Origin of the sequence: Tsuneonella deserti, from assembly GCF_014644315.1 — a bacterium.
GTDB lineage: Bacteria > Pseudomonadota > Alphaproteobacteria > Sphingomonadales > Sphingomonadaceae > Tsuneonella > Tsuneonella deserti.
Map to the genome: position 1 here is coordinate 1,568,977 of NZ_BMKL01000001.1, position 54,601 is coordinate 1,623,577.

Sequence of the window (54,601 nt, forward strand, 5' to 3'; positions counted from 1 at the left end):
TCCTGGTATCCCGCTTCCTTTCGGCACATTCAGCGTCGCCTGCCTGCCGATAAATTGCAACCACGCCTTTTGCTGACGGCCGCGCACGGAAAAGCCGGCGTGGACCCTCAGGTGCGCACGCCGGCTTTCCGGTTCAGGGACGCGCAGCGAGCGTCCGTGATTGAGGTATCAGATGTCGTCTTCCGCGTCCGGTCCGGTCATCATCTCCTCGGCGACAGCGTCGGTCCGGCCGCGGATCGCAGCTTCCAACTTGTCGCAAAGCTCGGGGTTCTCCTTGAGGAACTGCTTGGCATTCTCCCGGCCCTGCCCGATCCGGATCGAATCGTAACTGAACCAGCTGCCCGACTTTTCCACCAGCCCGGCCTTGACGCCGAGGTCGAGGATTTCGCCGATCTTCGAGATGCCTTCACCGTACATGATGTCGAATTCGACCTGCTTGAACGGAGGCGCCACCTTGTTCTTTACCACCTTCACCCGCGTCGAATTGCCGACGATGTCGTCACGATCCTTGATCTGTCCCGTGCGCCGGATGTCGAGACGGACGGAAGCGTAGAACTTCAGCGCGTTGCCGCCTGTGGTGGTTTCCGGATTGCCATACATCACGCCGATCTTCATGCGCAGCTGGTTGATGAAGATCACCATGCACTTCGAACGGTTGATCGAGCCCGTCAGCTTGCGGAGCGACTGGCTCATCAGACGGGCCTGCAGGCCCACGTGGCTGTCACCCATCTCGCCTTCGATCTCGGCGCGGGGCACCAGCGCGGCGACCGAGTCCACCACCAGCACGTCGATCGCGTTCGAACGGACCAGCGTGTCGGTAATTTCAAGCGCCTGCTCGCCGGTATCGGGCTGCGAGACGATCAATTCATCGATGTTGACGCCCAGCTTCTTGGCATAGACCGGATCGAGCGCGTGTTCGGCGTCGACGAACGCCGCCGTGCCGCCGTTCCTCTGCGCCTCGGCGATCACATGCAGCGCAAGCGTCGTCTTGCCCGAACTTTCAGGACCATAGACTTCGATCACGCGGCCTTTAGGAAGGCCGCCCACGCCGAGCGCGATATCGAGGCCGAGGCTGCCGGTCGAAATCGTTTCGACCTGCATCGTTTCCTTCTGGCCCAGCTTCATCGCCGAGCCCTTGCCGAACGCCCGATCGATCTGCGCGAGCGCGGCGTCGAGTGCCTTCTGACGGTCCGTGTCCAATTCCTTGCCTTCCACCAGCTTCAAGTTCGCTGCCGCCATGACACACCCTTTCGCGCTTTGCCTAGACCCTGAGGCCAGCTTTCAACCGAAGACGGATGTATTCGCTTTGTTCCATGAGAACAAGAGGTGAACTTTAAAAAGATTCAATTGTATGCGGCAACCCTCTGGAATACGTGGCTCCAGGCGATCTCACGGCGGCTGTTGGCCGGAATGATGGCCTCGATAACGCGCTGTCCGTCTTTCGTGCGCACCCGGCGCATACCTTCGATCGTCCCTTCCCCTGCTGGGCCGATCGACAGCCGCACGGTGACAGGCGCCGCGTTCGCGTTCGAAAGCGTGGCGCGCATCCGCACGCGTTCGCCCGGATCCTCCGAGAACTCCGGGTCGAGGGTCGTGCACGTCACGAAGACCTGAGCGCTCCGACCCAGCGCGATCTCCACGTCCTGGCCCGCGGCGTAGTCGCGAACGATTTCCTGTCCCACCAACACATCTCCGCGGGGGGATTCCTCGAACACCGCTACGGCTCCCATCGGCAACGCCACGCCCAGACCATGGCTCTCGTCGTTCACGGTCGCCAGCATCACCTCTGCAGGCTGCGCACTGTTGCCGTCATCATGCGACCACGGGGTGCATTCCCCCCGGTACAGCAAGCGGCCCTTGACGCCTTCGCGATCGAGAAAGGCTATCTGCTTCTGGCTTTTGGCCGCCACCGTAATCGGCTCCGGCACCCGGTAGAGCTTGAGATCGGCAAGATCCTCCTGCCGTGCCATCAGCGCCGGTGCGCTGCCACGCGATCCGGTGACCGTGATTGCCTGCGCAGCTTCCATCGCCACCGGGGGCGGCGGTGGCGGCGCTGGAAAAGGATACGCACTGTCCGGGTATGGCTCTGGCGAACCGGCAGCGGTGCTGCCAAGCGGATAGCACACAAGCTCAAGCGGTCTGGCATCCGGCGGGTCCGCCAACGCCCGATAGTCGCTGACGACCTTGAGCCTGCCCGCCACCGCCATGAGCTCCGCGCCCGGAAAGCTCTGTCCGTTGTCATTCACCAGCGTCAGCCAGCTCGTCAGGTGGAGGTCGACCTCGCCTCCCGAAGCATCCCCGCCCAAAGTAGCGACATGATTCGCCTGCCAATCGAATCCCCAGGCGAGATAGGTGAGGGTGACGGTGTAAGTCCCTCCTTCGGGAGAGCGGGTATCGATCGAATAGACCGGATCTGGGGAAAGTCCTTCCGGCACCCGCTGGAACACCAGCTTCTCCGGCAGCCCGGAGCAGCGCACCGCTTCGAAACCCGTCGCGGTTTGCAGGACCAGGCCGCCGTCAGCGCGCGATCGGACAATAGCCTCTTCCCTGGTTTCCGCGCCCGTGGCGGGATTCGTCCGGGAGATCGTGACGCGGTTGCCAAGGGTGCCGTCGACCAGCGCACCGGGGCTCAGCAGATCGGCATTGCGGTTTTTCTCGATCGCCCCTCCCGGCAGGCCGGTAACGATCGCACTCACCGCCACCATCCCCTCGGCAACTCCGTCAAAGCGTACAGTGGACTCGCCGGCGGGGAGCGTGACGCTGCGGGTTTCGCTGATCATCGCGAACCCTCGAGGCCAGTCGCGATCGAGCTTCTGACCCGGCGCTCGCTCCGGATCGCGGTAGACCGTGACGGAAATTGCCGATGGCGCCGATGCATCAACTGTCTCGCGCGCCGAAGCGTCAGCCGCGGCAACGACGAGCATCAGGCACAGCGCGGCGAGGCGCATCGCGCTAAGCCTCAATACCTGGTTTCGTAGGTAACCCGCAGCTCGCGCTTCCCGTTGGCGGGCACGGTCACGACGTATTTGCGGCGGTCGGCGTTGACTTGCTCGCCGGGGCTGTCCTCGCTGGTCACCCGGAAGTCGCGCCCCCACCAGCCATGGTCGAGTCCTGCCTGGTCAAGTTCGACTTCGACAGGCGCCGACTTTGCATTGGTCAGCGTGTAGCGCATCGTCGTGCGCCAGTATTCGACGGGGCGTTCGCTCGTGACAGTGCTGGTGGAGCCGTCTTCCGCGATGACCCTGTAGCGGCCGCTGCGCTCCCACTCGTCCGCGGTTATCTTCTCCCGGCTGACCACCTCGGCCTGGACGAAGATGTCGAATGCATCGCCGGTAACGAGGGTGAGTGCGCTTCCCATCGGCGTATGCCCGATGCTGCTCTCGCCGATGAATTGCGGCGTGCCCTTCCGGTCTCGCTGGTAGAAGCGCACCGTGCCGCCGGGCAGCGCATCGCCCAGCCCCTGTTCCCGGGCAGTCAAGAAGCTGATTGCCGTGGTCGCATTGACGGGTCGATCGTCGTTGGCGAGCCACTGCACGCTCCGGGCATAGACCTTGCGCGCGGGAACTCCCTGAACATCCAGGAAACTGACCTGCTTGGTCTGCGCGTTGGCGATCGTCGTGCGCCCGGGAAGGGGGTAGAGATAAAAATCGCCGAGCCGCTCGCGCCCGGCCGTTTCGGTGCCCGGAACGAAGCCGCGTGGCCGAGGGGGAGCAGGACGGTATCCGTCGTTCGATGGCCCGCCAGCAACCAGCACTGTCTCGGCGTCGTGAAAGGTGGTCCCGGTCTGGTTCGTCAGCGTGACCCAGCCTTGCATGTCGGTCGTGGCTTTCGCTTCGTCATACAGAGCGACATAATCGGCCGACCAGCCAAGCCCACCGGTAAGGTAACGAAGCGCGGCCGGTCGCTGCCCCGCCCTGTCACTGTCGACTGTGACCGACAGCGTCGGCCTCGCGCGGAGGTTGGGGGGCACGCCGTCGAAAATCACGCGAGTTGGCAGGCCGTCGTCACGCAGAACCTCGATGCGGTCGCCGATCTTCACCACCACGCCGCCAGCCGTTGACAGCACGGTGGCACGCTCGCGCACTTCATTGCCGGTCGCGGGGTTCGTGCGCACCAACGTGACCGTCTGACCAACAGCCTTTTCCATCAGCTTGGTCGGGGTGAGCAGATCGAAATCGAAGTTTTGCTCGATAACCCCGGCGCCGGCCGCACTGAAGCTCAAGGTTTCGGGCTGGATTCGCGCCGAGACGTCCGGAAACTCGATGCGGGTCCGCCCCCGCGGGAAGGGAATCTGGCGAACGTCCTGCACCAGCGCCCGGTCGCCGTTATAGATCGTCACCGCGAGGTCGCCTTGCGCAGTCGGCCCACTTTCCGCCGTTTGTGCCACCACCGGCACGGCGAGGACGACCGCAAGGATGGGTGCAATTCCCTTTTTCAGCGGCATGTGATCCCCTTGTATTATTGCCGGCGACCGCTTTGGGCGGCGAGTCGTCATCGTATGTAATAGTGTATCACCGACCGGTTCGCCGCAAGAGCGATCGAATAGCGGTTTCGAGACGTTCGCTGCGGCGTGCAGGATCGCTGGGCGGCAATCGGCCGTAATTACCGGCGCTTATGCCCCTGCGAACGATCCGGGCCGGATTGCCCGCAACCACGCAGTCGGAAGGTACAGCCTGGAGGACGACCGCGCCGGCCGCGATGATAACGCCGTCTCCGACAGTAACGCCCGGTCCGATGATTGCATTGCCCCCGATAAAGCACCGCTCGCCAATCGTTATAGGCGCCACGCTCCCGTCCGATCGCAAACCCGCCAGGATGGCGAGCGGACCGATCGTTGACCGGTCGCCTATCGTGATCGCTCCGCGCGAGCGTGGCAGGAGCTTCGCGCTGAGCGAGATATCCGCCGATCGGGCAATTTCGATCCCGCGGCGCCGCAGCCACCAGTTGCGCAACTGCGAGACAAATTTCCGTACACCGAGGAAGGCGTTCAGCGATCTTCTCGCCGTCATCCGTTTGCCTCCTCCAGTGGTCTTGCCGGATGGTGTAGCGGATTTTACAGCACTGTCGATGAGACCATCCGCCCCGCGCCCGCTACGCCGGTCTGCCCGGCAGGTGTGCCAGCATCTCGTGCGGCGGTTCTTCTGGGGCTCCAAAGTCGCAAGGACTGCCTGGATCCATCCGACAGCTTCGGTAGACCGCACCTTCCCCGGCGGTATCGAGATCGGCGATAGCGTATGGATCGGCCCATTCGCGATGGTCCTGTCGCACGACATGGCGCGCGGAGTTTACCGATCCACTCGCATCGGCGCTCGCACCGTGATTGGAGCCCGTGCTGTCATCATGCCGGGAGCGACGATTGGCGATGACTGCGTGATCGAACCGGGGGCAGTGGTCTCCAGCGACGTACCGAACGGGTCCCACGCCAGCGGCAATCCCGCGCGCGTGAGAAAAGGAACCAGCTAGCCCGCCGTCGCTGGTGCCGCCGTTCGGGCATTGCTCAGCACTCCGCCGACCTTGTCGGCAATCTGCTGGACGCTGAACGGCTTGGCGATGAAGTGCATATCGACAATATCGATCTCGCGCCGAAGTTGCTCCTCGGCATAGCCGGACATGAACAGGATAGGCAGGGAAGGCCGCACCCGGCGGATCGCGCGGGCCATTGACGGACCATCCATTCCGGGCATGACGACGTCACTCACGACGATGTCGAAGGTCCCTCCATTGGCGATGGCCGCAAGTCCTGCTTCGCCATCCGCACAGGCAGTAACCTGATAGCCGGCACGGGTGAGCGCCCGGTCCGCCACCGCGCGAACCATGTCCTCGTCCTCGACCAGAAGGACTTTGCCGCCGCCTGACCATTGCACCGCCGGCGCCGCATCGGCAGGCCGGCGCTTGCTGGGCGCCTGCCCGTGGTGAACGGGGAAATACACGCTGAAGCGGGCGCCCGCTCTCCCTCCGACAGCCGTCGCGGGAATGTTGTCGGCGAAGATGAAACCGCCCGATTGCTTGACGATGCCATAGACGGTGGACAGGCCCAGACCCGTTCCGCCCATTGCCCCGCCCCGGCCCTGCTCCTTGGTGGTGAAGAAGGGTTCGAAAATCTTGCTGAGGTGATCGGGCGGAATGCCCCCACCGGTGTCCTGCACGACGAGCGCCGTGTATTCGCCTTCCGGCAGGATTTCCGCGCCCATCTGGCGCACGTCCCGTGCCGTAATCCGCCGGGTTGCGATTGACAGCCGCCCGCCAGCGGATCCCTTGGCGAGCATTGCATCGCGGGCGTTGACCGCCAGGTTGACGATGACCTGCTCCAGCTGCTGCGGATCTGCCCTTACCGGTCCCAGGTCCCGATCGTGATGGACCCTGAGCTGGATCTTTTCGCCCAACAGCCGCTTCAGCAGCAGGCTTACCTCGCTGATCACGTCGGGTAACTGCAGGACTTCGGGCCGCAGCGTCTGCTGCCGGCTGAAGGCGAGAAGCTGGCGTGTCAGCGCAGCGGCCCGGTTGGAATTGGCGCGTATCTGCTGGATGTCGTCGTAGTCGCTGTCACCCGGCGTGTGGCGCAGCAGCATGAGATCGCAGGTCCCGATGACTGCCGTAAGCACGTTGTTGAAATCGTGCGCCACGCCGCCGGCAAGTTGCCCGACAGCCTGCATCTTGGTCGCCTGTGCGACCTGGCGCTTGAGCTTTGTCTCCTCGGTCGAATCCGCGAGGCTCAACAGCACCGCCGCCTCTCCAAGCCCTCGCACGCCGGCGATGCCCAGCGAAACCGGGTCGTCGGCCGCCCCGCGCAGCCGCACGGCCATATCGATTGCCCGCGCACTGCCCTTTCCCAGCCGGCGGACGGCGTCGACGAGCGGCCCCTTGTCCTCCGCGACAACCAGGTCGGACGGGAACGACGGGAGCGTATCGCTCTCGATTCCCGCGGCACGCCTGAAAGGCGCATTGGCAAACAGGAAGCGGCCATCACGATCGGTCATCGCCAGGCCCAGGGGCAGTGCGCCGAGGAGCGCTTCCAACTGGGGTGCCGCCCCGGTTCCTGCGACCTCCGCCCGGCCCCCAAGGCCAACTGCGTTGTCGATCAGCAGCATCAGCGACGCAGCTTCGTCCGCGCCGGGCTCCCGTGCGTCGCTCGCGTCTCCCAACGGCACATGGATGAGGGTTTGCGGGTTGCCGCGCCTTCCCTCGCGGGCGAAGAAGATGCGCTCCCGCTCGTCCGCTCTCAACAGGGTGGCGAATTCCTGCCCCGCCAGGGTCGCGGCGGCATCGCCGGTTGCGCGCTGGGCAAAGCCGGATCCGGCTGCGCGAACCATTCCGTCAGGACCAACGATTGCTGCCTCGACCCCGCCGCGCGAAAGCAGGCGGCCGAACTGACCGGTTACCCGCCGCGCGAGGTCTTCGACGAAGTCCTCCTCCGCCAGGCCGACGAAGCGCCAGACGAGGTAATCCTCTCCCCGGCCCGCACGCTCTGCCCGCGCGCTCCATATCGATATGCCGTCGGCGGCCTCCACGCGGTCCACCTCTCCCCTGCCGTCCCGCCATGCTTCGCGCGCGGCTCGCGCAATCGCTTCGAGACCCGCGCGCGCCAACGGAAGGTTCGGCGGGGCGCTGCTCGCTCCGAACCAATGGCTGTAGACCGTGTTCGCGCAGACGAGCCGATTGGCCCTGTCGACGATCGCGACCGCCTCGCCGGGGCGCTCGATCGCCGCTACGGTAACAGACCAGTCGGGTGAAGCGATGCCTTCGGACGCCGAAGGCGAACGCATTCGCGCGAGCGTCAGGCCGGCAGCCAGAAAAACCACGAGCGCCCCGGTGAACGAGAGGGCGGCCACGACGTCCCCGCTCGCCACCCAGACCACTACGGCGCTGAGCGCAACCGCCGCCGCGAGTGGGCCGAGCATCGGCAATTGGCGCAACATGGATCCGCTCATGAACCGCTCGCCTGCAGCGCCCGCTCGCGCAGTTCCCTGCGCTCCCTGAGCTTGCGAGCCCGCTTGTTGGCGACCACGAACCGCCACACGAATCCGCTCACCAGGTAGCTTATGGCCGCGGCCACGACGGCAAGGACCACCAGGCCGAAGGCAGTGACCAGCGTCGCACCGGTCAGCCATTGCAGCATGTCGCCGAATTCGCTGCGCTCCATCGCCTTGTTTACCGGAGCAATGACGGTCATCGCGTCGACCCGAAGCATCCACGAACCGATATTGTACCCCAGTACCCAGATGAGCGGGGTGGTGAACGGGTTGGTGACGAAAGTCGTCAGCGCCGCGATCGGCACGTTCGCGCGTATCGGAAGGCACATCAACGAAGCGAACAGGATCTGGGCGAAAGGCACGATGATCCCGACCAGCATTCCCAGCGCAACTCCGCGGGGCACCGAGCGCCGAGTGAATCGCCAGAGTTCCGACCGCAGCACGCGCGCGGCGAAGGGCCGCATGATGCGGCTCCTTTCCATCTGTTCGCGCGTAGGCATTGACCGCTGCGCCCACGACCCGAGACGAGCCAGCTGCTGGCCCATCAAAGATCGTGAGTTCGCCGTCCGGGCAAAGTCGTCGCGCTCGCCGCCCGAATAGGCGACGTCCACACGCATACGAAATGAACGACGTTTAGCCACGCTCGCGCATCAGCCGCGCCTTGTCGCGCTGCCAGTCCCGGTCCTTCGTCGACTGCCGCTTGTCGGCGCTGTTCTTGCCCTTGGCGAGCGCGAGCTCGACTTTCGCCCGGCCGCGCCCGTTGAAATAGATCGACAGGGGAACAAGCGTCATCCCCTTGCGCTCCACCGCCCCGGTCATCTTGTCGATCTCGCGCGCGTTGAGGAGCAGCTTGCGCGGGCGGCGCGGCTCATGGTTGAAGCGATTGCCGTGGCTGAATTCGGGCACGTTGGCGTTGACCAGCCACACCTCGCCTCCGCGCACTTCGGCGTAGCTTTCGGCGATGGTCGCCTCACCTGCGCGAAGGCTCTTTACCTCCGTGCCGGTCAGCATCAGGCCGGCCTCGAACTTGTCCTCGATGAAGTAATCGTACCGGGCGCGCCGGTTCTCGGCGACGGTCTTCTTCTTGTCGAAAGTCTCGGGTTTGGGTCGGGCCATCGGCCGCGGCATGTAGGCGGTCCCGGTGGATTGCGAAAGGCCGGTTCATCGGCCAGCGCGAACTGTTCGTCCGCATCAAGGCCGCGAACCTGCGCAGAACGTTTTCCTACAATGCAGCACCCATGCCATCGCGGCGGCAATGACGTGCCCTCGGCTCCATGATCGGACCTGCATCCGCAAGCACCGGCGGCACCGTTTTCCCGCCCGGCGGAAGGTGACAAAGGCGACGCTCGCAGACGGGCGTTTTCCGAGGGCAAACCAGGGAGGGCAGAGTTTTTATTTCGCCCCCTTTCAGTGGTCCACGCTCGCTCTTCAAGCAAGAGCGGGAACCGGTGTCCCCGCCCGCGCCTTTCTCTGTCGGAAGGAGAGCCGCCATGCCCCAGGGCGACAAGGACAAGTACACCGACAAGCAGAAGCGCAAGGCCGAGCACATCGAGGAAAGCTACGAAGACCGCGGCGTCTCCAAGGACGAGGCCGAACGGCGCGCCTGGGCGACGGTCAACGAGCAGGATGGCGGCGGAAAGAAATCGGGCTCCGGTCGCGACGACTAGACAAGACCGGCGTGCGCGAGCGCGTCGTCGACAGCTTTCCGCGCCCGGTCGGAACATTCGACCAACGGCAACCGCACCGACGGATTAAGCCAGTCGTGCACCCGGCTGAGCGCATATTTGACGGGCGCGGGGCTTGCGTCCTCGAACATCGCGTAATGCAGCGGGTAGAGCTTGTCGTTGAGATCCCGCGCGCGTGCCAGGTCGTTGGCCGCGATGGCCGCCTGGAACTCGGCGCACAGTGCGGGCGCGACGTTGGCGGTCACGGAAATGCAGCCGACGCCGCCAGCGGCCGAATGCGGCAGCCACAGCTCGTCGTCGCCGGACAGCTGGCAGAAATCCTTGCCAATTCCCATGCGATGATCGGTCACCCGGCTAAGGTCCCCGCTGGCATCCTTGATGGCCACGATCCGGTCGGGAAAACGGGTCGCCAGCTCGCACACCGTCTCGGGCATGATGTCGGTGACGGTACGGCCCGGGACATTGTAAAGAACGATCGGCAAGGTGCTGTTTTCGGCAAGGAAGCTGAAGTGGGCGAGCAAGCCCTCCTGGCTCGGCCGGTTGTAGTAGGGTGCCACGCACAGGGCTGCTGCCGCGCCGGTCTTGCGGCTGAAGTTCATATGAAGCCGGGCATTCATGGTGTCGTTCGAACCGCATCCGGCGATGACCGGCACTCGGCCTGCTGCCTGCTCGACGCAAACTTCGATGACGCGATGGTGCTCGGCGTTGGAGAGCGTGGACGCCTCGCCGGTCGTGCCGCATGGAACCAGAGCGCTTGAGCCGCTCTCGATCTGCCAGTCGACAAGGCGGCGAAAGGCCGGCTCGTCGAACGACCCGTCGCGAAAAGGAGTCACCAGGGCTGGAATCGAACCGGAGAACATTGCTGTCGCGCCTTTGCGTGGGTCATAGTGGGGAACGGGGGTGAATTCCGCGCGCCCGGTCAGATGCATTCATCGCCTGATAAGGAGCCGAAGACCAGAATGTCCAGCATGGTTGCCAATCGTATCCGTTCGTTTCGTCTGATTGCCCTGGCCGGGGTTTCGTGCATGGCCGCGCCAGCTTTTGCGGACAGCGCGGTCGATATGGCACGAACGCAGATGGTAGCCACCCAGCCCGGGCAGGCTGCCGCGGCGGTTGCGCGTTGGCAGCAGCTTACCGGCAATGACCGGATGGGGTTTGCCGACTACGCCGGATTTGCCCTGCGCTACCCTGACTTCCCGCGGATGGAAGTGATCCGCGGCAATGCCGAGAGCGCGCTCGAGCGTGACCTTGCCACTTCGCCGCAGCAGGTCGCGGCTTATTTCGATCGTTTCCCTCCGCAGTCGAATCCCGCGCGTGCACGCTACGCGCTGGCGTTGTCCACGCTCGCCCGTCCGGAAGCCCGCGAAGCCGCGCGCGCCGCGTGGCGGGGCGGCAAGATGAGCAGCTCGGCAGAGGCTTATCTGCTGGGTCTTTACGGGCCTTCTTTTACCCCGGATGACAACGACGAACGCCTCCGCGCCCTCTTGTGGCAAGGCGAGGCGGAGGCTGCGGCGCGGATCATCAATTCGTCGTCCCCCGCCAACCGTCCCCTGTTCATGGCCCGCCTCTCTCTCCTGCAGGGTCAGGAGCCGGCCGCAATCGGACTTCCGCAGCCGCCGAACGCGAGCGCGGACCCGGGTTACGTGTTCAATCTCGCCCGATATTATCGCAAGAGCGGACAGGGCTATCGGGGCCAGCAGCTCCTGGCGACCCGCGCGTCGTTCGTGCGTCCGCCGCACGATGCCGAAGACATGGTCACGGAGATGCTGGCCCAGGCAAAGGGAGCATCGGCCAACACGGCTGCCGCGATCGCCAGCAAGGTCGATGACCTTTTCGCGCCCGGGACCGACATTTCCGGCCTCTCTTACAAGCTCCGCGATGATTACACGTCGCTGATGTGGCTGGGCGGCACGAAGGCGCTGTGGTCGATGGGCGACGGCACTTTGGCTGCCCCGCTGTTCTGGCGGTATGGCAACGCGGCGCGCACCCCGCAGACGCGTTCGAAGGGCTTCTACTGGGCCGGCGCGGCCTCTGCTCAGGCAGGCAACCCGACGGAAGCGAACCGCTATTTCGAGATGGCGGCGCAGTATCCGGAATACTTCTACGGGCAGCTGGCGCTCGAACGGCTCGGCCGCCCGCTACCCCAGTTCCAGCAGGTGGCGTTGGTACAACCGACCTCCGCCGAGACCGCCGCTTTCAACGCCCAACCGCTGGTCCAGGCGATCCGCGCTACTGCCCGCTACGGAACGGACTGGCGGACCGAGCGGTATTTCTTCACCGCGCTCGCCGAACAGGCACAGACGGCAGGGCAGATGCGCCTGGTCGCCAATCTTGCGACCGAACTCGGTCTGCCCGAACTGGCGGTGGTTGTTGGCCGTGTGGCACCTGAAAAGGATCTCACCGGCTTTACCGGCGTCGGATTTCCCGTCGTTTCTACGCCCATGGGCGCGGACTATACGATGGTCCATGCCATCGCACGCCAGGAAAGCGAGTTCGACGAAGACAGGGTCAGCCATGCTGGCGCGCGCGGATTGATGCAATTGATGCCGGCCACCGCCAACGAGCAGGCGGGCAAGCTCGGCATCAGCTACATGAGCGCCAATCTGACGCGCGATCCGCAATATAACATTCGCCTCGGGGATGCGTACTTTGCGCGAATGATGGACTACTTCGGCGGCAGCTATCCTCTCGCGGTGGCGGCGTACAACGCAGGCGCGGGCAACGTGAACAAGTGGTTGCGGGCCAACGGCGATCCCCGCACCGGCTCGATCGGCTGGCTTCAGTGGATCGAGCAGATTCCGATTTTCGAGACGAAGAACTACGTCCAGCGCGTGATTGAGAACGCGGTTGTGTACGAGGCGCTCCATCCTGAACGGGTCCGCTACGGCAGCCCGCGCGGGGTGAGCCAGTTCATCGGCAAGCGCACGCCGGGTTGATGAGGAAGCCTTCGCGCGGGTAGACGCAGGCAAATGCCCGCACCGCCGAACAACCCGATCACGCCGGACGGCCTGGCCGCCCTCAAAGCGCGCTACGATCACTTGCTTGGAAACGAGCGCCCGGCGATCGTGGAAATCGTCAGCTGGGCGGCTGGCAACGGCGACCGAAGCGAGAACGGCGATTATATCTACGGCCGCAAACGAATGCGCGAGATCGATCGCGAACTCGCCCATCTCGCTCGCCGGCTGAAGTCTGCGCGAGCCATCGATCCAGCGGCCCAGCCGGATCGGTCGCGCGTGTTCTTCGGCGCTACCGTTACACTCGCCGATGAGGACGACCGGCGACGCATGGTAACCATCGTCGGCGATGACGAGCAGGATGCTGCGGCGGGCCGGATCGGCTGGAGTTCACCGCTGGCCCGGGCGATACGGGGCGCATCGCTGGGCGATCTGCGAACCGTGTGCCTGCCTTCTGGCGAGAAGGAATGGGAAATCATCGGGATCGCCTATGGCTAGGAAGCTCCTTGTCGCGATCGCGCTCCTGTTACTGCCGATGCAATTGTCGGCCAAGGACAGCCTCGGTATTTTCGATGGGTGGGGTGCGTTTCGCGATCCGGCGATACCTCGATGCTACGCAATTGCGCTCGCCAAGCCGAGCCGGCTTTCACGTGATTACCAGGCCTTTGCCAGCGTGGGAAACTGGCCGCGGCGGGGCGTTAGGGGACAACTGCATTTTCGCCTATCCAGAAAGCTCGCGGCAAGAGCTCCGATCACGCTCGCCGTTGGCAACAAGCGCTTCGTTCTGATCGGAGGAGGCGGGGACGCCTGGGCGCAGGATAAGGCGATGGATGCGGCGATTGTCGCGGCGATGCGCTCAATTTCGACGATGGTCGTTTCCAGCCGCGACGCAAAGGGCAGGCGATTCTCGGACACCTACCTGTTGCAGGGAGCGGCGACCGCGATGGACGCAGCGACGATCGGGTGCGCGCGCTTGCGCTGACGTGAAAAGGGCGGAGCCACCGGCCCCGCCCTGTCCATTCTCAAGCCGTCGTCAGCTTAGAAGCGGATCCCCGCAGTCGCGACGACCTGGTGACGGTCGGTGTCAAGGTTGAAGCGGCTGCCGTCAGGCGTATCGCCTTCGAAATCCACTTCGCCTTCGCCGTACTTCGAGTAACGGTATTCGGCACCGATATAGGCGTTGCGACCCACCGCAAACTCGGCACCGGCGCCGAGGCGCCAACCATCGGTGTCAAGGCTCTGATCGAGGTTGACCGTGCCGTCCGTTCCCGTAAGCGAGAACCGCTGGTTGGTGTAGCCGGCCTTCGCGTAGACCATGGTCGACGGGCTCGTCACGAAGCCCAGACGACCGCCGACGTAGATGTCGCGATCGGCCTTGACGTTGCCGAGATTGAAGACCGTCGGCTGGTCGTTGTTATAGTCGCGGCCAGCGCTGCTGCCGGCGTAGCTCGCTTCCACGCCGACACGCAGATTGTCACCGGCAGGAAAGTCATAACCCACGACCGCACCGTATTCGACGCCGTCGACCGACTGCTTGAGGTCGCGGGTATCGTCGACATCCTCGGTGCTGCCCGAGCGGATGTGATCGTAGCCGACTTCGCCACCGACGCGGAAGCCGCTGAACGGCACTTCGCCTGCGGTCTGGGCCATCGCGGGCGTGGCCAGCGCGATGAGCGAGGCAGCGGCAAGCGATCCGATCTTGATATTCATAAGAGGTACTCCGTCCTTCATTATCCGGCGGCAATGCAGCCACCTTGGACCCGCTTAACGGAGCCGTGCCGCGTCAGTTTCCTGAACCTCATACAACGAGAAAAGTGTGGTTTTTTCGCCACTGTGGGCAGGATGGGCAGGCGCTAGCGGGGGGCCTTGCTCAGGGGAACATGGCTCGAGCCCAATTTTCCGGCCCACCGACCTGGCAGCCATCAACGGCTTTGCCACTTCGCTGCTGTCTACCTATATGCACCGACCATGGCCGACACCGCCCTTATGCCGATCCCGGGATCAATCGACGCCGTGCCGGTGGCCCGGCCAGCTTCGTCCGCAGGTTTCACCACGCGCCCGGACGGTCGGATCGATCTTGTCGGCCTTCCGCGCGATCAGATCACAGCGCTGTTGGCCGATGCGGGGCTCGATCCGAAGGCGGCACGCCTGCGCGCCAAGCAAGTGTTTCACTGGATCTACCATCGCGGAGTGATCGACTTCTCGGCGATGACCGATATCGCCAAGTCGATGCGGCCCTGGCTTGCAGACCGCTTCGTCGTTGGCCGTCCTGAAGTTGTGGAGGCCCAGCACTCGAACGACGGCACGCGCAAATGGCTGTTGCGCACCGCTGACGGGCACGATTTCGAGATGGTTTTCATCCCGGACGCGGACCGGGGAACCCTGTGTGTGTCCAGCCAGGTTGGCTGCACGCTGAACTGCGCGTTCTGCCACACGGGGACGATGAAGCTCGTGCGCAATCTCACCGCTGGCGAGATCGTCGGACAGGTTATGCTCGCCCGAGACGCTCTTGGCGAATGGCCAAAGGGATCGATGTCCGGGCTCGAGGACGATGAGGATGCCGGTCACTATTCTTCAGACGGCCGCTTGCTGACCAACATCGTGATGATGGGAATGGGAGAGCCGCTTTATAATTTCGACAACGTGAAAGGCGCGCTGAAGATCGTCATGGACGGCGATGGCCTGGCGTTGTCCAAGCGGCGGATCACGCTTTCCACCAGCGGTGTCGTGCCCATGATGGCGCGGGCGGGCGAGGAAATCGGCGTCAATCTCGCCGTGTCGCTGCATGCGACCAACAAGACCGTGCGTGACGAGATCGTGCCGCTCAATCGCAAGTATGGAATTGAGGAATTGCTGGCCGCCTGCGCAGCCTACCCGGGCGCTTCGAATGCCCGGCGCATCACGTTCGAATACGTAATGCTGAAAGACAAGAATGACAGCGACGAGGATGCGCGCGAACTTGTCCGGCTGATCAAGCGGTACAATCTGCCGGCGAAGGTCAATCTCATCCCGTTCAATCCCTGGCCGGGTGCCGGCTACGAATGCTCGAGCCCCGAGCGGGTTCGGCGCTTTTCGGAGATCGTTTTTGAAGCGGGCATCAGCGCGCCGGTGCGCACTCCTCGGGGACGGGATATCGATGCGGCCTGCGGCCAGCTTAAGACCGCGGCCGAACGGAAGAGTCGAGCTCAACTAGATCGCGAAGCCGCGGCTTAGCCAGCCGCCGACGGAAACCTGGGCTTGTCAGATCCGTCGGACGTTGGCTGGCACTGCAACCATAGGCTTCACATGTCTTGCACAAAGGCCATGACCTCCCCCGGCGGAGCAGTCTTTTTCTTCACTCCAACCAACTTTCTGAGGAGCGCTTCATCGCTCGATCAGCGCATCTCGCCGCGATATCGGTGTTCAAGCGAATTGTTCATCTGAGGTTGTGGACCCCCTCGCCACTTCGGGCGTCGACAGTTCGAAGTACTCAACCGAGGGAAAGGAAGACCCCGTGAAAAAGCTTGTTCTCGCCATCGCCGCAACTGGCCTGATGGTGCCCGCTACGCCCGCGCTGGCAAAGCACCACGGCCGCCATCACACTTACCAGCCGCGCTACCAGACCGCCTCCAACGGAGTGCGCTATTGGCAGGGTCAGGATGGACGTTACTACTGCAAGCGCTCCAACGGAACGACCGGTCTCATCATCGGCGCGGCCGCCGGTGCGCTCGCCGGCAGGGCGATCGATACGCGCGGTGAGCGCGCTACCGGTACTATCCTGGGTGCGGCCGCGGGCGCTTTGCTTGGCCGCCAGGTTCAGCGCGGCTCGGTACGCTGCCGCTAAAAACCCATCCCATATTGTCAAATAAGAGAAAGCGCGTTGCTTCTGCGGAGGCGGCGCGCTCTTTCTTTGTCTTCCGGAAGCGCGGTCCCTGTGCTTGAAGGTGCTGCATGGCGTCTCCCGGCAACTTACCAGCGGTACTCGTCACGGGCGGCGCGCGGCGGATAGGCGCGCAGATAGCGCGAGCGTTTGGCGAGGTCGGCTGGCACGTCGTGATTCATTATGGGACGTCGGTTGACGAGGCCGAGGCGCTGGCAGCCGAACTCCCCAGCGCGATCGCCATCCACTGTGATCTGTCCGATGGCGACGCGGCGGAGGACATGGTCGAACGGCTTGCAGCGCATCTCCCCGATTGGCGCGTCCTAATCAACTCGGCCTCGGTGTTCGACTACGATGAGGTCAGCCACCTCGACCCGGATACCTTCCGCCGCGCGATCCGCGTGAATGCCGAATCTCCCGCGCGGATGGCCCAGGCGTTCCTCGCCCGCGCCACGTGCCGGGGCGGACGCAGGGTTATTCAGGTGACCGACCAGAAACTTGAAAATCCCAACCCGGATTTCTTCAGTTACACCCTGAGCAAGCATGCGATCGCAGCGGCAGTGCCGATGCTGGCAATGGGGGCTGCGTCTTCCCAGGACCGGGTCTATGCGCTGGCGCCCGGGGCGATCCTGCCGAGCCATGACCAGGACGAAGCGGAAAGCGAAGTCAGCCACCGTCTCAACCTCCTGGGTCGCCGAACAGATGCAACAGAAATCGCCGGCGCGTGCCTATGGCTTGCCGAGGGGACACTGGCGAGCGGGTCGACCCTCTATGTGGACAGCGGACAGCATCTTCTGGCTCAGCCGCGCGACGTCATCTACCTCGCCCGGGAAGAGCAAGGGTGAGGCGTCACGGACTTTCCGTCCGGCTCTGGCACTGGGTCAACCTGGCGTGCCTCGTCACCCTGTTCATGAGCGGACTCAACATATCTAACGCCCATCCACGATTGTATTGGGGCGAATGGGGTTTCGAGAGTGCTCGCGCGTGGCTCACCCTTCCCCGGTTCCCCGGATGGATGACAATCCCCGGCCACTACAGCCTCTCCGCCGCGCGTGATTGGCATTTGCTCGCGGCGTGGCCATTCGCGGGCGGGCTTGCGTTCATCTGGCTGACAATGCTGCTCACGGGACATTTCCGAAGTGACTTGATGACCCGTCGGAGCGAGTGGCGTCCTTCCGCAATACGGGCAGATATCGTAGCCCACTTTCAGCTCGACTTCGACAGCGCGGACGGCAAGCTCAACTTCCTCCAGAAGCTGAGCTACGGGATCGTTCTCGGAGTTCTGCTTCCCGGGATGGTCATCTCCGGCCTGGGTATAAGCCCGGGCATCGAGCCGTTGGCGAGACCGCTCATAGAACTGGTCGGCGGGCGGCAGTCGATGCGTTCGCTGCACTTTATCTTCGCGTGGAGCCTGTTTGCCTTCTTCGTCGTCCATGTGACACTGGTCCTTCTCTCCAGCCCGCTGACCCAGGTGCGTGATATGATAACGGGTGGGCGGCATGCGGCGTAGGCACGTCATCGGGAGCCTTGGCGCATTACTCGCTGGCGGCTGTTCGAAAATAGGCGATAGCGCTGCCCCCGTGTCCCTGTTCGACAGCGCGGAACGTTGGCACAAGCAGGCGCAGCGTCTGCTCGCCGGCCGCTATTCGCTCGCGCCGGAGTTCGATCGATCGCAAGTCTCCCCGTACTTTCGCGGCAACGGGTCACGTAACGTCGACACGCCGGAATATGCCGCGTCGGCCGTCAGCGGCTTTGCCGACTGGCGCCTTGCGGTAACCGGTTTGGTGGAACATCCGCTTTCGCTCAGCCTCGACAACATCCACCGGCTGCCCCAGCGAACGCAAGTCACGCGTCATGATTGTGTCGAAGGATGGAGCGCGATCGGAGAGTGGACCGGTCCGCGGTTGTCGACCATCCTGCGCGGCGCTGCTCTCAAACCCGAGGCGCGTTTCATCGTCCTGCGCTGCGCCGATACGCTGGCGGGGACACAGTATTATGAAAGCATCGATCTGATCGATGCCTTCCACCCGCAGACCATTATCGCACACAAGCTGAACGGCGAGCCCTTGCCGGTCCGCAATGGCGCTCCCTTGCGCCTGCGAGTGGAACGCCAGCTCGGCTACAAGCATGCCAAGTTTCTAACCGGGATCGAGGCCGTCGCCAGCCTCGCGGGCATAGGCGGCGGCAAGGGCGGATATTGGGAAGACCGCGCCGGCTACCAGTGGTATGCCGGCATCTGACCGCGCCGCGGTTGCTCGCCTGCCCGCACCCTGATACCGGCCCGCGCACATCCTTCGGAGCGCCCCCATGTCGGACATCAAACGCGTCGTCCTTGCCTATTCGGGCGGGCTCGACACCAGCGTCATCCTCAAGTGGCTTCAGGTTACCTACAACTGCGAAGTCATTACCTTCACCGCCGACCTTGGTCAGGGTGAGGAGCTTGAGCCCGCTCGCGCCAAGGCACAGCTGATGGGTATCAAGCCCGAGCACATCTACATCGACGACCTGCGCGAGGAATTCGTGCGCGATTTCGTCTTTCCCATGATGCGCGCCAACGCGCGATACGAAGGCGACTATCTGCTTGGCACATCGATCGCCCGGCCGCTCATCTCCAAGCGGTTGATCGAGATCGCCCGTGAAACCGGCGCCGATGCCATAGCGCACGGTGCCACCGGAAAAGGCAACGACCAGGTCCGTTTCGAGCTATCGGCCTACGCGCTTGACCCCGAGATCAAGGTTATCGCGCCTTGGCGCGAGTGGGATCTGACGAGCCGCACCGCGCTCATCGCCTGGGCCGAGGCGCACCAGATTCCGGTACCGAAGGACAAGCGCGGGGAAAGTCCGTTCTCCACCGATGCGAACCTCCTGCATACCTCGAGCGAGGGAAAGGTGCTCGAGGATCCATGGGAAGAAGTGCCCGATTACGTTTACTCCCGGACGGAAAACCCGGAAGACGCACCTGACATTCCGGAATACATCACCATCGATTTCGAGCGGGGCGACGGCGTTGCCCTCAGCGGCCAGGCGATGAGCCCCGCGAACTTGCTCACCGAACTCAACGAACTGGGCCGCAAGCACGGGATTGGCCGGCTCGACCTTGTCGAGAACCGCTTCGTCGGCATGAAGAGCCGCGGCATGTACGAGACGCCGGGCGGCGAAATCTATGCCCGGGCGCATCGCGGCATCGAGCAGATCACCCTTGATCGGGGCGCTGCGCATCTCAAGGACGAGCTGATGCCCCGCTATGCCGAGCTAATCTACAACGGCTTCTGGTTCTCTCCTGAGCGAGAGATGTTGCAGGCGGCGATCGATCACAGCCAGGACAAGGTCAACGGCACGGTCCGGCTCAAGCTGTACAAGGGCATGGCGCAGGTCGTTGGCCGCAAGTCGCCCGACAGCCTCTATTCCGAGCGGCACGTGACGTTCGAGGATGACGCCGGCGCATACGATCAGACCGATGCGCAAGGTTTCATCAAGCTCAACGCCCTGCGGCTGCGCCTGCTGGCCCAGCGGGACCGCTGAAACCGTCGCCGCCCGGAGTTATCCACCGCTGTCCACAGGTAAAACCGTGGACAGTGGATAACGCGCCTATTGCAAGCTTGCCCGACTCGGGGCGTGCGCGCAGTCTTGGGACATCGAAACGGCGCGGAAAGCTCGGATCGGACAGCCCTAACCGGCTGAATGATCAAGAGAATTCAAACCGGATCGTGATGGCGGCAACTGTCCGCGCGGTCTTCGAGATCGCTTTGCGAAGAACCTCGGTTCAACGCAAGCTGATCGCCTGAGAAGGACGCGCAGCTAACCGCCATCGACCGGAAGAACCCGGTTCGCACGCCAGGCAATGCATCCAGGCTTCGGCCAGGTTCGCGGCGCCAGCGGCGGGCGACCACGGAACGACCGGTTCGGAACCGCCGGGCGGATGGAGAGGATCCTCGGATCCCGACCGCCGCCTGACGGAACCGGATGCCGGCGCGAGCGCCGGTGACAGAGCCGACCAGCGCGATCGCAAGATCGCACACGGAAGGCAAAGACACTGGCCGCCAAGCGCCTCCTTTCTTCGGAAAGCAGGACCACGCGCTGGTGAGAGTGGGGCTGGCCTTCGGGCCGGCCCCATTTGCTTTCCGCCCCCCATCCTTGCGCCATTTTCCGCGCCCCGCGACTCGGGCTCTCGGGTGCCACGCGCCGGGCGCTGTAGGAAAATCGTTTCCGCTCAATGCGCGCGGAATCATGGTTAAGGTTCCCTAACCACACGATGAATGGTTGGGAGTCCGGGCCGAGACGAGCCCGAGTGGGTGCACAGCGTGATTTTCGGCCCGTAAAACCGGCACCCATGAAGCAGACAACGATCAGCAACCGCCAAGCGGCCCTGCGCGGCCTGGCCTTTGCCGCCGCCCTGATGCTTCCGGCATCGGCCAGCGCCCCGGCCTTCGCCGATACGGGCAGCGAGAACTTCGCCGCCTCTTTCGCCCCCATCAACGCCGCGGCGGCCAGCTTCGTTCCCTCGTCCGGCATGGTCGACGTGACCAAAATCGATCCGGTGGACGAGCCCGCCCTCCCCTCCGCCGATAGCGACAACGCGCGGATCATCGGCGGCGGCGTCGCCAGCTACTACGGCAACGAACTGGCCGGCAACCGCACCGCCAACGGCGAACGGTTCAATCCGGGCGCGCTCACCGCCGCGCACCGCACGCTCCCCTTCGGCACGAAAGTACGCGTGACCAACGCCGCCAACGGCAAGTCGGTGGTCGTGCGGATCAACGATCGCGGACCGTTCCACGGCGGCCGGATCATCGACCTGTCGAAGTCCGCCGCCAGCCAGATCGGCCTCGTCGCGCGCGGCAGCGGCCGGGTGGAGCTCGCCGTCCTCGATTGACGCTGGCGAGAGCGGCAGCCGGCTTCACGCCCGCGCCGCCCCGCCCCCTGCGCTGCTCGTATCGCAGTACCACCACCCGTCGGCGTCCTGGTGCGCCGCGGCGCGATGTCCGGGCGGCAGCACCAGCCACCAGCGCTCCACTCCCGCCTCGAACGCGGCCAGCTGTTCCGCCTCGATCTCGCGGTAGCGGTCCCCGTCGCCGGTCAGCCTGTCCGGCTCGGCAGCCCCGCGCGGACGGGCCTCCTCCATCGCATCGAGCCGTTCGGGGAACGCGGGGCAATCGACCTGCCCTTCGCGGTCGTCCTCGTCGCAATCGCCGCCGCAATGGGGGCACCTGGCTGTTGGAGCCGTGGACCGCTTGGACCACTGTCCTGGGGAAGGAGTTTCGGCCTCCGGAGCGGCCGTGTCCGCGCCCTCGCCTGGCGTTGCCGCCTCGGGCGTGTCCGATCCCTCCTCGAACCGGGCGAGCGCGGCGGGGAAGTCCCCGGCGAATGCATCGGTGGCCGCGTCCTCGGCCAACCGGTCGAGCCGCGCGAGGTGCGCCAGCAGCAGGCGGGAATCGTAGCGGCGGCGGGTGGCGATCAGCTCCCCGCGATAGAACACCGCCTCCTCCACCCCGTCGAGCGCGCGGGTGGCGAGCACGTCCTCGGCCATCGCGCGCGCGGAAAGCAGCGCCGCATCCCACCCGCGCCGGAACGCCGGACAGGCCGAGCGCGCGCGGTAGGCCGTCTGGTGGCTGATGCCCGATGCCCGCGCCGCCCGCCGCACCGATCCACACTGCGCCAGCGCGGCGAGGAACGCGGCCTGCGCGGCGCGGGTGAAGGCGGTCATCTCCTCGAGCGCGGGCGAACGTTCGGGAGCGGGTTCGGGCGCGGGCCCGGCGGCGAGCGCGGCGTCAGCAGCGGCCGCATCGAGGATGGCGGGGAGATCGGCGGGAATATTGGCAAGAGCATTCACGATCCGCGTCCTTTGGTGAGGAGAAGCGAATCGAGTGATGTATGCGAGGCGGCGGGGTGTAGGAAAATCGTTTGTCGGCGCTGCGTTAGCGGCCGCCATCTTCGCGGAAGACGCGGTGCGCGTGACCGGCGAGACCCGCCACTGGAAGCACCGCCACTTCTGCCCCACCTGCGGCGGATCGGTCTTCGCCCGCTGGGACGACGAGATCGAAGTCCACCTCGGCACCCTCGACGAGCCGAGCCGCTTCACCCCGACCTACGAAAGCTGGACCGTGCGGCGGGAGGACTGGCTACCGGCGTTTGCGGGGATGCGGGGGTTTGTGGGGAACCGGGAGGCGTAGCCAGCGGGATTGGCAATCCGGGCCAACCCTCTTTGGAAGCCGACCCCAGATCGAAGCTGTTAGCTCGACTTTACCTCGAGGTGCTCTCGTCCGTTATGACGCGGATGATCTCTCGTAGGTAGTCTATCGACGATTGTCCGGCTACTTCACTGGCGAATTGTTCAAGCGTAACTCTCACGAATACGCCGCGTCTAGAATTCAAAGCCTCAATGGTAGACGCCAATCTTCCAGTCTCGTTCAGGTGCAAAGCGGCGTAAACCGATAGCTGACGGAACTCATAGGACCGAAATGGTCTATCGCCATCCTTAAGCTCTACAATGTGATCTGGAACCCTCATTATGTCGCCGACACAAGAGTTGATGATTCCACATCCCGAAAACCGCGGCGCTACAGTCAACTCCGGCCTCGAATTATGACTGAAATGCAACCAAATTCGGCGAGCGATCTCAGACGCTTCCGACTTGGCCTCCTCATCCAACAACACAACGTCCGACACCCTGCGCTCAGCCTCGGAGACATTGGAATCATCGGCATGACACTACAAAGGCGCTGGCCTCTGCCTTCTCGATCGCTTTTTCTATAAACTTACGCCAGGTGACCTCCCGGCTAAAGCAACTTTCGCTTTCGTCACTCCACTCGTAGCGATATGAAAAAACCCTCTGTTGAGAGACAGGCAATCGTACTTGCTCAATCTGGTCAGCAATTGAAAGTACCCAGCTTAAGTACAGTGCGTTCCAGATTGGATCGATTTGCATCGCCCATCGGAAGCCCGTGTAGCCTACAGGAGCAAGTGCACCCACATTTATAGGGGGACGCTCGGCTAGTGCGCGAGGAATGTCGCCGTCTACTTCCTGAAGTATCGCAACGACTTTATCGACCTCGTCGTGAAAAACATGATTCTCAATTGGGAAGGGAAATATATCGGTGTCGCCATGGCGGACGACGTTCTTTACTGCCCGCCGATAGAATTGTTGCATAATCCCTCCCGAAGGAAGGCATTGTATGTCCACCTTGCGCCCTTGGCTAGACCGGGAAGCGTACGGGTGGGCTACGGCCGAATATCGTTGAAGAATTCATGGCAACGCTAGTTCGCTGGAGCTGGCTGGCGTGACCTCTCAGCGGCAACTCCCTTCTCCAACATCGGCCGCAGGTAGTGCCCCGTGTAACTCCGCGGCTCCCTCGCCACGTCCTCCGGCGTACCCTCCGCCACGATCTCCCCGCCCCTGACTCCGCCTTCGGGGCCAAGGTCCACGATCCAATCGGCAGTCTTGATGACGTCCAGGTTGTGCTCGATGACGACAACCGAGTTGCCCTGGTCGACCAGGCGCTGGAGCACTTCGAGAAGCTTGCGCACGTCCTCGAAGTGCAGGCCGGTGGTCGGCTCGTCGAGGATGTACAGCGTCTGCCCGGTGGACCGGCGGCTAAGTTCCTTGGCGAGCTTCACCCGCTGCGCCTCGCCGCCCGAGAGCGTGGTCGCCTGCTGGCCGACCTTGACGTAGCCGAGACCGACCTCGTTCAGCATGTGCATTTTATCGCGGATCGGGGGGACGGCCTTGAAGAACTCCTCCGCGTCCTCGATCGTCATGTCGAGCACGTCGGCGATGCTGAGGCCCTTGAACTTCACCTCCAGCGTTTCGCGGTTGTAGCGCTTGCCGTGGCATTCCTCGCAGGTGACGTAGACATCCGGCAGGAAGTGCATCTCGATCTTGATCAGCCCGTCGCCCTGGCACGCCTCGCACCGGCCGCCCTTGACGTTGAAGCTGAAGCGCCCCGCCTTGTACCCGCGCGCTTGGGCTTCAGGCAGGCCGGCGAACCAGTCGCGGATCTGGGTAAAGGCGCCGGTGTAGGTCGCCGGGTTGGAGCGCGGGGTGCGGCCGATCGGCGACTGGTCGATCTCGATCACCTTGTCGCAGTATTCGAGGCCGGTCACCTTGTCGTGCGCGCCCGCGATCACCCGCGCGCCGTTCAATGTGCGCGCGGCGACGGCGTAGAGCGTGTCGATCGTGAAGCTCGACTTGCCGCTGCCCGATACGCCGGTGATGCAGGTGAAGGTCCCGAGCGGGATAGAGGCGGTGACGTTCTGCAGATTGTTCGCCCGCGCGCCGTGGACGGTGACGTGCTTGCCGTTGCCCTTGCGCCGGGTCTTGGGCACCGCGATCTCGCGCCGGCCGGTGAGGTAATCGGCGGTGAGCGACTTCTTCGACTTGAGGACTTCCTTCAGCGTCCCCTGCGCGACGATCTCGCCCCCGTGGACGCCCGCGCCGGGGCCGAGATCGACCACGTGATCGGCCGCGCGGATCGCGTCCTCGTCATGCTCGACCACGATTACCGTGTTGCCGAGGTCGCGCAGGCGCTTGAGGGTTTCCAGCAGCCGGTCGTTGTCGCGCTGGTGGAGGCCGATGCTCGGCTCGTCGAGCACGTAGAGCACGCCCGACAGCCCGCTGCCGATCTGGCTGGCGAGGCGGATGCGCTGGCTCTCGCCGCCGGACAAGGTGCCGCTGGTGCGGTCGAGGTTGAGGTAATCGAGGCCGACGTTGTCGAGGAAGCCCAGCCGCTCGTTGATCTCCTTCAGGATCGCGCGGGCGATCTGGTTCTGCGTATCGGTGAGCTGGTCGGGCAGCGCGAGGAACCAGTCCTTCGCGGCCGTGACGCTCATCTGCGTGGGGGTGGCGATGTCGGTTGCCCCCGAACCTTGGCCGACCTTCACCGCCAGCGCCTTGTCGTTGAGGCGCTTGCCGCCGCACACCTCGCAAGGCTGCGCGGTCTGGTACTTGCCCAGCTCCTCGCGCATCCACGCGCTTTCGGTCTGCAGCATGCGGCGGTTGAGGTTGCCGATCACCCCCTCGAACGCCTTGCGCACGGTGTATTCCTTGCGCCCGTCCTTGAAGGTGAGCGGCACCGCGCGGCCCTTCGTGCCGAACAGGATGACGTCCTGGTTCTCCTGCCCGAGGTTCTCCCACGGGGTCGTCAGGTCGAACCCGAATTCCTTCGCGAGGCTGGAGAGCACCTGCATGTAATAGGGCGAAGGCGGATTGGACTTGGCCCACGGCACCACCGCGCCCTGCTTCAAGGTGAGATGTTCGTTCGGCACCACCAGCTGCGAATCGAACAGGAGCTTTTCGCCCAGCCCGTCGCAGGCCGAGCATGCGCCCTGCGGGGCGTTGAACGAGAACAGCCGCGGCTCGACCTCCTCGATCGTGAAGCCGGATACCGGGCAGGCGAACTTCTCGGAAAACACGATGCGGTTGGCCGGCAGCCCCGCGCCCTTCATCGCGCCGCCTGCATCCTCAACCTCGCGCCCCGGCACCGGGCCGTCGGCGAGATCGACATAGGCCAGCCCCTCGGCGAGCTTGAGCGCCTGCTCGAAGCTGTCGGCCAGCCGGGTTTCAATCCCTTCACGCACCGCGATCCGGTCGACCACCACCTCGATGTCGTGCTTGTACTTCTTGTCGAGCGCGGGCGCTTCCTCGATCGGGTACATCTCCCCGTCGATCCGGACGCGGGTGAAGCCCGCCTTCTGCCACTCGGCAAGCTCCTTGCGGTATTCGCCCTTGCGTCCGCGCACGACCGGCGCGAGCAGGTAGGCGCGCGTGCCTTCAGGCAGGGCCATGACGCGGTCGACCATGTTGGACACCGTCTGCGCCTCGATCGGCAGACCGGTGGCGGGCGAGTACGGCACGCCGACCCTCGCCCACAGCAGGCGCATGTAATCGTAGATCTCGGTGACGGTGGCGACGGTCGAGCGCGGGTTGCGCGAGGTCGTCTTCTGCTCGATCGAGATCGCGGGCGAGAGCCCGTCGATATGCTCGACATCGGGCTTCTGCATCATCTCGAGGAACTGGCGCGCGTAGGCGCTCAGGCTCTCGACGTAGCGCCGCTGCCCCTCGGCGTAAATGGTGTCGAAGGCGAGGCTGCTCTTCCCCGAGCCTGACAGTCCGGTGATCACGATCAGCGCATCGCGCGGCAGATCGATGTCGATCCCCTTGAGATTATGCTCTCGCGCACCGCGCACGCTGATCTTTGTTAGGGACATAAGGGTAGCGTGTTCCGGTTTCGTTCGCGAGTGTCAAGGGGCGTGCGGGGACGCTCCCCCGCTGAACGCGCGATGTGGGGAGCGGGGTCCGGAATGCAACTTTTCGCTGCGGTTACCCGCCTCGGCAGCCGAAGGCGCCCGCCTGGAGAAGCCTTTAGACGGCGATGTCGAACAGCCGCCCCACCCCCGCGGTCACCGCCATCGCCAGCCCGCCGAACAGCACCACCCGCAGGACCGCGCGGGTATAAGGCGCGCCGCCCAGATGCGCGCCGATCGCGCCGAGCACCGCGAGCGCCACCAGCGTCACGCCGACCATCCAGTAGATCACTTCTGCCCCCGGCCGCAGCAGCGCGACGATCAGTGGCACGATCCCGCCCGCGACAAAGGCCGCCGCCGACGCACCCGCAGCCTGCAAGGGGCGCGCGGCGATCGCGGCGGAGATGCCCATCTCGTCGCGCGCATGGGCATCGAGCGGATCGTGCTTTGTCAGCGCGGCGGCGACCTGCTGCGCAAGTTCCGCGTCGAGCCCGCGCGTCTGGTAGATCGCGGCCAGCTCGCGCTCCTCCTCCTCCGGCGTCGTCTCAAGCGCCTCGCGCTCCCGGGCAAGGTCCGCGCGCTCGCTATCGGCCTGGCTTGAGACCGAGACGTACTCCCCCGCCGCCATCGACATGGCGCCCGCCGCAATGCCTGCAAAGCCGGTCAGCACGAGCTGGCTCGCGGATGCGGAAGCAGCGGCGATTCCCACCATCAGGCTGGCGGTCGAAACGAGCCCGTCGTTGGCGCCCAAGACTCCGGCGCGCAGCCAACCGGTGCGCGTGACGAAGTGCCGTTCGGCGTGCGCGCTCGGCTGGTGCGAAAGATCCGGTGGCGGCATCGGTTTCCCCCCTGTTCTGCGTCCTGCCCCTTCGCGATTATCACGCGGCAGTTTCGCAGGAAACTGCAGCATGGCCCTGCGCTTCGTCGATGCCTTGCCGCCGTTCATCGACCAGTCGTCGTCCGCGGGCTGGAACCGCTTTCAGAAACAGGCGCTTGCACCTCGCCCTTGCAGGACCCGGCATCCGGGACCGGCAAGGGGCGGTGACATATGCATTTTGCAGGGGACTACCGCCAGATGAACCGTATCAAGACCACGACTGCCCGCGCGCTTCTCGGCGCCACCGCACTGGCGCTTTCGCTCACTGCCGCTCCCACCTTCGCGCAGAACGCATTGGCCGACGACAGCCAGCAGATCGTCGTCACCGGCCGGCCCGCGATCGGTGACTTCGGCGTCGACCTGTCCACCCGCGACCTGTCGGTTAAGCCGGGCGACGACTTCGAGAAATATGCCAGCGGGAGCTGGATCGCGAAGACGGAAATCCCAAGCGACCGCCCCTCGACCGGCAGCTTCACCGACCTGCACGAGAACACCCAGCAGCAGGTTCAGCAGATCGTCACCAAGGCTCCCGCCGGGGCCAAGTTCGGCGCGCTCTACGCCAGCTATCTCGACGAGAAGACGCTCGAGCGCCGCGGCCTGGCACCGCTGATGCAGGACCTCGCCACGGTCCGCGCGATCGACGACAAGACCGAATTCGCGCGCTTCATGGGATCGACCTATGGCCGCTTCGGCATCACCCTGTTCGGCGGCGGCGCCTATGCCGATACCGCCGATCCGACCGTCAACTCGTTCTGGTTCGGCCAGAGCGGCCTCGGGCTGCCGGACAAGGATTACTATTTCAAGCCCGACTACGCGAAGCAGCGCGCCGCCTATCTCGACTATATCGAGCGCACGATGAAGGCGGTGGGCAATCCCGACCCCTCGGAGGCCGCCAGCCGCATCATGGCGTTCGAGACCGAGATCGCATCGCTGAGCTGGGACACCGCCGACCGGCGCGACATCACCAAGATCAACAACCCGATGTCGAGCGCCGAGTTGGCCGCGTTCGCTCCGGGGATCGACTGGAACGCCTTCTTCGAAGGCCACGGCGTCGCGCCGCAGAAGCGGATGATCGTTAACGAGACCACCGCGATCAGGGGCCTTTCCGCGCTCTACGATGCGGTGCCGCTAGAAACCCTGAAGCTGTGGGAGGAATTCCACGTCGCGGACCAGGCTTCGCCCTATCTCAACAAGAAGATGGTCGACAGCCGTTTCGCGTTCACCAGCACGCTGTCCGGCGTGACCGAGCAACGCCCGCGCTGGAAGCGGGCGATCGACATGGTCAACGGGTCGCTGGGCGAGGATGTCGGCCAGGGCTACGTCAACGAGTTCTTCCCGCAGGTCGCGAAGGACCGGATGGAAGACCTCGTGAAGAACCTGAAGCTGGCGATGGGCGACCGGATTCGTGGCAACAGCTGGATGGGCGAGGCGACCAAGCAGGCCGCGTTCGAGAAGCTGTCGAAGATGGATGTCATGGTCGGCTATCCCGAGAAGTGGCGCGATTTCTCGGGCCTCGCGATCTCACCGAACGATCTCTACGCCAACGCCGTCAACGCGACGAAGTTCAATGCCGACTACGCCCTCGCCGATGTCGGCAAGCCGGTCGACCGGAAGAAGTGGGGCATGAACCCGCAGACGGTGAACGCCTACAACGGCGGGCTGGAGAACAAGATCGTATTCCCCGCCGGCATCCTGCAGCCGCCGTTCTTCGATGCCTACGCCGACCCTGCGGTCAACTATGGCGCGATCGGCGTGGTAATCGGACACGAGATCAGCCACGGTTTCGACGACCAGGGCCGCAAGATCGACGCCAACGGCGCGGTGCGGGACTGGTGGACGCCCGAGGACGCCGCCCGTTTCGAGGCGGAGGCCAAGGAATTCGGCAAGCAGTACGCGGCGTTCGAAGTGGTGCCGGGCGCTTTCATCAACCCTGAACTGACGATGGGCGAGAACATCGCCGACTTCGCCGGCGTGATGGTCGCGCTCGACGCTTACCACCGCTCGCTGGGCGGCAAGCCCGCGCCGGTGATCGATGGCCTGACCGGCGACCAGCGCTTCTTCCTCGCCTATGCCCAGGTGTGGAAGAACAAGGCGCGCGAGGACGCGCTGCGCAACCAGGTGACCACCGATCCGCACAGCCCCGCGCGCTACCGCACGATCGCTCCGTTGCGGAATGTCGATGCCTGGTACGAAGCGTTCAACGTCGGCCCGCAGGACGCGATGTACATCGCGCCCGAAAAGCGGGTGCACATCTGGTAGGCGCCGGCCACCGTCCGGAGCGCGCATGAACCGCCTGTTCGTCGCGCTCCGGCCGCCCGCTCCGGTGCGGGATGCGTTGCTCGATCTCATGGACGGGGTCGAGGGTGCTCGCTGGCAGGACGAGGACCAGCTTCACCTGACGCTGCGCTTCGTGGGCGAGGTCGATGCGCCCCTCGCCAACGATCTTGCTGCTGCACTCGGGGGGATAAATTCCCCGCCTTTCGAAACGGAACTGGCCGGGGTGGGCTATTTCCAGCGCAAGGGGCGGCCCACCGCGCTGTGGGCGCGGCCCGCGCCCTGCGCGCCCCTCGACATCCTGCAGCGCAAGGTCGAGCGGGTCTGCCAGCAGATCGGGCTGGAGCCTGAACACCGCAAGTTCACCCCGCACGTAACGCTCGCCCGGCTGGGGCGTCATGCGGGGCCGATCAATGGCTGGCTCGCGGAGCATGGGACGTTCAGGACCGGGTCATGGCAGGTAGGCGAGTTCCGCCTCTACGAAAGCACCCTCAATGCTGGCGGATCGCAGTACGATCCGGTGGCAAGCTACCGTCTGCAGGCTTGACGGCGAGCTTCCGGTTGCACAGGCAACCAGTTCGCGCGATGCCGCACCACCGATGATGCGAGCGCTCGTTCCGCAGCGCTGTCGCGCATAATCTCCGGGAGATTTTCTTTTGATCAAGACCAGGCTTTTCGCCGCAGCCGCTCTCGGAGCGCTGCTTGCAGGATGCACCACGATGCCAGAAGCAATGGACCGGCCCGCCACGGCCACCCCGGCGATCCCGGAAGGAACCGGCTACTTCGCCTCCGACAGCACGCTGCCGCTGCGCGCGCCCGATTTCACCAAGATCTCGGATGCCGATTTCAAGCCCGCGTTCGAGCAGGGCATGGCAATCCAGCAGGCCGAAGTGGCGGCGATCGCCGGCAACCCGGCCGCGCCGACGTTCGAGAACACGATCGTCGCGCTCGAACGATCGGGCAAGATGCTGAGCCGCGTGGGCATCGTTTTCGGGGCGCTGACGGGGGCCAACACCAATGACACGCTCGATGCGATCGACGCCGAGATCAGCCCCAGGCTGGCGGCCCACTCCGATGCGATCAACCTCAACCCGGAACTCTTCGCCCGCGTGAAGGCGGTCTATGATCAGCGCGCCTCGCTCAACCTCGATACCGAGGACGCAAAGCTGCTGGAAGAAACCTACAAGGGAATGGTCCACGCCGGCGCCCAGCTGACGCCGGCGCAGAAGGAGCAGGTCAAGGCGATCAACACCCGCCTGTCGACCGCGACCACCAACTTCGGCCAGACGCTGACCCAGGCGACGAAGGATGCCGCGCTGGTGATCGCCGATCAGGCGCGCCTCGCCGGCCTGTCGGATGCCGATATCGAAGCGGCGAAGAAGGCGGCAACCGAGCGCGGCGTTCCGGGCAAAGCCGTCGTCGCGCTGCAGAACACCACCCAGCAGCCGGCGCTCGCCACGCTCAAGGACCGCGCCACGCGCGAGGCTCTGTTCGACGCAAGCTGGAACCGTGCCGAGAAGGGGGGCGCGAACGATACCCGCGCGCTGGTGGCCGAGATCGTGCAACTCCGCGCGCAAAAGGCCGCGCTGTTCGGCGACCCGGACTGGGCGACCTACCAGATGTGGGATCGCATGGCGAAGAACCCCAGGACCGCGCTCGACTTCATGCAGCAGATGGTCCCCGCGCTCGAGGCCACGCAGCGCCGCGACGCCGCCGCGCTCAACGCCGAGATCAAGGCCAGCGGCGGCAACTTTACGGTCAAGCCGTGGGACTGGGCGATGTACGCCGACAAGCTCAAGGCCAAGAAGTTCGCCCTCGATGAGGACGCGGTGAAGCCCTACTTCGAGATGAAGCGCGTGCTGGAGGACGGCGTTTTTTTCGCCGCCAACAAGCTCTACGGCCTCAGCTTCAAGCAGCGCACCGACCTGCCGGTCTACAATCCGGACGTGTGGACCTACGACGTCACCGACCGCGACGGCAGCCAGCTGGGCATCTTCTATTTCGATCCGTTCCAGCGCGACAACAAGCGCGGCGGGGCATGGATGAGCAACTTCGTCGAGCAGTCGAAGATCGAAGGCACCAAGCCGGTGATCTACAACGTCCACAACATCCCCAAGGCGCCCGAGGGCCAGCCGCAGCTGATCAGCTTCGACTGGGTGGAGACGATGTTCCACGAATTCGGCCACGCGCTGCACGGCTTCTTCGCCAACCAGAAGTACGAGAGCCTGTCCGGCACGGCGACCGCGCGCGACTTCGTCGAGTATCCGAGCCAGGTGAACGAAATGTGGGCCAGCTACCCCGAAGTGCTGGCGAACTACGCCAGGCACTACAAGACCGGGGAGCCGATCCCGCAGGCGCTGATCGACAAGATCCAGGCCGCCTCGAAGTTCGACCAGGGCTACCAGTTCGGCGAAACTGTCGAGGCCGCCCTGCTCGACATGAAGTGGCACGCCCTGACGCCGCAGCAGGCCGCGGCGATCAACACTCCCGAAGCGGTGAGCGCATTCGAGGCGAAGGCCCTGGGCGAACTCGGCCTTGCCGTCGATCTCGTTCCGCCGCGCTACCGGACGAGCTATTTCCGTCACATCTTCTCCGATCCGGCGGGGTATTCGGCGGGCTACTATTCGTACCTGTGGACGCAGATGCTCGACCGCGACAGCCGCAAGTGGTTCATGGACCACGGCGGCCTGACCCGCGAGAACGGCGACCACTTCCGCGCCACCGTGCTCAGCCAGGGCGGCACGCAGGACTACTTCGATATGTACCGGAAGTTCAGCGGTCACGAGCCCGACGTTCAGCCCATGCTCGAGGCGCTCGGCCTGAGCGGCGGCAATGAAGGAACCGTGCCCAGCACGGGTGACGAGACGAACTAAATCGCCACCAGCGCCCGCGCGCCCGGCTCTCCCAGCCAGCGCGCGGGGACGCGCCAGACCCGTTCGATAACCGTGGCCGACAGTGCTTCCCCGGGAGCACCGTCGGCCACTTTCGTTCCGCCATCGAGCACGATTACCCGGTCGGCGTGATTCATCGCCAGCGTGAGGTCATGGAGCACCAGCACCACACCCGCGCCTGCGTTTGCCGCACGCCGCAGGTGCGCGAGTAGCGCGAGCTGATGGGCGAGGTCGAGCGCGGCCAGCGGTTCGTCGGCCAGGATCCATTGCGGCTCGCCTGCCAGGACCCGCGCGAGAAGCACACGCGCCTTCTCTCCGCCCGAGAGAAGCGATACCGGCCGGTCTGCCAGCGGCACCAGATCGAGCGCGACGAGCGCCGCGCCCACCTGGGCCTGCCCCCGGTCACGGTGCGGCAGGCGTCCGAGCGCGACGAGGCTGCTTACCGATACGTCCCAGGCGATCTCCCCCTCCTGCGGCAGATAGCCGATCGCCTTCGCCCGCTCCCGCGGGTGGAGCGAGGCAAGGTCCGCGCTTCCAAGAGTGACGCGGCCCTCGTAGGGCACGAGCAGGCCTGCGAGGCACTGCAGCAGGCTGGACTTTCCGGCTCCGTTAGGTCCGCAGATGGCGGTGATGCGGCCGGGCTCCAGCCGGGCGGAGATGCCCGCGAGCCGTCCGGCAAGGGAGAGGCCGCTTCCTTCCAGGATCATGCCAGCCCCCGCCTCATCCGCAAGAGCAGCCACAGGAAGAACGGCGCGCCGACGAGGCTGAGCGCGATCCCGAGCCGCAACTCCGTGACAAGGGGCAGGACCCGGCACAGGCTGTCGGCCACCAGCACCAGCAGCGCTCCCGCCAGCGCGCTCGGCACCAGCAGCGAGGATGGCCGGCGATCGGTCAGGGGGCGGACGAGGTGCGGCACGATCAGGCCGACGAAGCCGACGATGCCCGCCACCGCCACCCCGCTGCCCACCGTCAGCCCGACGCCGGCGATCAGCCAGGCCTGCAGCCGCCGCGACTGCATTCCCAGGCTACGCGCCGCGCTCTCTCCCAGAACCAGCGCATCGAGATCGCGCGCGGCCATCGCCAGGCAGCCGATTCCGGCGAGCGTGAGCGGCACGGCAATCCACACCTCGCGCCACGAGCGGTCGGTCAGCGCGCCCATCAGCCAGGTCACGATCTCGCTCATCGCGAAAGCGTTGGGGGCCAGGCTGATCGCGAGGCTCGTGAGCGCGCCGGCGAGGCTGGCGATCATCATCCCGGCCAGCGTGAACAGCGCGATGCCCGAACTCCGCCCGGCGATCAGCGCGAGCAGTGCCATGGCCCCCGCCGCGCCGAGCAACGCGAACAGCGGCAACAGCCAGGCCGAAGCCATGCCCAGCCACAGGCTCGCCACCGCGCCCAGAGCGGCACCGGGAGCGATGCCGAAAAGCCCCGGGTCGGCCAGGGGATTGCGCAGGTATCCCTGCATCGCCGCGCCGCTCGCCCCCAACCCCGCGCCGATGGTCAACCCCAGCACCGCGCGTGGCAGGCGTAGCCCGGCGAGGATTGCCGCCGCGTTGCGCGTATTCGACGGGTCGAGCCAGACGCGCCCCGCGATCAGCGAAAGCGGCACCGTGACGGCGATAAGCGCGAGGAGAAGAGGGACCGGGCGGGTCAGAAGCTTCGCCGGATTTCCGCGAGCCGCTTGGCCGCACGGATAATGGTCGGTCCGCCGCAGTAAAGCAGCGCGGGATCGAACGCCGCGCGGTCCATCCCCGGGACACTGTCCAGCAGCGGGTGGCGCTGGCCGCGCTCGTTGCCGGCGACCAGCAGGACCCGCGGCGGATCGGACAGCAGGCGCTCGAGCGAGAGGTAATCGGCCTGCCCCATTCCCCGTGCGGCGCTCTGGTTTGCGAAGCCAGTCCTGCGCATGAGCTCGCTCACCAGGGCGCCCTCACCCGGCACGATGCCATCGGGCTGCCACAGGACCGCACGCACCGGAGGCCCGTCCGATTGCGCGGCAGAAAGAGCGGACTCGATACGGCCAATCAGAGCCGCTCCCCTTTCCGGGTGTCCGGACATCACGGCGAGCTGCCGCACCTGGGCCTCGCTCTCCGCTACGGTGGACGCGATGCCCAGCGTCTCCACCCGCACACCGAGCCTCTCGAACGCGGCGCGCGTCGCGGGGTCCATGAAAGCGCTGCCCACCACCACGTCGGGATCGAGCGCGAGAACTTCCTCCACGGTGCCCCCGGTCGCACGGAAACGGCGCGCTACGTCCAGCGGCATCGAGGTGCCGCGCGGATCGTGACTGTAATGGCTGATGGCGAGGATCTGCGGCGGATCGGCGACCTCGGCGAGTATGGCGTCGCTGCACGGATTGAGGCTGACGATCGTGGGCTGCGGGCGCGGAGCAGCCGCCCGTGGCTCCCCCACGCAACCGGCGAGCAGCGCCAGCGAAGCGAGCCATGCCTTCACAACTTGAGCCGCGCCCCGGCGAACGCCGCCCTGCCGCGCGTGCCGTAACCGGCTACCTCGGTATAGCGCGCATCGAACAGGTTCTCGATCCGGCCGAACAGCTCTAGCTGCTCGCCCAGCGGAACCGCCGCGCGCAGGTCCGCCAGCACGTATCCGTCGAGACGGACGAAATTGCCGGCATCGTCGTAGCTGTCGCCAACCAGCCGCACGTCGCTGCCCAGCATCACGCCCATTGGCGCGGCCCAGTCGAGCGTGGCGGTCAGCGCGTGGCGGGGACGGCGCGCGAGTCCGGCACCGGTCGCCCGGTCCTGGGCATCGAGATAGCTGTACGCAAGCGTGGTGCGCAGCCGTCCGGTCGGCGCCAGGCCGAACTCGACCTCGAACCCCTGCGCGCGGGCACGGCCGATATTGTCATAGGTGCCCAACGGGCGTCCGGCGCAGATGCCGGAGGTTTTCTCGAAGCAGGAAACGAAGTCGATGAGATCGGTGGAATCGCGGCGGTAGAGTGTCACCGCGCCCCAGGTCGGTTCCGTCCGCTTGCGCCAGGCAAGACCAAGGTCGAAACTGCTGCTGCGCTCGGGCCGGAGGGCGGCATTGCCGTATTCGGACAGGAGCTGGAACAGGGTTGGCGCCTTGAACCCCTCGCCATACGATGCGCGGAGCCGCAGGTCCTTGGCGACGGCGTAGCTGAGATCCGCCCCGATGCTCGTCTCCCCGCCGAAGCGTGCGTGGCGGTCGTGCCGCAGTCCGGCATGGGCAGACAGCCCGCCATGCTCGATCCCCGCCTGTGCGTAGGCCCCCCAGATGCGGGTCTTCCGCGCGGCGTCGAACGAACTGGCAAAGCGGGTCCACTCGCCCTCGGCCCCGAAGTTGAGGATCAGCGGTCCGATCGGACGCCACTCCCCGCGAAGATCCACCCGGCGCGAATTGCCGTCGGTGGAGTAGGTGGGAACGCTTCCCAACTGCGGGTCGTAAGTTGCTCTTTCAGTGTCGGAAAACGAATAGGCGCCGCGCAGGTAGAGCAGCCCGCTATCGTAAATCGCGCCGGTGGCGCCGGTGTATTGCCGGGTGCGCTGGCTCTCGGCGGTGTCGGTGAAGACGTAGTCCGGCGCCGGGTAACCATCGAGGTCGAGATCGCCTTTCGCGTACCGGCCGAGTGCAAACAACTCGAGGCTGGGAGAAAGGTAGGCGCGGGCCTGGCCGTTGGCCGACCATTGCTCGAACCCGTCGGGCTCGCTTCCGGACGCGGCCGCGGAGAACCCGTCGGTCCGCTGCCAACCGGCCGAACCGCCGAGGAAGAAGCTGTCGCTTCCGGTCCCTCCGCTCGCGCTGAGATATGTGCTGTCGTCGGACCCGTATTCAGCGCTGGCTAGCAGCCCCCGGCGGGCGCGAGTGGTGACCAGCAAGACCCCGCCGATGGCGTCGGAACCCCAGATGACCGAATTGGAGCCGCGCAGGAGATCGAGCTTCTCGATCTCGCCAGCCGCGAGGTTGGCGAAATCGAAGCCGCCGCCGGGAGCCGCGGCGTCTGCTACTCGCACGCCGTCGACGAGCACGAGCAACTGCTCCGCGCCCGCCCCCCGCACGCGGACGCCGGTGAAGGCGCCGGGAGGGCCGTTGCGGGTGATCGCCACCCCGGGAGCGCGGCGAAGCACGCGGGCGGGATCAGCGCCCTGAACCTCGTCAATCTCGGCCTGCCCGATGATCGTGACCGGCTGGCCGGTATCCTCGATCTCGCTGCGCGTGCCGGTGGCCGTTACCGTGATCGCCGTCTCTTCGGACTGGGCCGCCAAAGGCGCGGATACCAAGAGAGTCGACAGGAAAAACAGGTATTTCGACATGAAAGCTCCCACAATGAACGAACACGCCGTCCATGCGGGTAACGCCGCCTGAGCGGCGCGTCCTCGCTGCAATCCGGTACACCCCGCCCGGCTTGCGGAACGACCATCGCGGGCAGGTCTCCTGGCTCCCGGATCTTCGCAGCCGGTCCGCCTTCCCGGTCACCCAGTGGCGTGTGGAGCGGCCGCTCCCCGGTCACAGTTGCGGGGGCAGCGGGGGCTTGTACCCCCTTCCCTCTTAGGCCCGGTTCCCCAGGCACCCGTGACGTCGCGGCGGCTATACGCCGGGCCGCCGGGGCAGGCAAGTTAAACCCCGGGCAGGCATCCGGATTAACCGTTCCGTCCCGCCTGTTCCGCCAAGGGACACCGCTCAACCCCGCGCTCGTCGAAACCAGGCCGGGCGCGTAAGCCTTCCCCCTCTTCGAGGAGCCGCATTGCCCCCTGTCGCCGCCATTCCCCGCCGCCCGCGCAAGCCCCGACTGAGCGCCCGGCTGCGCGCGCTGTGGTCTTCGGGCGGACCGCACCGCGGACGGCGGCTGCTTGCGCTTGCGGCAGCGGTTGCCGTTCCGGCGATGGCCGCGCCGGGCGAATGGCGTTCGTTCGACTTGCCAGCCAGCCAGGCAGAGGCCGGGCCGATGCCGTTCGAGACGCCTGGTCAGAGCTTCCCTGGCTCGGCGTTCTTCTATCTCGAAGATCTGCCCGAGGCGCCCCGCGACACCCTCCCGCCGCCGATCGAGACGGGCGCCCATTCGGACACACAGGGCGCGCTGCCTCAGGCCGTAGGGACATCGGCCCGTTCGTTCACCGCTCTCGGCAGCGGGCTCGACAAGGCCCGCGCGCTGCAGTGCATGACGATGGCACTCTACTACGAAGCGGCGAACGAGCCGACCGACGGTCAGCGAGCGGTCGCGCAGGTGATCCTCAACCGCGTCGCGCACCCGAGCTATCCCAACAGCGTGTGCGGCGTCGTCTTCCAGGGCAGTGAGCGGCGCACGGGCTGCCAGTTCAGCTTTACCTGCGATGGTTCGCTGATGCGCCAGCCGGCCCGCGCGAGCTGGGACCGGGCGCGTTCGGTGGCCGCCGATGCGCTGGCCGGTTACGTGTTCCGCCCGATCGGCCTCGCCACGCATTACCACGCGACTTACGTCCTGCCGTACTGGGCTTCCAGCCTCGAGAACGTCGGCACCATCGGGTTGCACACCTTCTACCGCTGGCGCGGCGCGGCGGGCCGGTGGGACGCCTTCGCGGTACGCTATCGCGGCGGCGAGCCGGCGGCCGCTCCGCACCCGCGCAGCGACGTCCTGACGCCTGAATCGGCCCCCGACCCGATCGTGCTTGCCCAGGCCTACGAAGCGGCCCGGCGCAAGGCGCAGAAGGAGGCGGCGGAGTATGTTCCGCCCCCACCGGTGTACAGCGCGGCCGTGCAGGCGCGGGGCGGCGATCGGGCATTCACCGCGCAGGACCTGCCGCAGTCGAGCGGAATCAAGGCGGAATACGCCAACTCGGGCCGCTGGATTGCCCAGCCGACCGGCATTTCGACGATGTAGGAAAGGTGGGGGATTCTGTTGCTAGGCTCCCCCGGGCCCCCGGTTTCCGATTCTGTTACCCGGTTCGGTCCGAACCGTGCTCATAGCTTTGTAACTTCAGGGCGTTAGCCCCTAGAATTACGCGGCAAGAGCAAGTGCTTCGTTGTCGTTGGCACTTGTGAGTTTTGAGCCTTGAACGGGTTACTCAGCCCGAGCAAAAACGATGCTTTTCAACACACGTCGATCCTGGTTCGGCCCCGTCATTTTCCCCGCGACAACGGAGAAGGTGGTGGAGCCGCCGGGTACTGCCCCCGGGTCCGCTGCGTCTATTGCACACCGCAATTTATCGCCATAGCCGGCCCTTGGTTTCCCTTGGCCCGGCACCGACCGATATAGCGGTTCGCGGCTTAATGTGAAGTGACCGAACGCCAGATGACCGCGAATGAAGCGCTCGATCGGGCCGCCGAACACCGAATGTTCCGTGTCAGAGCACGCCGGTGGCGTTCCGCCTGCGCAATTCGTCGCGGATTTCGGCCAGCAGTTCGACCTCGGTCGGTCCGGCCGCCGCCTCTTCCTTGTGGTTCACCTTGTTGGCCGCCTTCACGATCAGGAAGATGACCCAGGCGATAATCAGAAAGTTCACCACCTGGGTGATGAAATCGCCGTAGCCGATCATCGGCACCCCCGCCTCTTTCAGCGCCGCGTAGTTGGTGAGCGATCCCTTGTATCCGGCCGGAATGGACCCGAGCCGGATGAAGTAGTTCGAAAAATCGACGTCGCCGAAGATCCAGCCGATCAGCGGCATGATGATCGAATCGGTCAGCGAAGTTACGATCTTGCCGAAGGCGGCACCGATGATGACCGCCACCGCCAGGTCGAGCACGTTGCCCCGATTGATGAAAGCCCTGAATTCGCGCAGCATCTCCGCCTCCTGTCGCTTGCCCAATCCCGCACTTGTGCCATTGTTTTCAGCGCGCGCAACAACGTTCGCTCCTTGCGCCGCGCCGACGGTGTGCTAGATTCGCAATACAGGCCGGGCGCGCCTTTCGCGCCCATGCTGAAAGGGTGTCCGACGCAATGACCTTCACCGCCTTCCGCCGCACCGTCGTTGTCGCGCTCGCCGCGCTCGGGCTGTCCGCCTGCGGCATCAACACGATTCCGACCAAGGAAGAGGCCGCCAAGGCCAAGTGGGCCGACGTGCAGGCCGCTTTCCAGGAACGCGCCAATCTCGTCCCCAACCTGGCCGAAGTGGCCAAGGGCGCGGCCGAGCAGGAGCGCGGCATCCTGACCGACGTGATCGAAGCCCGCGCCAAGGCGACCAGCATCCAGATCAATGCCGATGATCTGACCGATCCGGCCAAGATGGCGCAATACCAGGCCGCGCAGAACCAGCTTTCGAGCGGCCTTGGCCGCCTGCTGGCGAACTTCGAGGCCTATCCGGACCTGAAATCGATCGCCAACTACCAGATGCTCCAGAGCCAGCTCGAAGGGCAGGAAAACCGTGTCCGCATCACCATCCGCGACTACAACGAAGCGGTGCGCGACTATAACACCGAGATCCGCACGTTCCCGAGCGCGATCGCGGCCAACGTGGTTTACGGGTCGAAGCCGATGGTCCCGTACGAGGCGGTCACCCCGGGCGCCGAAGTCGCTCCCACGCTCGACATGACCCCGTCGGGATCGGCGACGCGGCCCGCCGGGGCTAACGACAACGCCCCGCAGCCCACCGCCACCGCCGTCAACAACTGACGAATCCGGTGCGCGCCCTTGCGCTCGTCCTCGCCTGGCTGGCGGCGTTCATCGCGTCGCCGGCCGTGGCGCAGGAGTTTCCCGCCCTCACCGGGCGGGTGGTCGATGCCGCCAACATCATTCCGCCTGCTGTCGAAGCGGAACTCGACGCGAAGCTGACCGCGTTCGAAACCCGGACCCAGCGCCAGTTCGTGGTGGCGACGGTGCCGAGCCTCGATGGCTACGAGATTTCGGACTACGGCTACCGCCTCGGGCGCAAGTGGGGCATCGGCGACAAGGAGCGCAACGACGGCGTCATCCTGCTGGTCGCGCCCAGCGAGCGCAAGGTGCGGATCGAGGTCGGCTACGGGCTGGAGCCGGTGCTGACCGATGGATATTCCGCGCTGATCGTCCAGAACACCATCCTGCCCGCGTTCAAGGCGGGCGACATGCCCGGGGGGATCGTCGCCGGGACCGACGCGATCATCAAGCAGCTGGAACTGCCGGCAGATGAAGCGGCCAAGGTAGCGCAGGCAGCGGAAACGCAGGCCGCGCAGAGCGAAGGCGGCTTCCCGCTAGGCGCGATACTGTGGATCGCCTTCCTGCTGTTCTTCTTCATCCTGCCCATGCTCGGCCGGCGCGGCGGCCGCCATTATCGTGGCCGCGGCGGAATGGGCGGCGCGGTCGGCAACATAATCCTGTGGGAAGCACTTAACGCCGCCGCCCGCTCGGGCCGCCACGGCGGCGGATGGGGCGGCGGGGGCGGCGGCTTCGGCGGCGGCGGCTTCGGCGGCGGCGGCGGCAGCTTCGGGGGCGGCGGCGCCTCCGGCGGCTGGTAAGGGGAGGCTGGCAGTGGCGTTCCTGACCGACGCAGAGCACGCTCAGGTTTCCGCGGCGGTCGCCGCAGCGGAAGGCCATAGCGCGGGCGAGATCGTCACCGTTCTGGCCGAACAGTCGGACGGCTACAGCGACATCCAGCTCGCCTGGTCGATCCTCATCGCCACCTTCGCACTGACGATGTTCGCGCTGTTCCCGGACTTCTACCTACGCATCGTCGAGCGGGTGCTCGGCGGATGGATCCTCGAATGGACCCCGCGCGAGCTGCTGAGCCTGGCGGTGTTCGTGGTGGTGGCCAAGTTCGTGGCCATGTGGCTGATCCAGCTATGGCGCCCGCTCAAGTTCCTGCTCGTCCCCGCGCCGGTGAAGCAGATGCGCGTGCGAGACGCCGCTATCCGCCACTTCAAGGTGGGTGCAGAACGCCGCACCCACGGGCGCACCGGCGTTCTCATATACCTGTCGATGCGCGAGCACCGCGCGGAGATCGTCGCCGACGAAGCGATCGCGAAGATGGTCTCGGCCGAAGTGTGGGGCGAGGCGATGGCCGATATGCTGAAGGACATTCGCCAGGGCCGCATTGCCGATGGCCTGGTCGCCGGAGTGAGCGACGTCGGCGCCGTCCTCAGCCAGCACTTCCCGCGCGCCGAGGACGACCGCAACGAACTGCCTGACCGGTTGATCGAAGTCTGATGAGTGCACAGGAGGGGACGCTTCCTCCCGACGCGGGGGCGCCGGAGGAAGTGGTCTGGGAAGGCCGCTTCGTGACCGCGAAGAAACGCGGGAGGTGGGAATACGTCAGCCGCGCGCGCGGCATCCGGGCGGCGGTAATCGTGGCGATCGACGGCGGCCACGTCATCCTTGTCGAGCAGTACCGCGTGCCGATGGGCCGCGCCTCGCTGGAAATGCCCGCCGGCCTCGTTGGCGATGGCGACGACGATGGCGACGAGGAGGCGGAAACCGCCGCCCGCCGCGAGCTGGAGGAAGAAACCGGCTACCGCGCCCACTCGATAGAGGACTGCGGCCTGTTCTATTCCTCGCCCGGGATGCTGTCGGAAAGCTTCCACCTGTTCCGTGCTACAGAACTGGAGCGGGTCGGCGATGGCGGCGGGACCGCTTCGGAGAACATCACCGTACACCGCGTGGCGCTGGACGAAGTGCCCGCGTTCGTCGAAGAACGGCGCAAGGCCGGTGTCGGGATCGACACCAAGCTGATGCTCCTGCTGGGCGGAGCGATAATCGGGAGGAAACGGGCATGAGCGGACGGGTTGCGGGCAAGCTGGCGCTGGTCACGGGTGCGGCGCAGGGTCTTGGCGCGGCACATTGCCAGGCGCTGGCGCGCGAAGGGGCGAAAGTCCTGTGCACCGACATCAACGGCGATGGCGCCCAGGCGACCGCTGCGGCGATCAACGCCGAAGTGGGCGCGGGCACCGCTTTCGCAATGAAACACGATGTCACCTCTCCCGATGAATGGGATGCGGCGATCGAGCTGGCGCGCGATGCGCTTGGCGGCCTGTCGGTACTGGTCAACAACGCCGGCGTCGGCGTGCGCGGGAATATCGAGACCTGCACCCTGGAGGAATGGCGCAAGGGCTTTGCGATCAACGTCGAAAGCGTGTTCCTCGGGTGCCAGAAGGCGCTGCCTCTGATGAAAGACAACCAGCCCGGTTCGATCATCAACATCAGCTCGATCGCGGGGCTCATCGCAAGCGATACAATGCCCGGCTACAACGCCAGCAAGGCGGCGGTGTGGATGCTGTCGAAGTCGGTTGCGCTCTATTGCGGCAAGATGGGCTGGAACATCCGCTGCAATTCGGTGCACCCGACGTTCGTCGATACGCCGATCCTGGATGGAATGGTGGCGAGCACCGGGCGCGAAAAGAGCGTGATCATGGACAAGCTGGCGCGGCAGATCCCCCTGAAGCGGGTGGGAGAGCCGCGGGAAATCGCCGATGGTGTGCTGTTCCTCGCCAGCGACGAGAGCAGCTTCATGACCGGAGCGGAGCTTAAGCTCGACGGCGGCATCAGCGCGATGTGAGTGACAAGAGAAAGGGCGCGCAAACCCTTGCGCGCCCTCCTCAGTCAGCGATCAAGGCGATCGCCAAGTAGACCAGGATCAGCGATCCCAGGCCCAGGACAGTGCCCGCCGCGAAAGCGATGCGGACGATCATCGGGTTGATCCCGAAGTAGTTGGCGATCCCGCCGCAGACCCCGAAGACCTTGGCGTTGCCCTTGTCGAGCGCGAAGCCGCGGCTTGCGGGGGCCACGGCCGGCCGGTGGCGTTCCAGGCCGTTCATGCCAGCGTTCCGGGGAGCAGCATGCCCTGGTTGGCGGGAGTGATCGCGGCGGCGAACATGACGAGGCTGAATGCCAGGCTGAAGACCGCGGCGGCGAGCTTGTTGTTGAGTACTTGCATTGTCTGGTTCCTTGTCCAAGCGTTCCGGCGGACCATCCGTCGGATGCCGGACACTTCGCAAGCAGCGTGCCAATTCGCGAAAATGGCGGAATTCCGCGGTTTTCCGCCTGGCGCTCCTTTCCCATTCCTGAACAGTTTGCTCACCATCGGGAAATTTTCCCAACAGTTGGGATGGGGATTCTGGATGCTGGCTTCATCGCCCGCAGGCGGGTAACCGGAAGCCCGCTCATGGCTCTCGACCGCATCTCGCTTTCCCGTTTCCGCAACCATCGCGAGACCACGCTCGAAGGCGCGCGCGGGTTCAATCTCCTGGTGGGAGAGAACGGCGCGGGGAAGACCAACGTGCTGGAGGCGCTCTCCCTGCTTGCTCCCGGCCGGGGGCTACGCCGCGCGCCGCTCACCGAGATGGCGGCGACGCCGGGGCAGGACGGCTTCATCGTGGGCGCTTCGCTGATGAGCGACGGCGAGGAAGTGAGGCTCGGCACGGCGGTCGACGGCGCGCGGCCAACGCGGCGCATGGTGCGCATAAATGGCGCGGAGGCAAGCGCGGTAATGCTGGGCGAATGGCTGGCGTTGTCCTGGCTCACCCCCGCCATGGACGGGTTGTTCACCGATAGCGCGGGAGCGCGGCGGCGCTGGCTCGACCGGCTCGCGGTGGCGCTCGATGCGGGCCACGCCCGCCACGCCGCGCGCTACGAGGCGGCCTTGCGCGAACGCAATCGCCTGCTGGCCGGGGAGACGGCTCCCGATCCGCTGTGGCTGGACGGGATCGAGGCGCAGATGGCGACCAGCGGCGCGGCGCTCTCAGACGGCCGGGCGCGGCTGATCCAGATGCTCGCCGGGGAGCTCGACTCGTTGCCCAGTGAGCCGTTCGCCCTGCCCGAGCTCGATTATCGGCCGGGCGGCGTTGCCGACGCTGACGCCTGGCGCCGGAGCCGCGCGCGTGACCGTGCGGCGGGCCGCACGCTCGAAGGCCCGCACCGCGACGACCTTGGCGTGACGATGGCCGGCAAGGGCCAGCCCGCTGCACGAAGCTCGACCGGGGAGCAGAAGGCGATGCTGATCGCGATTACCCTGGCCCATGCCGGCCTCGCCGCTCGCGGACGCGCCAGCGTGCTGCTGCTGGATGAAGTGGCCGCCCATCTCGATCCCCTGCGGCGCGCGGCCCTGTTCGAACGGCTACGCGAAAGCGGGACGCAGGTATGGTTCACCGGCACCGAAACCGCACCATTCGAACCGGTCCTTCAGGATATGGCGGTGTGGCGCGTCGCGGACGGCAGCGCCCGCCGGGAAAGCTAGGCTCCCGCGGCGATCTTGGCTTCGAGCGCCGCGATCCGTTCGGCCAGCCGCTCGTTTTCCTCGCGGGCGCGGGCGGCCATGTCCTTGACCGCGTCGAATTCCTCGCGGCTCACGAAATCGAACCCGCCGACCATTCCGCGCACGCGCTCGCGCGCGCCCTCGCGGGCCTCGCGCGCCATGCCCGCGGCAGTGCCGGCGGCGGCGTTGGCCAGCTTGACGAAATCGGAGATGAGGGGGTTTTCGCTCTGCATGGCAGGTATGTGGTCGCCCGCCGCGCGGCAGGCAAGCCCTAGAATTCGTACCGCTGCACGGCTCCGCTGGCCGTGCTCTCCCTGCCCCCGTCGGGATTGGCCCGGAGAAACTCCCAGTTGAGCAGTGTGGCGAAGGCGATCCATGCCAGGTAGGGCAGCAGCAGCAGCGCGGCGACCCGGCGGACGCGCCAGAACAGGACGATGGTGACAATCACCAGCACGTCGAGCACGGCGATCACGATCAGGCCGGTCCTGATCTGGTGCATCGCGAAGAACACGGGCGACCACGAAAGATTTACCGCGAGCTGCACCGCAAACGCCGCGATCGCCGCCGTCCTGCCCCGCGCGCCCCAGGCCGCGCAGACCATCGCCAGCGCCAGCCCCATCATCACGTAGAGAATCGACCAGACGATCCCGAACCACATCGGCGGCGGGAAGATGTCGGGCTTGACCAGCGACTGGAACCACGCGCTCTGCGCATTGCTGCCGACCTGGCCCGACAGGAACCCCAGCAGCAGCACGAGCGGCACAGTGAACAGCGCCCAGCGTATGAAGCTGCCGCGCAGCTGCCGCTTCGATGCCAATCCGGTCATTCCGCCTCCGCCGATTCTTCCCCTGCCCCGTCTTGGCGGAGCATTGCGGCCGGCGCAACTTGGCCGCGCCGGGCAGCGAGGAGGAATTCCACGTTGCCTTCAGGCCCGGTGATAGGGCTGGGGACGAGGCCATCGACCGTCCAGCCGCTGCGTTCCAGCCAGCCGCGCACCTCTTCGCACACACGTGCGTGGAGCGCAGGATCGCGAACCACCCCGCCCTTGCCGACTTCATCACGGCCCACTTCGAACTGCGGCTTGATCAGCGCGACGAGGCGGCAATCGGGCGCGGCCAGATCGAGCGGGCGTTCGAGCACTTTGGCAAGACCGATGAACGAGGCATCGCACACCACCCAGGTGCACGGCACATCGATAAGTTCGCGCGTCAGCACGCGGGCGCTGGTCTGCTCCAGCACCGTCACGCGGCTGTCCTGGCGCAATTTCCAGGCAAGCTGGTTGGTGCCCGAATCGACCGCGAACACACGTGACGCCCCGCGTTGCAGGAGAACGTCGGTGAAGCCGCCGGTCGAACTGCCGATGTCCATCGCCGCCGCCCCCGCGGGATCGAGCGCGAAGACGTCGAGCGCGTGAGCCAGCTTTATTCCGCCGCGCGAAACCCACGGGTGGTCGCGCCCCCGCACCTCGATCGGCGCGTCTTCGGGCAGGCTTTGCCCGCTCTTGGCAAGCTTCGTTTCCCCCGAGAACACGAGGCCCGCCATGACCAGCGCCTGCGCGCGGGTGCGGCTTTCGGCGAGCCCGCGATCGACGAGCAACTGGTCCAGGCGCTTCTTTCCCATCGGCACCGCATCGCCTAGCGTGCGTTTGGTCACACGGGAACCGGGAGAAATCATGTACCTGCGCCGATCACTGGGAGTGGCTTTTCTGCTGGGCACCGCCGCGTGCGTCCCGCGGCCGGAGCCTACTCCCGCCCCACCGACCACAAGCACGCCTGCGCCCCGTCCGACGCCCACCCCCTCCCCTGTCGCCACGCATACGACCTGGATGGACGCCCCGCAGACTCCCGGGGACTGGCGCTACGGCCCGGCCGCCGGAGGGACTGCCGCCCGCTTCGGCGAACCGGGAAGCGAAGCCCGGTTCACCATCGCGTGCCTGCTCCCCGCCCGCACGGTCCAGCTGGTGCGTAACGGACCCGTCGCCAGCGGCGGCCCAATGACGCTCCGCAGCGAAAGCGCCACGCGCGCCGTCTCCGCCGCGCCATCGGCCGATGGCCTGCGCGCCGCGCTTTCGGCAAACGACCCGCTGCTTGATGCGATTGCCTTCTCCAAGGGCAGGTTCGCGGTCGAAACGCCTGGCGCACCGCCGCTTTACCTGCCGAGCTGGCCGGAAGTGACACGGGTGATCGAGGATTGCCGCTAAAAGGCATTGTAGGGGCCGCGAAAGCGAAGCGACAATCCTGACAGTGAAAAACTTCGATACAAGTCTTGTGTTGCCGCCCGGTTCGACTCACATTGCCGCCTGAAGCCCAGCGACCCACGCGGCTTCGGCCCCCGGTGAAACGAGGGGTCTGGCTTTCAAGCGCGAAAGGAGGTGATCCGATGTCTCATGGTTCAGCAGGGAGGTCGGTGTCGACCCTCGCGGAGCATTATCGGTAAATCTTCATTCGCCGATAGAGGCTTCGTGGGCGGCCACACTGGCCGCTGACCATGCGAAGGGCAGTTTCTCAGGAGAGGAGCTGCCCTTCTCATTTCCGGGGCACACCGGCAGCGCAATGTCCGTGCGGCTTGCGCAGCGGCCCGCCCGCTCTTAACCGCCTGCGACATGGATTTCGCGCACCTTCCCCACCCCGCCCCCGTTCCCGGTGAAACCCGTGCCGAGGCGATTGCCGATCCGGGCTTCGGATCGGTCTTTACCGATCACATGGTCGTCATCGATTTTCATGCGGACCGCGGATGGCACGATGCGCGGGTGACCCCCCGCGAGGCGCTCACACTCGATCCGGCCTGCGCGGTGCTGCACTACGCGCAGGAAATTTTCGAAGGGCTCAAGGCCTATCGTCATCCCGACGGCAGCCTCGCGCTGTTCCGCCCCCTGGTGAACGCCGCGCGCCTCAATCGTTCTGCCGACCGGCTGGCGATGCCCAACCTGCCCGAAGATCTCTTCGTCGAGGCCTGCCGCCAGCTTGTGATCAAGGACCGCGACTGGTTTCCCACCGTGGAGGGCGGCTCGCTTTACCTGCGCCCCTTCATGTTCGCCTCCGAGGCCTTCCTCGGCGTGCGGCCCGCACGCGAGTACAAGTTCCTCGTTATCGCCAGCCCGGTGGGCAACTATTTCAAGTCGGGCGTGCCGGCGGTCTCCATCTGGGTGAGCCAGGATTATGTCCGCGCGGCGCCCGGCGGAACCGGCGCGGCCAAGACCGGCGGCAACTATGCCGCCAGCCTCGTTCCCCAGGCGGAGGCGATCTCCAAGGGGCATGACCAGGTCGTGTTCCTCGATGCGGTGGAGCGCCGCTGGATCGAGGAACTGGGCGGCATGAACCTGTTCTTCGTGTTCGCGGACGGCAGCGTAATCACGCCTCCGCTCGGCGGGACGATCCTGCCCGGGGTGACGCGCGACAGCCTGATCCAGCTCCTGCGTGACGAAGGGCTGACGATCCGCGAGGAACGCTACGCCATCGATCAGTGGCGCTCTGATGCCGAATCCGGCCGGCTGATCGAGACGATGGCTTGCGGCACCGCGGCGGTGGTCACGCCGGTGGGCAAGGTGGCGAGCCCCGATTTCGAATTCTCCATTGGCTCGGGCGGGCCGGGCCAGCTCACCCAGCGCCTGCGGGAGCGGCTGGTCGGCATCCAGCGCGGGACCGTGCCCGATCCCCACGGCTGGGTCATGCCCCTCTAGATCCGCGTCAGCGCCATCGCCGCGCGCGCAAGCCAGGGCGCGCCGGCAGCCAGGCGAGTGAGCAGCCGGCCCCCGCGATCGCTTTCGGCCAGGTTCCAGATGATGCCGGCGGTGCGCACCGGGCGCCCGGCCCGGCGGGCGAATGCTTGCTGGAAGCGCGGCGCGTTCATCCCGGACAGCCATGCCCTCGCCGCCGCTTCGCCGCTGGCCATGGCGATGGCCATGCCTTCTCCCGCCAGCGAGGGAGTCACCGCCGCCTGGTCCCCGAGGCGGTAAAGGCCCTCCTGGCTCGAACGCGCAATCCAGCCGTAGGGGACGGAGCCGACGGTATCGATGGCAAGGCCGCGCGGCGCGAACTCCATGCGCTCGCCAAAGCGCGGATACTGTGACGCCAGCCAGTCCAGCAGCGCAAGCGGATCGCCGCCGGCCTCAGCCAGCAGCGACTTGCGCAGCGCCAGGCAGACATTCGCGGTGCCGCCATCCTGCAACACGATCCCCGCATAACCGCCTTCGAAAAGGTGGAGCTCGATCCGGCCGCGCAGGATCGCCTGGAGCCGTTCGCTGGCGGGCAGGCGAAGGCGCAGGCCAAGCGCGGGGTCGGCGGCGGTACGGGGCCGGATCTGGCCGCGCACGTCACTCTTCCCGGTAGCCAGGAAGATCGCCCCGGCCTTCCACTGGCGCGTTTCACCCTCGACGAGGCCGGGTTCTACGGAGCGGGCGCGGTCGATCTCCAGCCGCGCGCCTTCCGCCACCGCGCGCGCGCGCAGGGCCGTGTCGAGTGCACGGCGCGACAGGCCGAAGCCTTCGACGGGCAGCGGTGCGGTCGCCTCGCGAGTGCCGGCGATCAATGCCAGCGTTCCGACCGGATGCCCGCCGAGCGCGGCCGGATCGACACCGATGCCTCGAAGGCGCTCCGCCGAGCGCCACGACAGGAACCCGCCGCACAGCGCATCTCCGACTTGATCGTCGCGGTCGATCAACACCGGTGAGGCCCCCGCCCTCGCCAGCATGATCGCGGCCATGCTTCCGGCCGGGCCAGCACCCAGGACGATGGGCGGCATCAGCGAATCTTCTCGACGCAGAGGCGAAAGGGGAAGGCGCGGAATACCCGTGCTCCGTCGATCCCGGCGTCAGCCAGTAGCGGCGGCCACTCGCGGGGGCGGTAGGATCTGGCAATCGACAGGTGGCCGTCGTGCCGCACGATCGGATGCCAGCGCATCACGCGTGCGAGGACCGGCCAGCCGGCATAGGCGAAGCCGTGGCGGTGGAGGTCGTTGACCAGCCATCCGGCGCGCGCTTCGCGTTCCATGAAGCGCAGGAAGCCGACCAGTTGCTCCCGGCCCATGTGATGCGCGACGAGGCTCGAGATGACGCAGTCCCACCCCTCTCCCGCGAGTTGCGCGTAATCGCCAGTGCGGAATTCAATGCCGAGCGCCTGCGGCGTCGCCTCGCGTGCAGCAGCGACGCTGCGGGGATTGAGGTCGATGCCGACCAGCTCGGCGGCGAGCCCTCGCTGCTCCGCCCAGCGGGCAATGCCGCGGAGCATGTCGCCATCGCCGAATCCGACGTCGAGCAGCCGGAAATGCTTCCTTGCGCCCACCGCGCGGTCGAGGAACGCCAGCGTCGGCTGGCGGGCGAGCGTGATCGTGTTGACCCGCGCGAGATCGTGCAGGACGCGCGTGTAAACCTGCGCGTCGAGCGCCGGATCGTCCATCAGTTCGTCGGCGGTGGCGCGTTCAGCCAGCATCGGCGGCGCCGCGCCAGCCGTAGCGGAAGCCTTCCATCGCCAGGCCCGGACCGAACGCCAGCGCGATGCCGCTGGCGGGCTTCTGGCGCATGATCCGCTCGAGCGCGAACATCAGGGTGGAGGAGCTCATGTTGCCGCACATGCGCAGCACTTCGCGCGAATCGTCGAGCGCGTGGGGGGCAAGATGCAGGCCCTTCTCGACCGCGTCGAGGATCGAGCGGCCACCGGCGTGCACCGCCCAGCTTTCGATCGAGGCCGGATCGCGCCCCCCGGTCACGCGCGCCGTTACTTCGGGATTGGCAAGGGCGGCGGCGATCCGCCCCGGCACCTCGCCCGACAGGCGCATATGGAAGCCGGTGTTCCCGATCTGCCAGGTGATCAGTTCCTCGCTGTCTTCCAGCGCCGCCGAGATGCCCTCGCCCAGCTCCAGCCCTGGCTCGCCCGTAGTGACGATGGCCGCCGCGGCGCCGTCTCCGAACTGCGCGCCCATAAGCAAGGGCTCCAGGTCCATCTCGTCCTGGTGATGAAGGCTGGATAGCTCGACCGTGACGACCAGCACGCGTGCGCCGGGTTCCGAACGGACGATATGGCGCGCCGTCCTGAGCGCGGTGACCGCGGCATAGCAGCCCATGAAGCCGACCAGCACGCGCTCCACGCTGTCGGCGAGACCGAGGCGGCGTGCGATGATCTGGTCGATCCCGGGCGCGACGAAGCCGGTGCAGCTCGCAACCACGATGTGGGTCGGGTCTCCCAGGCGGGGCAGCCTGCCGATGGCGCGCAGGGCGAGCTCGGGCGCTTCGCGGGCATAGATCGCCATGCGGGCGGCCGTGGAAGGCGCGTCGCCGCCATAGAAGCCGGCGCCTTCGTCAAGCCGCGCATCCTCCTCGGCCAGAACCGACCAGCGGTGCTCGATGCCCGAACGATGGGCCATGCGCTCGTAAAGGCGCGCCTCCCGGCTTTCCCCGAGACGCGAGAGCGCCCAGCGGCGGTAATCCGTCTCGAAATCGAGATCGGGAACCGCAGTCGCGATTGCCGTGATGGTGGTCATGTGGCGTGGGTGTCCGTCGCAGATGTCAGTTCAAACGCGGACAGCCATGCTTTGTGCCGCCGCTACGATATCGGTGGAAGCTTGGCGCGCAGTTCTGCGAGCCAGACGTCGGCCACCGCGTCCGATGGCGCGCGCCAGTCGCCGCGCGGCGACAGCGCACCACCGCCACTCACCTTGGGGCCGTTGGGCAGAGCGCTGCGCTTGAACTGCGCGAAACCGAAGAACCGCTGCAGGAAACTCTCGAGCCAGCGCGCGATGGTGGCGAGATCGTATTCGTTCTTGTTCGCTTCGGGGAAACCGGCCGGCCAGAGGCCGTGGCTTGCGTCGCGCCAGGCGTGCCACGCCAGGAAGGCGACCTTGCTCGGCCGCGCGCCGAAGCGAATGATGTGGTGCATGAAGAAGTCGTTGAGCTCGTAAGGGCCGACCTTGCCTTCGGTGCTCTGGACCTCGCCGTCCTCGCCGACGGGGATCAGCTCGGGGGTGATTTCCTGCGCAAGGATCGCCTCCAGCACGGCATCGGTATCACGGTCGAACTGGTCGGTCCTGGCGGCCCAGCGGATGAGGTACTGCATCAGCGTCTTGGGCACGCCGGCATTGACGCCGTAATGGCTCATCTGGTCGCCGACGCCGTAAGTACACCAGCCGAGCGCCAGCTCGCTCATGTCGCCGGTGCCGATGACGAACCCGTTGTGCTGCCCGGCGAGCCGGAACAGGTAATCGGTGCGCAGGCCCGCCTGCACGTTTTCGAACGTGGTGTCGTATACCGGCTCGCCGCGGCCGAAAGGATGGCCGATGTCGCGCAGCATCGTCTCGGCCGCGGGCTTGATGTCGATCTCTTCGGCCGTGATGCCGAGCGCGTTCATCAGCTTCCAGGCGTTTGACTTCGTGCCTTCCGAAGTACCGAAACCCGGCATCGTATAGCCGCGGATCGTGGTGCGCGGCAGCCCAAGACGGTCGCACACCTTGGCAGCGACTATCAACGCATGGGTGGAATCGAGCCCGCCCGAGACGCCGATTATCATCGAATTCCCGCGGGTGGATTCGAACCGGCGCATCAGGCCGTCGACCTGGATGTTGAACGCCTCGAAGCAATCGGCATCAAGGTGATCGGGCCGGTTGGGCACGAACGGGAAGCGGCGGACGGGCCGGACGAGGCCGATGTCCCCGCTCGCGGGCTGGTGTTCGAACGGGACGATCCGGAAGGAGTCTTCCGGCCGCCCCTGTTCCTCGGCACAGTCGTTGAACGTGCCCATGCGCAGACGGTCGTTGAGGATGCGGTCGCAATCGATATCGACCACGCACAGCTCGGGCTCGGCCGAGAACCGCTCGCTCTCGGCCATGAGGTCGCCGAGTTCGTAGACCATACCCTGGCCGTCCCACGCCATGTCGGTCGTGCTCTCGCCGTGGCCGGCTGCCGAATAGATATAGGCGGCGGCTGCGCGGGCGCTTTGCGAGCGGCAGAGCATATGTCGCTCGTCGCTCTTGCCGATCACGATGTTGGAAGCCGACAGGTTGGCGAGTATCGTCGCGCCAGCCAGCGCGGCATATGTCGAAGGTGGGATCGCCGCCCAGAAGTCCTCGCAGATCTCGATAGCAAGCCGGAAGCCGGGCAGGTTTTCGGCTGCAAATATAAGGTCGGTGCCGAACGGAACTTCCTCGCCGTTAACGACGATCCCCAGGCCCTGGATCTGACGCCCGTTGGCGAACCAGCGTTTTTCGTAGAACTCCCGGTAGTTCGGCAGGTAGCTCTTGGGCACCACGCCGAGCAGCCGCCCGCGGTGCACCGCCAGCGCGCAGTTGTAGATCCGCCCGTTGTGCCGGAGCGGCGCGCCGATCACCAGCAGCGGGATCAGGTCCGCGCTTGCGGCGACGATCTCGCCCACGCGCGCCTCTGCCGCATCGAGCAGCGCGGCCTGCATGTGCAGGTCATCAATCGCGTAGGACGAAACGCACAGTTCGGGATAGACCACCAGATCCACCTGCGCGTTATGGGAGCGCCGTGCTTCATCAAGGATCGCAGCGGCATTGGCAGCAACGTCCGCCGTGCGCACCTTGGGCGTGCTTGCGGCGACGCGAACCAGCCCGTGCGAATGGAGAGAATAGAACGGGTGATCGCGATTATCTGTCATTGCGCGAGCGCTTCTTCCATCATCGAGAGCGCGACTTCAAGCGCGGCGATCCGCACCCCGCCCCTGCCGATGGCTCCGAAGCGCTCTTCGCGGTGGCAGGTAACGCCGTTGCGGCGGGCGCAGGCGAAGTGGACCAGCCCCTCCTCGTCGTCGGGTCCGCCCGGCCCGGCGAAGCCGGTAATCGACAGCGCGAAGTGGGCCTGCGAACGGTCAAGCGCGCCTTTGGCCATCGCCAGCGCGATCGTGCGGCTGACCGCGCCGTGCTCTTCGATCAGGTCCATCGGGATGCCAAGCATCTCGCTCTTCGCCTCGTTGGTGTAGGTCACGAACCCGCGCTCGAACACGTGACCGCGTCCGCGCACGTCGGTCAGAAGAGCGGCAAGCAGGCCGCCGGTGCAGCTTTCCGCCGTTGCGATCTGCATTTCGAATTCGTGCGCCCGGTCGAGCAGGTCGCAGGCCTGTTGTTCGAGCGCCGCGGGCAGCGCAGGTTCCAGCGTCTCGGCTGTCTTTTCGTTGTCACTCATGGACCGTCAGGCCGCCAGCAGCTTGGCCGCGCTCGGCCCGCTTTCGAGCAGTTCGATGAGCCCCCGCTCCTCGCGGGTGAGCCAGCGCGTAGCGCGCGGCAGCTTGAGCGCGGCGCGCCATTTGATCTGCCGATCCACCAGCGCGATCACCGCGGGGTGAACGTAGCTGCGCCGCGTCACGGCGGGCGTGTTGCCGAGATGCTGCGCCACGTCGTCGAGCAGCATCTTCAGGCTCAGCACTCCGTCGGCTTCCGCCAGCAGCTTGAAGGCCAGGACGCTGGCGTGCCAGGTGCGGAAATTCTTGGCGGTGAAATGCTCGCCCATCGTCTCGCACAGGTACTCATTGACGTCCGCCGAACCCACCGGATGAAGCTCGCCCCCGTCATCCCGATACTGGAACAGTCGCTGGCCCGGCAGGTCCTGCATCGCCCGGACGACCCGGCTGAGGTTGCGGTCGCTCAACACCACCTCGTGCTCGATCCCGTGCTTGCCCTTGAAGCGCAGTCGGAGCGACTTGCCCTGAACTTTCGCGTGCTTCTGTCGCAGCGTGGTGGCGCCGAAACTCTTGTTCTCCTTGGCGTAGGCGTCATTCCCGATGCGGATCGCGCCGAG

54 protein-coding genes, 1 other RNA gene, 1 pseudogene and 1 riboswitch (2 of these 57 running past the window's edge) are annotated in these 54,601 nt (G+C 65.9%); of the genes and pseudogenes, 25 read left to right on the top strand and 31 right to left on the bottom strand.

What is annotated here, in order from left to right:
- The 5 genes from IEW58_RS07490 to IEW58_RS14090 form a co-directional block, all read right to left on the bottom strand.
- Position 1: a 1-nt sliver of a class I SAM-dependent methyltransferase gene (locus tag IEW58_RS07490; protein WP_188644561.1), read on the bottom strand. It extends 824 nt beyond the left edge of the window; a 1-nt sliver of its 825-nt coding sequence is all that appears in the window; its start codon straddles the left edge of the window (only 1 of its three bases is visible, at position 1); its stop codon lies beyond the left edge, outside the window.
- Positions 2 to 168: 167 nt separating this feature from the next.
- Positions 169 to 1,239, bottom strand: coding sequence for a recombinase RecA (gene recA, locus IEW58_RS07495; RefSeq protein WP_188644562.1), 1,071 nt, complete (start codon positions 1,237 to 1,239; stop codon positions 169 to 171).
- A 104-nt stretch (positions 1,240 to 1,343) separates the two neighbouring features.
- Positions 1,344 to 2,948, bottom strand: a complete 1,605-nt coding sequence (locus tag IEW58_RS07500) for a DUF4139 domain-containing protein (protein ID WP_188644563.1) — start codon at positions 2,946 to 2,948, stop codon at positions 1,344 to 1,346.
- Positions 2,949 to 2,959: 11 nt separating this feature from the next.
- The gene (locus IEW58_RS07505; protein ID WP_188644564.1) at positions 2,960 to 4,444 is read right to left on the bottom strand and encodes a DUF4139 domain-containing protein; all 1,485 of its coding nucleotides are present in this window, start codon (positions 4,442 to 4,444) and stop codon (positions 2,960 to 2,962) included.
- A gap of 67 nt (positions 4,445 to 4,511) precedes the next feature.
- Positions 4,512 to 5,009: an acyltransferase gene (locus tag IEW58_RS14090; protein ID WP_188644565.1), complete on the bottom strand. Its 498-nt coding sequence runs from the start codon at positions 5,007 to 5,009 to the stop codon at positions 4,512 to 4,514.
- A gap of 58 nt (positions 5,010 to 5,067) precedes the next feature.
- On the opposite strand from IEW58_RS14090, the gene IEW58_RS07515 reads away from it, so the two are divergent.
- Positions 5,068 to 5,463, top strand: a complete 396-nt coding sequence (locus IEW58_RS07515) for an acyltransferase (protein WP_188644566.1) — start codon at positions 5,068 to 5,070, stop codon at positions 5,461 to 5,463.
- Here the strand turns inward: IEW58_RS07515 and IEW58_RS07520 are convergent.
- The 3 genes from IEW58_RS07520 to smpB form a co-directional block, all read right to left on the bottom strand.
- Positions 5,460 to 7,928, bottom strand: coding sequence for a response regulator (locus tag IEW58_RS07520; protein WP_188644567.1), 2,469 nt, complete (start codon positions 7,926 to 7,928; stop codon positions 5,460 to 5,462). The genes IEW58_RS07515 and IEW58_RS07520 overlap by 4 nt on opposite strands.
- Entirely contained in the window at positions 7,925 to 8,434 is a 510-nt protein-coding gene (locus tag IEW58_RS07525) for a DUF2062 domain-containing protein (RefSeq protein WP_229658485.1), read from the bottom strand. The genes IEW58_RS07520 and IEW58_RS07525 overlap by 4 nt, the downstream gene beginning before the upstream one ends.
- A 169-nt stretch (positions 8,435 to 8,603) precedes the next feature.
- Positions 8,604 to 9,086 carry an SsrA-binding protein SmpB gene (gene smpB, locus IEW58_RS07530; protein WP_188644569.1) on the bottom strand — a complete coding sequence of 161 codons (483 nt, stop codon included), beginning with the start codon at positions 9,084 to 9,086 and terminating at the stop codon, positions 8,604 to 8,606.
- A 374-nt stretch (positions 9,087 to 9,460) separates the two neighbouring features.
- Here smpB and IEW58_RS07535 point away from each other — a divergent pair.
- Positions 9,461 to 9,628: pseudogene (locus IEW58_RS07535) on the top strand (plasmid stabilization protein); the annotation flags it as partial.
- A 5-nt stretch (positions 9,629 to 9,633) separates the two neighbouring features.
- Here IEW58_RS07535 and dapA read toward each other — a convergent pair.
- Positions 9,634 to 10,515, bottom strand: a complete 882-nt coding sequence (dapA, locus tag IEW58_RS07540; RefSeq protein WP_188644571.1) for a 4-hydroxy-tetrahydrodipicolinate synthase — start codon at positions 10,513 to 10,515, stop codon at positions 9,634 to 9,636.
- A gap of 99 nt (positions 10,516 to 10,614) precedes the next feature.
- Here dapA and IEW58_RS07545 point away from each other — a divergent pair, with 99 nt between their 5' ends.
- Genes IEW58_RS07545 through IEW58_RS07555 form a run of 3 tightly spaced genes read left to right on the top strand, consistent with a single transcriptional unit; the run spans position 10,615 to position 13,591 of the window.
- A complete protein-coding gene (locus IEW58_RS07545; RefSeq protein ID WP_229658486.1) occupies positions 10,615 to 12,591 on the top strand; it encodes a lytic transglycosylase domain-containing protein in 1,977 nt (658 codons plus the stop codon).
- Positions 12,592 to 12,624: 33 nt separating this feature from the next.
- Positions 12,625 to 13,107, top strand: coding sequence for a GreA/GreB family elongation factor (locus tag IEW58_RS07550; protein WP_188644572.1), 483 nt, complete (start codon positions 12,625 to 12,627; stop codon positions 13,105 to 13,107).
- The gene (locus IEW58_RS07555; RefSeq protein ID WP_188644573.1) at positions 13,100 to 13,591 is read left to right on the top strand and encodes an invasion associated locus B family protein; all 492 of its coding nucleotides are present in this window, start codon (positions 13,100 to 13,102) and stop codon (positions 13,589 to 13,591) included. Before IEW58_RS07550 ends, IEW58_RS07555 begins: the two co-directional genes overlap by 8 nt.
- 56 nt (positions 13,592 to 13,647) lie before the next feature.
- Here the strand turns inward: IEW58_RS07555 and IEW58_RS07560 are convergent, their stop codons facing one another.
- Positions 13,648 to 14,319, bottom strand: coding sequence for an outer membrane protein (locus tag IEW58_RS07560; RefSeq protein WP_188644574.1), 672 nt, complete (start codon positions 14,317 to 14,319; stop codon positions 13,648 to 13,650).
- Between the two features lie 258 nt (positions 14,320 to 14,577).
- Between IEW58_RS07560 and rlmN the strand changes: the two genes are divergently transcribed.
- The 7 genes from rlmN to IEW58_RS07595 all read left to right on the top strand — a co-directional run bounded on the left by rlmN (position 14,578) and on the right by IEW58_RS07595 (position 21,341).
- Entirely contained in the window at positions 14,578 to 15,822 is a 1,245-nt protein-coding gene (gene rlmN / locus IEW58_RS07565; protein ID WP_188644575.1) for a dual-specificity RNA methyltransferase RlmN, read from the top strand.
- Positions 15,823 to 16,102: 280 nt separating this feature from the next.
- Positions 16,103 to 16,432, top strand: a complete 330-nt coding sequence (locus tag IEW58_RS07570) for a glycine zipper 2TM domain-containing protein (RefSeq protein ID WP_229658487.1) — start codon at positions 16,103 to 16,105, stop codon at positions 16,430 to 16,432.
- 107 nt (positions 16,433 to 16,539) lie between these two features.
- Positions 16,540 to 17,313: an SDR family oxidoreductase gene (locus tag IEW58_RS07575; protein WP_188644576.1), complete on the top strand. Its 774-nt coding sequence runs from the start codon at positions 16,540 to 16,542 to the stop codon at positions 17,311 to 17,313.
- Entirely contained in the window at positions 17,199 to 17,978 is a 780-nt protein-coding gene (locus IEW58_RS07580; RefSeq protein ID WP_188644577.1) for a cytochrome b/b6 domain-containing protein, read from the top strand. Before IEW58_RS07575 ends, IEW58_RS07580 begins: the two co-directional genes overlap by 115 nt.
- Positions 17,968 to 18,708 (top strand): molybdopterin-dependent oxidoreductase, encoded by a 741-nt coding sequence (locus IEW58_RS07585; protein WP_188644578.1) that lies wholly within the window; start codon positions 17,968 to 17,970, stop codon positions 18,706 to 18,708. The genes IEW58_RS07580 and IEW58_RS07585 overlap by 11 nt, the downstream gene beginning before the upstream one ends.
- A gap of 67 nt (positions 18,709 to 18,775) precedes the next feature.
- Entirely contained in the window at positions 18,776 to 19,990 is a 1,215-nt protein-coding gene (locus IEW58_RS07590) for an argininosuccinate synthase (RefSeq protein WP_188644579.1), read from the top strand.
- An 808-nt stretch (positions 19,991 to 20,798) separates the two neighbouring features.
- Positions 20,799 to 21,341, top strand: coding sequence for a septal ring lytic transglycosylase RlpA family protein (locus IEW58_RS07595; RefSeq protein WP_229658489.1), 543 nt, complete (start codon positions 20,799 to 20,801; stop codon positions 21,339 to 21,341).
- A 24-nt stretch (positions 21,342 to 21,365) separates the two neighbouring features.
- Here IEW58_RS07595 and IEW58_RS07600 read toward each other — a convergent pair whose 3' ends face one another.
- Positions 21,366 to 22,298 (bottom strand): hypothetical protein, encoded by a 933-nt coding sequence (locus IEW58_RS07600; RefSeq protein WP_188644580.1) that lies wholly within the window; start codon positions 22,296 to 22,298, stop codon positions 21,366 to 21,368.
- Positions 22,299 to 22,335: 37 nt separating this feature from the next.
- Here IEW58_RS07600 and IEW58_RS07605 point away from each other — a divergent pair, with 37 nt between their 5' ends.
- Entirely contained in the window at positions 22,336 to 22,638 is a 303-nt protein-coding gene (locus tag IEW58_RS07605) for a GFA family protein (RefSeq protein ID WP_188644581.1), read from the top strand.
- A 524-nt stretch (positions 22,639 to 23,162) separates the two neighbouring features.
- Here the strand turns inward: IEW58_RS07605 and IEW58_RS07610 are convergent.
- The 3 genes from IEW58_RS07610 to IEW58_RS07620 all read right to left on the bottom strand — a co-directional run bounded on the left by IEW58_RS07610 (position 23,163) and on the right by IEW58_RS07620 (position 27,545).
- Positions 23,163 to 23,615: a hypothetical protein gene (locus IEW58_RS07610; RefSeq protein WP_188644582.1), complete on the bottom strand. Its 453-nt coding sequence runs from the start codon at positions 23,613 to 23,615 to the stop codon at positions 23,163 to 23,165.
- Between the two features lie 107 nt (positions 23,616 to 23,722).
- Positions 23,723 to 26,671, bottom strand: coding sequence for an excinuclease ABC subunit UvrA (gene uvrA / locus IEW58_RS07615; RefSeq protein ID WP_188644583.1), 2,949 nt, complete (start codon positions 26,669 to 26,671; stop codon positions 23,723 to 23,725).
- A 154-nt stretch (positions 26,672 to 26,825) separates the two neighbouring features.
- Complete coding sequence (locus IEW58_RS07620; protein WP_188644584.1) at positions 26,826 to 27,545, bottom strand: VIT1/CCC1 transporter family protein; 720 nt, start codon at positions 27,543 to 27,545, stop codon at positions 26,826 to 26,828.
- Between the two features lie 237 nt (positions 27,546 to 27,782).
- On the opposite strand from IEW58_RS07620, the gene IEW58_RS07625 reads away from it, so the two are divergent.
- The 3 genes from IEW58_RS07625 (at position 27,783) to IEW58_RS07635 (ending at position 32,731) form a co-directional block, all read left to right on the top strand.
- Complete coding sequence (locus IEW58_RS07625; RefSeq protein WP_188645715.1) at positions 27,783 to 29,843, top strand: M13 family metallopeptidase; 2,061 nt, start codon at positions 27,783 to 27,785, stop codon at positions 29,841 to 29,843.
- A gap of 25 nt (positions 29,844 to 29,868) precedes the next feature.
- Positions 29,869 to 30,405, top strand: a complete 537-nt coding sequence (gene thpR / locus IEW58_RS07630; RefSeq protein WP_188644585.1) for an RNA 2',3'-cyclic phosphodiesterase — start codon at positions 29,869 to 29,871, stop codon at positions 30,403 to 30,405.
- Between the two features lie 184 nt (positions 30,406 to 30,589).
- Entirely contained in the window at positions 30,590 to 32,731 is a 2,142-nt protein-coding gene (locus IEW58_RS07635; protein WP_229658491.1) for a M3 family metallopeptidase, read from the top strand.
- Here the strand turns inward: IEW58_RS07635 and IEW58_RS07640 are convergent.
- From IEW58_RS07640 to IEW58_RS07655, 4 genes are read right to left on the bottom strand one after another with little or no spacing between them, the layout of a single operon-like run.
- Complete coding sequence (locus tag IEW58_RS07640) at positions 32,728 to 33,456, bottom strand: ABC transporter ATP-binding protein (protein ID WP_188644587.1); 729 nt, start codon at positions 33,454 to 33,456, stop codon at positions 32,728 to 32,730. The genes IEW58_RS07635 and IEW58_RS07640 overlap by 4 nt on opposite strands.
- A complete protein-coding gene (locus IEW58_RS07645; protein WP_188645716.1) occupies positions 33,453 to 34,403 on the bottom strand; it encodes a FecCD family ABC transporter permease in 951 nt (316 codons plus the stop codon). The genes IEW58_RS07640 and IEW58_RS07645 overlap by 4 nt, the downstream gene beginning before the upstream one ends.
- Complete coding sequence (locus tag IEW58_RS07650) at positions 34,400 to 35,203, bottom strand: ABC transporter substrate-binding protein (RefSeq protein ID WP_229658492.1); 804 nt, start codon at positions 35,201 to 35,203, stop codon at positions 34,400 to 34,402. Before IEW58_RS07650 ends, IEW58_RS07645 begins: the two co-directional genes overlap by 4 nt.
- Complete coding sequence (locus tag IEW58_RS07655) at positions 35,200 to 37,044, bottom strand: TonB-dependent receptor plug domain-containing protein (protein ID WP_188644588.1); 1,845 nt, start codon at positions 37,042 to 37,044, stop codon at positions 35,200 to 35,202. Before IEW58_RS07655 ends, IEW58_RS07650 begins: the two co-directional genes overlap by 4 nt.
- A gap of 94 nt (positions 37,045 to 37,138) precedes the next feature.
- Positions 37,139 to 37,320, bottom strand: a riboswitch (cobalamin riboswitch).
- 155 nt (positions 37,321 to 37,475) lie between these two features.
- On the opposite strand from IEW58_RS07655, the gene IEW58_RS07660 reads away from it, so the two are divergent.
- Positions 37,476 to 38,588, top strand: a complete 1,113-nt coding sequence (locus IEW58_RS07660) for a cell wall hydrolase (RefSeq protein ID WP_229658493.1) — start codon at positions 37,476 to 37,478, stop codon at positions 38,586 to 38,588.
- A gap of 41 nt (positions 38,589 to 38,629) precedes the next feature.
- Here IEW58_RS07660 and ssrA read toward each other — a convergent pair.
- Together ssrA and mscL are read right to left on the bottom strand one after the other, a co-directional pair.
- Positions 38,630 to 38,988: a transfer-messenger RNA gene (ssrA, locus tag IEW58_RS07665) on the bottom strand.
- Positions 38,989 to 39,051: 63 nt separating this feature from the next.
- Complete coding sequence (mscL, locus tag IEW58_RS07670) at positions 39,052 to 39,489, bottom strand: large conductance mechanosensitive channel protein MscL (protein ID WP_188644589.1); 438 nt, start codon at positions 39,487 to 39,489, stop codon at positions 39,052 to 39,054.
- Between the two features lie 155 nt (positions 39,490 to 39,644).
- On the opposite strand from mscL, the gene IEW58_RS07675 reads away from it, so the two are divergent.
- The 5 genes from IEW58_RS07675 to IEW58_RS07695 are packed head-to-tail and all read left to right on the top strand — an operon-like array spanning position 39,645 to position 43,167.
- Positions 39,645 to 40,316, top strand: a complete 672-nt coding sequence (locus tag IEW58_RS07675) for a LemA family protein (protein WP_188644590.1) — start codon at positions 39,645 to 39,647, stop codon at positions 40,314 to 40,316.
- Between the two features lie 8 nt (positions 40,317 to 40,324).
- On the top strand, positions 40,325 to 41,134 hold the full coding sequence (locus IEW58_RS07680; protein ID WP_188644591.1) for a TPM domain-containing protein: 810 nt from the start codon (positions 40,325 to 40,327) through the stop codon (positions 41,132 to 41,134).
- Between the two features lie 13 nt (positions 41,135 to 41,147).
- Complete coding sequence (locus IEW58_RS07685; RefSeq protein ID WP_188644592.1) at positions 41,148 to 41,822, top strand: TPM domain-containing protein; 675 nt, start codon at positions 41,148 to 41,150, stop codon at positions 41,820 to 41,822.
- Positions 41,822 to 42,388 (top strand): NUDIX hydrolase, encoded by a 567-nt coding sequence (locus IEW58_RS07690; protein ID WP_188644593.1) that lies wholly within the window; start codon positions 41,822 to 41,824, stop codon positions 42,386 to 42,388. The genes IEW58_RS07685 and IEW58_RS07690 overlap by 1 nt, the downstream gene beginning before the upstream one ends.
- Positions 42,385 to 43,167: an SDR family oxidoreductase gene (locus IEW58_RS07695; RefSeq protein ID WP_188644594.1), complete on the top strand. Its 783-nt coding sequence runs from the start codon at positions 42,385 to 42,387 to the stop codon at positions 43,165 to 43,167. Before IEW58_RS07690 ends, IEW58_RS07695 begins: the two co-directional genes overlap by 4 nt.
- Before the next feature lie 40 nt (positions 43,168 to 43,207).
- On the opposite strand, the gene IEW58_RS07700 is transcribed toward IEW58_RS07695, so the two are convergent.
- Both IEW58_RS07700 and IEW58_RS13955 read right to left on the bottom strand, forming a co-directional pair.
- Complete coding sequence (locus tag IEW58_RS07700; protein WP_188644595.1) at positions 43,208 to 43,426, bottom strand: PspC domain-containing protein; 219 nt, start codon at positions 43,424 to 43,426, stop codon at positions 43,208 to 43,210.
- The gene (locus IEW58_RS13955; RefSeq protein ID WP_268237104.1) at positions 43,423 to 43,545 is read right to left on the bottom strand and encodes a hypothetical protein; all 123 of its coding nucleotides are present in this window, start codon (positions 43,543 to 43,545) and stop codon (positions 43,423 to 43,425) included. The genes IEW58_RS07700 and IEW58_RS13955 overlap by 4 nt, the downstream gene beginning before the upstream one ends.
- 228 nt (positions 43,546 to 43,773) lie before the next feature.
- On the opposite strand from IEW58_RS13955, the gene recF reads away from it, so the two are divergent.
- Complete coding sequence (gene recF / locus IEW58_RS07705; RefSeq protein WP_188645719.1) at positions 43,774 to 44,844, top strand: DNA replication/repair protein RecF; 1,071 nt, start codon at positions 43,774 to 43,776, stop codon at positions 44,842 to 44,844.
- Here recF and IEW58_RS07710 read toward each other — a convergent pair.
- From IEW58_RS07710 to IEW58_RS07720, 3 genes are read right to left on the bottom strand one after another with little or no spacing between them, the layout of a single operon-like run.
- Positions 44,841 to 45,095: an accessory factor UbiK family protein gene (locus tag IEW58_RS07710; protein ID WP_188644596.1), complete on the bottom strand. Its 255-nt coding sequence runs from the start codon at positions 45,093 to 45,095 to the stop codon at positions 44,841 to 44,843. The genes recF and IEW58_RS07710 overlap by 4 nt on opposite strands.
- 38 nt (positions 45,096 to 45,133) lie before the next feature.
- Complete coding sequence (locus tag IEW58_RS07715; RefSeq protein ID WP_188644597.1) at positions 45,134 to 45,688, bottom strand: TspO/MBR family protein; 555 nt, start codon at positions 45,686 to 45,688, stop codon at positions 45,134 to 45,136.
- Positions 45,685 to 46,482, bottom strand: a complete 798-nt coding sequence (locus IEW58_RS07720; RefSeq protein WP_229658633.1) for a TlyA family RNA methyltransferase — start codon at positions 46,480 to 46,482, stop codon at positions 45,685 to 45,687. Before IEW58_RS07720 ends, IEW58_RS07715 begins: the two co-directional genes overlap by 4 nt.
- A gap of 205 nt (positions 46,483 to 46,687) precedes the next feature.
- Here IEW58_RS07720 and IEW58_RS07725 point away from each other — a divergent pair, with 205 nt between their 5' ends.
- The gene (locus IEW58_RS07725) at positions 46,688 to 47,062 is read left to right on the top strand and encodes a hypothetical protein (RefSeq protein WP_188644599.1); all 375 of its coding nucleotides are present in this window, start codon (positions 46,688 to 46,690) and stop codon (positions 47,060 to 47,062) included.
- A gap of 402 nt (positions 47,063 to 47,464) precedes the next feature.
- The gene (locus IEW58_RS07730; RefSeq protein WP_188644600.1) at positions 47,465 to 48,541 is read left to right on the top strand and encodes a branched-chain amino acid aminotransferase; all 1,077 of its coding nucleotides are present in this window, start codon (positions 47,465 to 47,467) and stop codon (positions 48,539 to 48,541) included.
- Here IEW58_RS07730 and IEW58_RS07735 read toward each other — a convergent pair.
- The 6 genes from IEW58_RS07735 to IEW58_RS07760 all read right to left on the bottom strand — a co-directional run.
- The gene (locus IEW58_RS07735; protein ID WP_229658494.1) at positions 48,538 to 49,602 is read right to left on the bottom strand and encodes an NAD(P)/FAD-dependent oxidoreductase; all 1,065 of its coding nucleotides are present in this window, start codon (positions 49,600 to 49,602) and stop codon (positions 48,538 to 48,540) included. The genes IEW58_RS07730 and IEW58_RS07735 overlap by 4 nt on opposite strands.
- Positions 49,602 to 50,288 carry a methyltransferase domain-containing protein gene (locus IEW58_RS07740; protein ID WP_188644601.1) on the bottom strand — a complete coding sequence of 229 codons (687 nt, stop codon included), beginning with the start codon at positions 50,286 to 50,288 and terminating at the stop codon, positions 49,602 to 49,604. Before IEW58_RS07740 ends, IEW58_RS07735 begins: the two co-directional genes overlap by 1 nt.
- Positions 50,278 to 51,336, bottom strand: a complete 1,059-nt coding sequence (locus tag IEW58_RS07745) for a type III polyketide synthase (protein WP_188644602.1) — start codon at positions 51,334 to 51,336, stop codon at positions 50,278 to 50,280. The genes IEW58_RS07740 and IEW58_RS07745 overlap by 11 nt, the downstream gene beginning before the upstream one ends.
- Before the next feature lie 62 nt (positions 51,337 to 51,398).
- On the bottom strand, positions 51,399 to 53,465 hold the full coding sequence (locus tag IEW58_RS07750; RefSeq protein ID WP_188644603.1) for an NAD(+) synthase: 2,067 nt from the start codon (positions 53,463 to 53,465) through the stop codon (positions 51,399 to 51,401).
- Positions 53,462 to 53,989, bottom strand: a complete 528-nt coding sequence (locus IEW58_RS07755) for a CinA family protein (protein ID WP_188644604.1) — start codon at positions 53,987 to 53,989, stop codon at positions 53,462 to 53,464. The genes IEW58_RS07750 and IEW58_RS07755 overlap by 4 nt, the downstream gene beginning before the upstream one ends.
- A gap of 6 nt (positions 53,990 to 53,995) precedes the next feature.
- Positions 53,996 to 54,601, bottom strand: partial view of a DNA topoisomerase IB gene (locus tag IEW58_RS07760; protein ID WP_188645721.1) — the 3' portion only. 405 nt of this gene lie beyond the right edge of the window; only the last 606 of its 1,011 coding nucleotides appear in the window; the start codon falls outside the window, past its right edge — the gene reads right to left on this strand; the stop codon is at positions 53,996 to 53,998.

Excerpts from the sequence above, each read along its gene's own strand:
- recA (WP_188644562.1), bottom strand. The coding sequence starts at position 1,239 with ATGGCGGCAGCGAACTTGAAGCTGGTGGAAGGCAAGGAATTGGACACG.
- IEW58_RS07500 (WP_188644563.1), bottom strand. The coding sequence starts at position 2,948 with ATGCGCCTCGCCGCGCTGTGCCTGATGCTCGTCGTTGCCGCGGCTGAC.
- IEW58_RS07505 (WP_188644564.1), bottom strand. The coding sequence starts at position 4,444 with ATGCCGCTGAAAAAGGGAATTGCACCCATCCTTGCGGTCGTCCTCGCC.
- IEW58_RS14090 (WP_188644565.1), bottom strand. The coding sequence starts at position 5,009 with ATGACGGCGAGAAGATCGCTGAACGCCTTCCTCGGTGTACGGAAATTT.
- IEW58_RS07515 (WP_188644566.1), top strand. The coding sequence starts at position 5,068 with ATGAGACCATCCGCCCCGCGCCCGCTACGCCGGTCTGCCCGGCAGGTG.
- IEW58_RS07520 (WP_188644567.1), bottom strand. The coding sequence starts at position 7,928 with ATGAGCGGATCCATGTTGCGCCAATTGCCGATGCTCGGCCCACTCGCG.
- IEW58_RS07525 (WP_229658485.1), bottom strand. The coding sequence starts at position 8,434 with ATGCGGCCCTTCGCCGCGCGCGTGCTGCGGTCGGAACTCTGGCGATTC.
- smpB (WP_188644569.1), bottom strand. The coding sequence starts at position 9,086 with ATGGCCCGACCCAAACCCGAGACTTTCGACAAGAAGAAGACCGTCGCC.
- dapA (WP_188644571.1), bottom strand. The coding sequence starts at position 10,515 with ATGTTCTCCGGTTCGATTCCAGCCCTGGTGACTCCTTTTCGCGACGGG.
- IEW58_RS07545 (WP_229658486.1), top strand. The coding sequence starts at position 10,615 with ATGTCCAGCATGGTTGCCAATCGTATCCGTTCGTTTCGTCTGATTGCC.
- IEW58_RS07550 (WP_188644572.1), top strand. The coding sequence starts at position 12,625 with ATGCCCGCACCGCCGAACAACCCGATCACGCCGGACGGCCTGGCCGCC.
- IEW58_RS07555 (WP_188644573.1), top strand. The coding sequence starts at position 13,100 with ATGGCTAGGAAGCTCCTTGTCGCGATCGCGCTCCTGTTACTGCCGATG.
- IEW58_RS07560 (WP_188644574.1), bottom strand. The coding sequence starts at position 14,319 with ATGAATATCAAGATCGGATCGCTTGCCGCTGCCTCGCTCATCGCGCTG.
- rlmN (WP_188644575.1), top strand. The coding sequence starts at position 14,578 with ATGGCCGACACCGCCCTTATGCCGATCCCGGGATCAATCGACGCCGTG.
- IEW58_RS07575 (WP_188644576.1), top strand. The coding sequence starts at position 16,540 with ATGGCGTCTCCCGGCAACTTACCAGCGGTACTCGTCACGGGCGGCGCG.
- IEW58_RS07580 (WP_188644577.1), top strand. The coding sequence starts at position 17,199 with ATGGCTTGCCGAGGGGACACTGGCGAGCGGGTCGACCCTCTATGTGGA.
- IEW58_RS07585 (WP_188644578.1), top strand. The coding sequence starts at position 17,968 with ATGCGGCGTAGGCACGTCATCGGGAGCCTTGGCGCATTACTCGCTGGC.
- IEW58_RS07590 (WP_188644579.1), top strand. The coding sequence starts at position 18,776 with ATGTCGGACATCAAACGCGTCGTCCTTGCCTATTCGGGCGGGCTCGAC.
- IEW58_RS07595 (WP_229658489.1), top strand. The coding sequence starts at position 20,799 with ATGAAGCAGACAACGATCAGCAACCGCCAAGCGGCCCTGCGCGGCCTG.
- IEW58_RS07605 (WP_188644581.1), top strand. The coding sequence starts at position 22,336 with ATGTATGCGAGGCGGCGGGGTGTAGGAAAATCGTTTGTCGGCGCTGCG.
- IEW58_RS07610 (WP_188644582.1), bottom strand. The coding sequence starts at position 23,615 with ATGCAACAATTCTATCGGCGGGCAGTAAAGAACGTCGTCCGCCATGGC.
- uvrA (WP_188644583.1), bottom strand. The coding sequence starts at position 26,671 with ATGTCCCTAACAAAGATCAGCGTGCGCGGTGCGCGAGAGCATAATCTC.
- IEW58_RS07620 (WP_188644584.1), bottom strand. The coding sequence starts at position 27,545 with ATGCCGCCACCGGATCTTTCGCACCAGCCGAGCGCGCACGCCGAACGG.
- IEW58_RS07625 (WP_188645715.1), top strand. The coding sequence starts at position 27,783 with ATGAACCGTATCAAGACCACGACTGCCCGCGCGCTTCTCGGCGCCACC.
- thpR (WP_188644585.1), top strand. The coding sequence starts at position 29,869 with ATGAACCGCCTGTTCGTCGCGCTCCGGCCGCCCGCTCCGGTGCGGGAT.
- IEW58_RS07635 (WP_229658491.1), top strand. The coding sequence starts at position 30,590 with ATGGACCGGCCCGCCACGGCCACCCCGGCGATCCCGGAAGGAACCGGC.
- IEW58_RS07640 (WP_188644587.1), bottom strand. The coding sequence starts at position 33,456 with ATGATCCTGGAAGGAAGCGGCCTCTCCCTTGCCGGACGGCTCGCGGGC.
- IEW58_RS07655 (WP_188644588.1), bottom strand. The coding sequence starts at position 37,044 with ATGTCGAAATACCTGTTTTTCCTGTCGACTCTCTTGGTATCCGCGCCT.
- mscL (WP_188644589.1), bottom strand. The coding sequence starts at position 39,489 with ATGCTGCGCGAATTCAGGGCTTTCATCAATCGGGGCAACGTGCTCGAC.
- IEW58_RS07675 (WP_188644590.1), top strand. The coding sequence starts at position 39,645 with ATGACCTTCACCGCCTTCCGCCGCACCGTCGTTGTCGCGCTCGCCGCG.
- IEW58_RS07690 (WP_188644593.1), top strand. The coding sequence starts at position 41,822 with ATGAGTGCACAGGAGGGGACGCTTCCTCCCGACGCGGGGGCGCCGGAG.
- IEW58_RS07695 (WP_188644594.1), top strand. The coding sequence starts at position 42,385 with ATGAGCGGACGGGTTGCGGGCAAGCTGGCGCTGGTCACGGGTGCGGCG.
- IEW58_RS07700 (WP_188644595.1), bottom strand. The coding sequence starts at position 43,426 with ATGAACGGCCTGGAACGCCACCGGCCGGCCGTGGCCCCCGCAAGCCGC.
- IEW58_RS13955 (WP_268237104.1), bottom strand. The coding sequence starts at position 43,545 with ATGCAAGTACTCAACAACAAGCTCGCCGCCGCGGTCTTCAGCCTGGCA.
- recF (WP_188645719.1), top strand. The coding sequence starts at position 43,774 with ATGGCTCTCGACCGCATCTCGCTTTCCCGTTTCCGCAACCATCGCGAG.
- IEW58_RS07710 (WP_188644596.1), bottom strand. The coding sequence starts at position 45,095 with ATGCAGAGCGAAAACCCCCTCATCTCCGATTTCGTCAAGCTGGCCAAC.
- IEW58_RS07715 (WP_188644597.1), bottom strand. The coding sequence starts at position 45,688 with ATGACCGGATTGGCATCGAAGCGGCAGCTGCGCGGCAGCTTCATACGC.
- IEW58_RS07720 (WP_229658633.1), bottom strand. The coding sequence starts at position 46,482 with ATGGGAAAGAAGCGCCTGGACCAGTTGCTCGTCGATCGCGGGCTCGCC.
- IEW58_RS07725 (WP_188644599.1), top strand. The coding sequence starts at position 46,688 with ATGGACGCCCCGCAGACTCCCGGGGACTGGCGCTACGGCCCGGCCGCC.
- IEW58_RS07730 (WP_188644600.1), top strand. The coding sequence starts at position 47,465 with ATGGATTTCGCGCACCTTCCCCACCCCGCCCCCGTTCCCGGTGAAACC.
- IEW58_RS07735 (WP_229658494.1), bottom strand. The coding sequence starts at position 49,602 with ATGCCGCCCATCGTCCTGGGTGCTGGCCCGGCCGGAAGCATGGCCGCG.
- IEW58_RS07740 (WP_188644601.1), bottom strand. The coding sequence starts at position 50,288 with ATGCTGGCTGAACGCGCCACCGCCGACGAACTGATGGACGATCCGGCG.
- IEW58_RS07745 (WP_188644602.1), bottom strand. The coding sequence starts at position 51,336 with ATGACCACCATCACGGCAATCGCGACTGCGGTTCCCGATCTCGATTTC.
- IEW58_RS07750 (WP_188644603.1), bottom strand. The coding sequence starts at position 53,465 with ATGACAGATAATCGCGATCACCCGTTCTATTCTCTCCATTCGCACGGG.
- IEW58_RS07755 (WP_188644604.1), bottom strand. The coding sequence starts at position 53,989 with ATGAGTGACAACGAAAAGACAGCCGAGACGCTGGAACCTGCGCTGCCC.